This is a genomic window from Aestuariivirga sp. (assembly GCF_047602625.1).
Lineage (GTDB): Bacteria > Pseudomonadota > Alphaproteobacteria > Rhizobiales > Aestuariivirgaceae > Aestuariivirga.
This window is the reverse complement of the sequence record NZ_JASGGV010000002.1, coordinates 2016008-2071663: the sequence shown is the minus strand read 5'-3', so window position 1 is coordinate 2071663 and position 55656 is coordinate 2016008. Positions and strand designations below refer to the sequence as shown.

Below are 55656 nucleotides of genomic sequence, written 5' to 3'. Positions count from 1 at the left end.
CTCCGCGCCGAGCAGATTCCGGTTGCCGATTTTGCGCGCCTCGCGGCGCTGTTCAAAGGCCTTTCGTCAGATCACGGACGAATTGCGTGAGGCCGGTCAGGCGGCGGCGGCGCAGCCGCTCCGCCGTCAGCACCGCCTGTATCTGCGCGAAGGCGCGGTCCACGTCGTCGTTGACGATGACATAGTCATATTCCGCCCAGTGGCTGATCTCGCGCGAAGCTTCGGCCATGCGCTTGGCGACGATGCTCGCCGCATCCTGATTGCGGCGGATCAGGCGCTCATGCAGTTCCTCCGCCGATGGCGGCAGGATGAAGACGCGCACCAGATCGTCCTTCATCGCCTCGGCAAGCTGCTGGGTGCCCTGCCAGTCGATGTCGAAGAGCACATCGCGGCCCTGCGCCAGCGCCTGTTCAACGGGCTTCTTCGGCGTACCGTAGAAATTGCCGAACACCTCCGCCCATTCGAGAAGCCCGCCCGCTTCGGCTTCAGCGGTGAAGGCATCCTTGGCGATGAAATGATAGTCCCGGCCATCCACTTCGCCGGGCCTCGGCTTTCGTGTGGTGACGGAGACCGACATGGTGATGTTGCTGTCGGCGGCCAGCAGCATGCGCGACAGCGTGGTTTTCCCCGCGCCCGATGGCGAGGACATGACAAGCAGCAGGCCCCGGCGAGCCATTGCTGCGGGAGAAGAGCTATTCAAGATTCTGCACCTGTTCGCGCATCTGGTCGATCACCGTCTTGAGGTCGAGGCCGATTGCCGTCATGCCGCCATCCCAGGCCTTGGAGCACAGCGTGTTGGCCTCGCGGTTGAATTCCTGCGCCAGAAAATCGAACTTGCGGCCCACCGCCTCGCCCGAGGCCATCAGCGCCCGCGCCGCCTCGACATGCGAGGACAGCCTGTCGATCTCTTCCTGGATGTCGGCGCGCGTCGCCGCCAGCACCGCCTCCTGGTGCAGGCGCTGCGGATCAAAGCCCGAGCCCGCCTCCATCAGCCTTGCCACCTGTTCGGCAAGCCTCGCCTTGATCGCCTCTGGCGTGCGGGATTTGCTGGCCCGCGCGGCCTCGGCCAATGCGGCGATGCGCGCCACCTGCGCCGTCACAAGCTCCGAGAGCCTCGCGCCCTCCGCCTCGCGTGAGGCCACAAGCTGGCCCAGCGCCTCATCGAAGGAACGGAGGATTTCCCCGTTGCGCGCGGCCACATCCTCTTCATTTTCCTCTTCCGGCACCACCTCGACGACGCCGCGAATGGAGAGCAGAAAATCGGCGCGCAGCGGTTCGCCGCCGATGCGGTTCCGCAGCGCCTCGCCGGCCTCCAGAAGCTGCTCCAGCACGTCTTTGTTCACGCGCACCCGCTCGGGCCGCGCAGCACCGCCGATGGTGAGGGAAATCTGCAGGTTTCCGCGCTTGATCTTGGCGGCCACGGCGCTCCGCACCGGGCCTTCCAGCGCCTCGAAACCGGGCGGCAGGCGGAAGCGCATGTCCAGCGCCTTGCCGTTGACGCTCTTCACCTCCCATTGCCAGGTGAAGGCGCCGCTTGCGCCCGAGGCGCGGGCAAAGCCGGTCATGCTGGAAATCGCCATCGCTGCCCTTCGAGAATCAGATGGCGCGGATGTTAGCGCCTGGGCTTCAGCTTCGGAACGGGGATCAGCGCATCGCCCGAAGCGATCACCGAGCCGGGCTTGAGGTCCAGCACCGGCGCATCCTCCGCGGCCGGCGTGGTTGTGGCGGCGGCACCGGGCTGGGCTGCGGTGGCGTCCGCCGTCTGGTCCTGCTGTTCAACCGGCGTGTCCATCGGCGGCAAGGTGGCGGATTGCGGTTCGGGAACATCGGTGGTTCCGCTGCCGGCATCAGTTTGCCCGGCATCGCCCGTTTCGGCGGCCAGCGCCGTGGCGGAATTGCCGGCGAGGTTCCGCCACTTCGCCACGTTGCGGTTATGCTCCTCGAGCGTCGAGGCGAAGGCATGGCCGCCGGTGCCATCGGCCACGAAATAAAGATAGGTCGTGTCAGGGGGGTTCACCACCGCTTCCAGCGCCGCGCGGCCGGGATTGGCGATGGGCCCGGGCGGCAGGCCCTTGATGGTATAGGTGTTATAGGGCGTGGGCGTGGTGATGTCGGTCTTGGTCAGCGGGCGGTCGAGCTTTCCCTTGCCGCCGACGATGCCATAGATGATCGTCGGATCGGATTGCAGCCGCATGCCCATCTTGAGGCGGTTGAGGAATACAGAGGCGATCTGCCCGCGCTCCTCGGGGATGCCGGTTTCCTTCTCGACGATCGAGGCGAGGATCACAGCCTGTTCAGGCGTGTCGATGCCAAGGCCAGCCTTGCGGGTGGCCCACACCTCGTCCACCATTTTCTTTTCCGCCATCGTCATGTGGTCGATGAGCTGCTGGCGGGTCGCGCCCCGCTCGAACACATAGGTGTCGGGCATGATCGCGCCTTCGGGCGGCGGGCTCGTGACCTCGCCGGTCAGCACATCGTTTTCGGTCACGCGGGCCAGCGCCATGTCGGTGGTGAAGCCTTCGGGCACGCTGATCTTGTAGGTGATGGATTTGCCGCTGGCGATCAGGTCCATCACGTCATTCATCGGCATGGCGGCGGCGAATTCATATTCACCGGCGCGGAGATGGCTCTTCTGTCCCGTCACCCAGGCGGCGGCGGCAAAGATCTGCCCATTGCTCACGATCCCGGCCTGTTCCAGCGCCGCGCCGATCTCGGGCGTGCTCAGGCCCTTGCCGATCATGAAGACCTTTTTGTCCGCCAGCGGGCCTGGCCGCGTAAAGGCGTCATAGGCGTAGAAGGCGCCCGCCGCACCAGCAATCGCCACGGCAAGAGCGATCAGGAAAAGAGAACCCAGCACGCGCGTCATGGCCGAAGCGCGCGGGCGCGGCAGTTTCGGTGCGGAGACGCGGGTGGGGTCGCTGCCTGTCAATGCGCGGGCCGATCCTTCCTAGGGATCATGCCGCGTAGCGCCGCATGACCAGTGAAGCGTTGGTACCACCGAAACCAAAAGAATTCGACAGAACTGTGTTGATCTCTTTCTTGCGCGCCGCCTTGGGCACGAGGTCGATGGCGGTATCGATGGAAGGGTTGTCGAGGTTGATGGTGGGCGGCAGCACATTGTCGCGCATGGCGAGAATGCAGAAAATCGCCTCCACCGCGCCCGCGGCACCCAAGAGATGGCCGATGGACGATTTCGTGGACGACATCGAGAGTGCATCGGCGCGGTTGCCCATCAGCCGCTCCACGGCGCGAAGTTCAATCTCATCACCCAAGGGCGTCGAGGTGCCGTGAGCGTTCACGTAGTCGATCTCGTGCGCCTGGAGGCCTGCGCGCTTCAGCGCGTTGGTCATGCAGCGGAAGGCGCCGTCACCGTCGGGTGCGGGCGCTGTCACATGATAGGCATCGCCTGACATGCCATAGCCGATGATCTCGGCATAGATCCGCGCGCCGCGCGCCTTCGCATGTTCCAGTTCCTCAAGCACGATCACGCCCGCGCCTTCGCCCATCACGAAGCCGTCGCGGTCCTTGTCATAGGGGCGCGAACCCTTGGCGGGCTCGTCATTGTATTTGGTGGCCAGCGCCTTGCAGGCCACGAAGCCCGCGATGCCGAGACGGCAGATCGCCGATTCAGCGCCGCCGGCGATCATCACATCGGCATCGTCGAGGGCGATGATGCGCGCCGCGTCACCGATCGCATGCGAGCCGGTTGAACAGGCGGTCACCACCGAATGGTTGGGGCCTTTGCAGCCGAACTCGATGGAGATCAGGCCGGAGGCCAGATTGATGAGCGCGCCGGGAATGAAGAAGGGGCTGACGCGGCGCGGGCCCTTCTCGGCCAGCAGCAGCGTCGTCTGCTCGATGTTGGTGAGCCCGCCGATGCCCGAGCCCACAAGCACGCCAGCGCGTTCCTTTTCCTCCTCGGATTTCAGGTCGAGGCCCGAATCCTTCATCGCCTGCTTGGCGGCGGCCACCGCGTAGATCAGGAAGTCATCGTAGCGGCGCAGTTCCTTGTGGTCCATCCACTGTTCGGGATTGAAGGTGGCATTGCCGCCATCGCCGCGCTTCACCTCGCAGGCGATGCGGCAGGCGAGATCATGCGCGTCGAACTTTGTGATCGGCCCCGCGCTCGATTCGCCCGCCAGCAGGCGGCTCCACGTCTCATCGACGCCGGTTGCCAGGGGCGACACCATTCCCAAGCCTGTGACGACAACGCGGCGCATCGGGGCCTATCCTTTCCTCATAACAAAACGCGGCGGCAGGGCTCTGATGGGCCATGCCTCCGCGCAATATGTTTCAATGACCCCCGGAAGACGGAGGCGCGCGGCCCGCTCAGGCAGCGTTCTTCTCGATGAAGGCCACGGCGTCGCCCACCGTCTGGATCGTCTCGGCGGCGTCGTCGGGAATCTCGATGCTGAACTCTTCCTCGAAGGCCATGACCAGCTCGACGGTATCCAGGCTGTCAGCGCCGAGATCGTCGATGAAGCTCGCTTCGGGCTTCACCTTGTCGGCATCGACGCCGAGGTGCTCGACAACGATTTTCTTCACCCGCTCAGCAACATCACTCATGTTCAGTCGTCCTTGGTTGTTATCTGTTCTGACGGCCGGAACCCCCCGCGGGTCCCCCCTTTCGCCGTGGGTTCACTACCACAGATTCCTTTTGTGGCAAAAGGGGCAAGTTTCAGGCTTCTGCCGCAAGGTCACCATGGGTTTTCAACGTCACCCGATGGCGCTGCGCCGGCTTGCCATGGCCATGCCCGCGATCTAGTCTGCGCCCGCCGCACTCCAGCCGCCGGGAGAACGATGGGCCAACTGTTTCAAGACGAATTATACAATGATTTCGGCATTTGGCCGCTGGGCTATATCCCTGCGGGCGGGGCCGACTATGGGGAGGTCCAGGCGGTTGCCGATACCATCGGCAAGGGAGACGATGCCGCCTATTTCAACAGCTGGACCGGCGCGGCCGAGCGGTTGTTTGCGGAAGCCGAAACCGCCCTTGCGAAGGGTCATCGCGGCAGCGCACGCGATCTCTATTTGCGCGCCAGCGTCTTTTACGGCGCGTCCTACCATCCCCTGTATGGCGCGCCTGTCGATTCGCGGCTCCTGTCCGCCTTCCGGAAACAGCGCGATGCCTTTGACAGGGGCCTGTCGCTGACCGCTGGGGTTCCCCAACCTTTTGCCATCCCGTTTCAGCAAACCGCCCTTCCCGCCTATTTCATCCCGGCGGAGGGGCATGTAAATGACGTACGGCCACTGATTATCTTCACCAACGGCTATGACGGCACCATCACCGATATGTATTTCGCCTCCGCCGTGGCTGCGTCCCGCCGGGGCTATCACTGCCTGCTGTTCGACGGCCCGGGCCAGGGCGCCATGCTTTATGAACAAAATGTGCCTCTCAGGCCCGACTGGGAAACGGTGATCACTGCAGTGGTGGATCATGCCTTAACTTTGCCGCTGGTCGATCCGGCACGAATCGTACTCAACGGCTGGAGTCTCGGGGGTTATCTGGCGCCCCGTGGCGCTTCGGGAGAACATCGCCTGGCGGCATTGATTGCCGATCCTGGTACATGGAGTATCGCTGACGGATTTCGCAAGGTTTTCGTCCAGAAATTTGGCCTTTCAGCCGATGCGGCAAAGGACTTGGGTAAGCTCGATCCGGCGCTGATTGCCAAGGCAGACGCGTTCATCCGTTCGAGCCGCAGCCTGAACTGGAAAGTGGTGCAACGCGGCTTCTGGGTACACGGCGTTGACAATCTTCGTGACTATCTCGCGTCGGCGGAGCTCTTCACCATGAAAGGCCGCGCCGAATTGATCCGCTGTCCAACGCTTATCACGCAAGCCGAGGGAGATGGGCTTTCCGCCGATGCCGGATCGTTTTTCGATGCGCTGCGCTGTCCAAAGACTCTAATGCAATTCACGGCGGCAGAAGGGGCTTCAGGGCATTGCGAGATGATGAACCGCTCGCTGCTCAACCGCCGGGCGCTCGACTGGCTTGATGAACGATTGGCAACGTGAAGGCTTGAGGACACGATAAAAAGCATATCCGCATTTGCGCTCATCCTGCTGTTCATCGCCTTGCCCGCTTTCGCGGATGGAGAGCTGCTGCGCCTGCTGAAGCCCGCCGATGACGCGAAGCTCAAGCATTTCGCGGCCACCAAAGCGGAAGCATTGGCGGAAGCGCGGGCGGGCGGCGATGCCGCCGATATGGCCATCCTCGATGATGCGCTGTCGGGCACACCCATGGACATCAACAGCTTCGATGCCACCGGCCCATGGCGCTGCCGCACCATCAAGGCGGGCGGCAACCTGCCGCTCGTCACCTATGGCTGGTTCAAATGCCGGATCAGCGATGATGGATCGGGCTGGTTCCTGAAAAAGACCACCGGCTCGCAGCGCACCGAAGGGCGCTTCTACACCGTAAGTCAAACCCGCCTCGCCTATCTGGGGGCGGGCTACGTCGTGGGCGAAAGCCCCCGCAGCTATGGCGAAGACTCGAAAGAGAATCAGGTGGCCTTCGTGGAGCGGCTCAAGCCCAACCGGCTGGTGCTGCAGTTCCCGGAGCCCGAATATGAATCGAAATTCGATATCCTGCTGCTAGAACGCTGAGCTTCCTCAGATCATCGCCATGCCGCCGTTCACATGGATGGTCTGGCCGGTGACATAGGAGGCCTCGTTCGACGCCAGATAGAGGGCGGCGGCGGCGATCTCGTCCGGCGTGCCCAGGCGGCCCGCAGGCACGCGGCTCAGAATCGTTTCCCTTTGCTTGTCGTTCAAAACGTCGGTCATCGGCGTGGCGATGAAGCCGGGGGCGATGGCGTTCACCGTCACATTGCGCGATGCCAGTTCCTGTGCCAGCGATTTGGTGAGGCCGATAACGCCCGCTTTCGACGCCACATAATTGGCCTGGCCGGGATTGCCCGTCACGCCCACGACGGAGGTGATGTTGATGATGCGGCCCCAGCGCTTCTTCATCATGCCGCGCATCGCCGCGCGGGCGAGGCGGAAGGAGGCGGTCAGGTTCACGTCCAGCACCTGATTCCAGTCCTCGTCCTTCATGCGCATGGCGAGGCCATCCCTGGTGATGCCGGCATTGTTCACCAGAATGTCGAGGCCGCCCATCGCCTCTTCGGCAGCAGGCACCAGCTTTTCGACATCGGCTGAATCCGAGAGATTGCAGGGCAGCACATGGCAGCGTTCGCCCAATTTTGCTTTCAGCTCTTCCAGCACGGCGGCGCGGGTGCCGGAGATGGCAACTGTAGCGCCCGCCGTGTGAAGCGCCTGTGCGATTGCCGCGCCGATGCCGCCGGTCGCACCCGTCACCAGTGCAGTCTTGCCTGTAAGGTCAAACATTTTACCTATCCCTGTTTGAGTGTGGCGGCGGCGGCCTGAATGTCGTCGGGCGTCCCGAGTGCAAGCCCTGTGGCCTCGGGCGCATTCTTCTTGAGAAGCCCGGTCAGCACCTTGCCCGATCCGAGTTCGCAGAAGGTGGTGACGCCATGCTGCGCCATATAGCCCACGCATTCGCGCCAGCGCACCGTGCCGGTCACCTGCCTGACGAGGCTCTCCCTGATCGCCGCCGGATCGCTGAGCGGCCCGGCGATGACGTTGGCGATCACCGGCACCGAAGGCGCATTCATGGTCACCTTTGAAAGCGCCTCCGCCATCGCATCGGCGGCGGGCTGCATCAGCGCGCAATGGAAGGGGGCCGAGACGGGAAGAAGAATGGCGCGCTTCGCACCCTTCTCCTTGGCGATGACGAGGGCGCGGTCAATCGCCGCCTTGCTGCCGGAGATCACCACCTGCCCATCGCTATTGTCATTCGCTGCCTGGCACACTTCGCCCTCCGCCGCTTGCGCGGCGACGGCTGATGCGGCGGCGAAATCAAGACCGAGCAAGGCCGCCATCGCCCCGGTGCCCACCGGCGTTGCCGCCTGCATGGCTTTCCCGCGAGTCTTTAGAAGCCGCGCCGTATCGGCCAGCGAGAATGTGCCCGCCGCCGCAAGGGCCGAATATTCGCCCAGCGAATGACCCGCCACGAATTTTGCAGTCCCGCCAACGCTGATGCCGAACTCCTGCTCCAGCACGCGCACCACCGCCATGCTCACCGCCATCAGGGCGGGCTGGGCGTTCTCGGTCAGCGTCAGATCGGCTTCGGGGCCATCCCACATCAGCGCCGACAGTTTCTGCCCCAGCGCCCCGTCCACTTCGTCGAACACGGTGCGCGCCGAAGGAAAGGCATCGGCCAGCGCCTTGCCCATGCCCACCGCCTGGCTGCCCTGCCCCGGAAAGGTGAATGCCACCGCCATCTTGATCCTGCCTGCCAAATCGCCCTAGTTGGGCCGCACGAAACATGAGGCCGGGGCCAAGTCAAGAATGAACAAAACCATCGGCATCGTGGCGCTCGGCGAGCCGCTCTACGAGTTGAACCAGCAGGCGGACGGGCGTTATCTCGGCGGCTTCGGCGGCGACACCTCCAATGTCGTGATTGCCGCCCGGCGTCTCGGTGCAAACACCGCCTATGTCTCGCGCATCGGCGGCGATATTTTCGGCGATGCGCTGCGGGGTTTATGGGATCAGGAAGGCGTGGATGCCACGGCGGTGAAGATCGACAAGGACACGCCCACCGGCCTCTATTTTGTTACCCATCATCCGGAAGGCCATCGCTTCACCTATCGCCGCAAAGGATCGGCGGCGAGCCTGATGAGCGTGGCGGATGTGCCCGATGCGCTCATCGCCTCCGCGAAGATTCTCCACGTCTCCGGCATCAGCCAGGCCATCAGCCCGAGTGCCGCGCATGCCGTGGATCACGCCATCGCCGTGGCTGAAGCGGCGGGAACGCTCATCTCCTTCGACACCAATTTCCGCCCTGCGTTGTGGGATGCTGAAACCGCGCGGCCCGCCATCGAACGCGCTGCCGTACACGCCGCGATTCTCAAGACCTCCATCGACGACAGCCGGGCACTCTTCGGCGACGGCGACCCGCACGCCATTGCCGCGCGGTTCCTGAAGCTGGGGGCGAAAGAGGTTCTGGTCACGCTCGGGCCTGATGGCGTTCTGGTTGCGGATGGCGCGCGCGCGCAGATTCTGAAAGGCCATCGCGTCGCCGCCGTCGATGCCACGGGGGCTGGCGATGCCTTCACCGGTGCGTTGCTGGCCGAGGTCTGCCGGGGGAGTTCAATCGCCGAAGCCGTGCCCTTCGCCAATGCGGCGGCGGCTCTCTCAACGCTTGGCTATGGGGCGATTGCGCCGCTGCCGAAGCGGGCAGACGTCGAGCGCTTTCTCAATTCAGCGGCTCATTGACCACGTGGTCGATCATGCGCTGCCAGTCCTTGGGCAGATAGCCCCAGTCGGGCGCATCAGGCAAAGCAGCTTCCAGCATTTCCACGGTGGGCTGGCGCATCGCCTGCACGGCGGCGCGGGCGGCCTCCATGTAGGCCCGCCAGTCCGCATCCCCGAGGTTCCGCGCGATGGCGCGGGCCACTCGTTCAATCATCGGTGGTGATGCGGGTGTCACGCCGCCCTTGGTATACGCGCTGTTAACCATAATCAACTGCACGTAACGTCATCCCACCATTACACTGCTGTAAACCCGCCATCGATCATGAAAATGCCGCCGCACACGAAGTCCGAGGCAGGCGACGCAAGATAGAGAATCATGTCCGCCACCTCCACCGGCTTGCCGAATCGGTTGAGCGGCGTCTTGGCGCGTTGCGGATCGCCCTTCTCCGGTTCCCCCCACACCTTCTCGCCCATGGGGGTCAGAATCACATTGGGGCAGACCGCATTTGTCTGGATGTTGTGCGGCGCCCATTCCACCGTCATCACCTTGGTCAGCATGTTGAGGCCGCCCTTCGACGCACAGTATGCGCCATGGTCTGCCGTGCCGATGACGCCTGCCTGCGACGACACATTGACGATCTTGCCGGATTTCTGGGCGATCATCGCCGGGGCCAGAAGCCTGGCGATGATGAAGGGCGCGCGCAGGTTCACCGCCATGATGCGGTCCCACTCGGCAATCGAATGTTCGGTGAGGGGCGCCACATAGGCGGTGCCGGCATTGTTCACCAGAATGTCGACGGTGCCGAAGGCGGCAAGTGATTCGCGTGCCGCTTTCTCCGCGCCCTCGACGGTCGTGAGATCAGCCTCGATCACCACGCAGCGGCGGCCCAGCGCCTCCACCGTGGCTTTCACCTCGGCCAGCCCTTCGGCATCGCGCGCCGTTGCGGCGATATCGGCGCCCGCTTCGGCCAATACGCGGCAGGCCTCATGGCCGATGCCCTTGCTGGCCCCGGTCACAAGCGCCCGCTTGCCCTTAAGGGCAAACCGCTCCGTCCAGTCCGTCATATTCAGGCGGCCTCTCTCAATGCGCCCGGCCCGGCAACAGCGCCCGGCGGGCATTTGCCGGCAATGATCATGCCCAGCACTTCATCATGCGTCACGTCGGTGGTTTTCGCGGTGCCGACGACGCGGCCGTTCTTCATCACGCAGAGACGGTCGGCGAGATCGAACACGTCATGCAAATCATGGCTGATCAGGAAGATGCCGATGCCTTCGGCCTTCAACTGCTTGATGAGTTCGCCCACCTGCGCGGTCTCCTGCGGGCCCAGCGCCGCCGTCGGCTCATCCATGATCAGGATGCGGGCGTTGAAGTGGATGGCCCGGGCGATCGCCACCGATTGCCGCTGGCCGCCCGACAGGCGCACCACCGGCTCCTTGAAGCGGCGGAAATTCGGATTGAGCCTGTGCATCACCTTCCGGCATTCCGCCTCCATCGCCACGTCATCGAGCGTGCCGAAGGGTGTTCTCAGTTCGCGGCCGAGATAGAGATTGGCGGCGGCATCCACATTGTCGGCCAAAGCCAGCGTCTGGTAGATCGTCTCGATGCCATAGGCCTTGGCGTCACGCGGATTGTTGATCTCGGCCTTGTCGCCATTCACCAGGATATCGCCGGAGTCGCGCCTGTAGGCGCCGGAGAGAATCTTGATGAGCGTCGATTTGCCCGCGCCGTTGTGGCCCAGCAGCCCCATCACTTCACCGGGATAGAGATCGATGGACGCATGATCCACCGCCTTGATGCCGCCGAAGGCGATGGAAATATCGCGCATCTCGACCAGCGGCGTGCCGCGCGTGTCGGCGGCGGGGGGCAGCGGCTCGTCGGCGACGGCCTTGGCGCGCGCCACGGCCTTCTTCACCATGGCAGCGCCTTTGACAGGAGAAGGTCCGGCTGATTTCTTTGCCATTGCGGTTCTCCCTTACTTCACGCGGCGGCGATAGAGCTGGTCGACGAACACCGCCACCACCAGCACCGAGCCCACCACGACATCGGTATAGGCCGAGTCGAGATTGAGCAGCGCCATGCCCGATTGCAGCGACTGCATCACCAAGGCACCCACCATGGCGCCATAGATGGTGCCGATGCCGCCCGCCAGCGAGGTGCCGCCGATCACCGCGGCGGCGATCACATAGAGTTCATTCAGCGTGCCGAGCGCCGTCGTCGCGGCGTCGAGGCGGGCCGAGGCGATGACCGAGGCGACGCCCACCAGCGCCCCCATCAGCGTGAACACCTTGACGGTGAGCCACTTGGTGTTGATGCCCGCCAGTTCGGCGGCTTCCGGGTTGCCGCCCGTCGCATAGACATAGCGGCCAAAGCGCGTGCGCGTGGCGATGAAGGTCATCAGCAGGCCGATGGCCAGGGTGATCAGCACCGGAATGGGATAGCCGGTCTGGTAGCTCAGGCCCTCGACGCAATTCACCACCTTGCCGCCTGCCATGCAGATGGCCGAGCCGTCGCGGTTCTCGACGCCTTCGGGAATGGGAATGTTGTTGGCCACGGCATAACGCTCCGCCACCTTGGCGGGCCAGAGATAGGAATTGACCACGGCGGTGGCGCCCAGCGCCACCAGCGCGCCCACGCCCGCCACCACGCATTCCGCCCAGATCGGGCGCAGCGGGAACTTGAAGCGGATGCGCTGCCGCCGCTGATGGATGATCGCCAGCACGATCGCCACGCAGACGGCAAAGCCCAAGGCCCAGCTCCAGAACGGCCCCAGGGCCGCCGCCGGATTGTTGCCGCCGATCAGCGCGAAGGTCTTGTCCATGGGCGCGACGGTGACGCCCGAGGCGATGAGAAAGCCGATGCCGCGATAGGCAATCAGCCCGCCCAGCGTGACGATGAAGGACGGAACCTGCCCATAGGCGATGAGAAGCCCGTTGAAGCAGCCAATGGCCGCGCCGATGAGGATCGACGCCAGAACGGCGATAATCCAGATCGCCGGATGACCGACGCCCAGCAGGGCCGTCAGCTTGTAGACCTGAAGGACACCGGCGGAGATGGCGACGATATTCATCATCGAGCCGATGGAGAGGTCGATCTGGCGCATGACGATCACCAGAACCATGCCGGTGCACATCACGGCGATGACGGAGGTTTGCACCAGCAGCACCCAGAGATTTCGCGCGGTCAGAAACGAGCCGCCGAAAATCCCGGCGCCCGGCCGCAATTGCCCGCTGATGATGTCGAAACCGATCCAGATCACCGCCAGCGCGGCGATCATGCCGAGCATGCGCGTATCGATCTCGGTGGCGCGCAGGAAACGCTTCACCACACCTTCATCGCTGAGGCCTGGGCCAGATGTCACCGGATTCTGCATCGTCATGATCGGCCTCCCCTCAGATTGCCCCGGCCGCGTTCACCGCGGCGCTTCATGAAAAAGGCGCGCCACTCCTTGCGGAATGACGCGCCGATGATGTTTCAAACCATCAGGCTTGGCAAGGCGATCAGTTGCAGGCCTTGACCGATCCGGCGGCGACGCCGGCGCAGACTTCATCCTTGGTCACCCAGCCGGCGTCGATCACGTCGTTCAGGTTGTCCTTGGTGATCGCGTCGGGGGTCAGCAGGATGGCGTTCACTTCCACACCCTTGGCGCCCTTGTTGAACTTGCTGATGCCGGAGAGCGTCGTCGGGTCCTTGCCGTCGGCGATCGCCACGGCGGCTTCGGCGGCGGCCTTGCCGAGCACGCGGCTGTCCTTCCAGATCGACACCGTCTGGGTGCCGAGCGCCACGCGGTTCAGCGCCGCCTTGTCGCCGTCCTGGCCGGACACCGGCACGGAACCCGCCATGCCCTGCGCCGAGAGCGCCGCGACAACACCGGTCGCCATGCCGTCGTTTTCGGAGACGACCGCATCCACCTTGTTGCCGGTGGAGGTAAGGCACTGCTCCATGTTCTTCTGGGCATTGTCCGGCTTCCAGCCATCGGTGAAGGTTTCGCAGACATTCTTGATCTTGCCCGCGTCCATGGCGTCCTTCAGCACTTCCAGCACGCCCTGGAACAGGAAGGTGGCGTTGGGATCGCCCTTGTCGCCCTTGATGAAGGCATAGTTGCCCTCGGGCTTCGCCTTCATCACTTCCTTGGCCATCAGGCGGCCCACGCCCACGTTGTCGAAGGTCACATAGAGCGCGTTCGGATCTTCCACCAGCACGTCATAGGAGATCATCTTCACGCCCGCGTCGGCGGCGGCCTTGAAGGAGGGCAGGATGGCGTCCGAGTCATAGGCGACGACGAGGATGACGTCGACCTTCTGGGAGATCAGGCTCTCGATGTCGGAGGCCTGCTTGGCGGCGGAGCCTTGCGCGTCGGTCGAGACATATTTGTCACCGGCGGCCTCGACGACGGCCTTGATGGCAGCTTCGTCGGTCTTCCAGCGTTCTTCCTGGAAGGTCTTCCACGAGACGGCGATGGTCTTGCCGGCCGCCATGGCCGAAACCGACGATACGCCGAGCATCAGGGCGCCCGCCACCACGGCGAAAAGTTTGCGATTCATCTTGGGTCCTCCCTCGAAGGCCTGCCGATCCCGCGGGACGCCTCCCTGAATCACCCACTGCAACAAGCAGACGGTGTGATGCGCGCGGTCTCCTGAGCCCTAGACGTGAATGGTTTTTATTTCGGCGTCCAAAAAAATGTTGCGGCAACTGGCCGCGTGAGTCAACATAAGAAAAGAAAAATCGTTTGTGCAACGCAACTTACATGCTGCGAACGCGAAGTGTAATCGGCGAAAAAGCGGACAGCGAACTGGTGCGGCGGCAAAACCGCCGCGTGGTTCTCGACATGCTGCGCCATGCAGGCCCGCTGGCCCGTGTCGAGCTTGGCCAGCGCACCGGCCTGTCGCCCGCCACCATCACGGCGATCTCGGGCCAGCTGATCGAGCAGGGCCTGCTGGAAGCACTGGAAGAATCACTTGAAGCCGAGCAGCGGCAGCGCCGGGGCCGCCCGATGACGAGGCTTCACCTCGCGCCGCAGGCCGCGCATGTGCTGGCGGTGAAGCTTTCCATTGACGGCGTCGAGCTGGTGCTGGCGGATTTCCGCGGCGCCATCCTGCGCCGCCAGCTTCTCCATATCTCGACCTACGAAGCAGACCCCGGCCTGTTCGGCCAGTCGGTGGCGGAGGAGATCGCGCAATTCCTTGGCAAGGCGATGCTGAAGCGGCGCAGCGTGGTGCGGATCGGCGTGGCGGTGCAGGGCGTCGCCAACACGCAGGCCGGAACCGTGGTGTGGAGCCCGGCCTTCCGTGCACGGAACATTCCCGTCGCCGGGCCGGTCAGCGAGCGCCTCGGCATCCGCTGCACCGTCGCCAATGACGCCAACATGATCGCCGAGGCGCTGGCCGCGCAGGACCGGGCGGCGGCAGGCACCACCTGCGTCGTCTTCACCGGCTATGGCGTGGGCGGCGCCCTCATCATCAACGGACAGGTCTATCACGGCGAGACGGGGGCGGCGGCGGAGTTCGGCCACATGAACCATGTGCCGCACGGGCTTCTCTGCCGTTGCGGGCGGCGCGGCTGCGTCGAGGCGTATGCCGCCGACTATGCCATCGCCCGCGCGGCGGGGCTTGGGCGCACGGAAGAACCGCCGCTCTCCGCCATTGCCGATCAGGAAATGGCGGAGATCGAGGAGCGCGCGGCGGCGGGCGACCAGGCGGCGCTTGAGGCCTTTGCCCGGGCGGGAGAGGCGCTGGGCTTCGGCATCGCCCGTGTCATCGCCATGCTCAGCCCGGCGCGCATCGTGCTCTCAGGGCCTGGGACGCGGGCCATCGGCCTCATGGAGCAGGCGATGCGCGCGGCGATTGCCGATGGCGTGGTGGAGGAACTGCGCCGCAACGTCTCGATCGACGTGGTGCCCATCGCCACCGACATGATCGTCAAGGGCACCATCGGCATGGCGCTCCGCGATCTCGACGAGGCGATCTCCTCCTCCGGCCCCATCGAGGCCTTCGCGCTCCCCGTCCAGACCGTCGCCTGAGCGGGCAGGCACCATCGCGCAAAGAAAGCATTAACGCCGCGTCATAAAATTTTTTGCGCGCGGCCGCATTTCTCCTTGATTGCGACACACGAATCCATCATATCGCGCGGGCCCAAAGTCGCACGTGCCTCAAGGATTTCCCCAAAGCAACGACGGTGCGGGCTTTTTGGTCTCAACCGGCTCCTCCAAAGGCCGGGGTTACTGAGAGGCACCACTATCATTGCCCCATGTGCGACCGGGTCTCCCGATCAAGCCAAGGCGAACACGTCAGGACGCAAACGGCCCCCTCGTCTCCATCGCGGGGCTGGCCGTCATCGCACCGACACCGGCAACGCTTACCGTCTGATTCTGGGAGAACACCCATGGCCGCCACCGCCCGCATTCTCGACTTCCTGCGCGACCGACGCCCCGAAGGCCCCTGCCTCGTCGTCGACCTCGAAGTGATCGCCGACAACTTCCGTGCCTTCCGGCACGCGATGCCGGACACCCGCATTTTCTACGCGGTGAAGGCCAATCCGGCGCCCGAGATTCTCAAGATGCTGGCCTCGATGGGCTCGTGCTTCGACACCGCCTCGGTGGCGGAAGTGGACATGGCGCTGGCCGCTGGCGCCACGCCGGACCGCATCTCCTTCGGCAACACCATCAAGAAAGAGCGTGACATTGCCGCCGCCTTCGCGCGCGGCGTCAAGCTCTATGCGGTGGATTGCGTGGAAGAGGTGGAAAAGGTGTCCCGCGCTGCTCCGGGTTCGCAGGTGTTCTGCCGCATCCTCACCGATGGCGTTGGTGCTGAATGGCCCTTGTCGCGCAAGTTCGGCTGCGAGCCCTCGATGGCCGTGGACGTGCTGCTCCGCGCCCATGCGCTGGGCCTCAAGGCCTATGGCATTTCCTTCCATGTCGGCTCGCAGCAGACGCGGCTCGAAGCTTGGGATTCGGCGCTTGCCGAAGCCAAGGCGATCTTCGATGCGATGCAGAAGCACGGCGTCACGCTGTCGATGGTCAACCTCGGCGGCGGCTTCCCGACCAAATATCTGAAAGCCGTTCCGGGCACCGGCACCTATGCCAATGCCATCCATGAGGCGCTGACCAGGCATTTCGGCAATGCCATTCCCGAGACCATCATCGAGCCGGGCCGCGGCATGGTGGGCAATGCGGGCGTCATCAAGGCCGAAGTGGTTCTGGTGTCGAAGAAGCACGCCAACGACAACAACCGCTGGGTCTATCTCGACATCGGCAAGTTCGGCGGCCTCGCCGAAACGATGGACGAAGCCATCCGCTATCCCATCGTCACGGCCAAGGACGGCGACGCCAAGAGCCCCTGCGTGGTCGCCGGCCCCACCTGCGACTCGGCGGACGTGCTTTACGAGAAGACGCCTTATGACCTGCCGGTGACGCTCACCGTCGGCGATGAGGTGCTGATCGAGGCCACGGGCGCCTACACCACCACCTATGCGTCGGTGGCGTTCAACGGTTTCTCGCCGCTCGCCGCCTACGTCATCTAAGCCGCTCACCCATCCATCACCTTGTCACTTGTGGAGGCCACAATGGTCACCATTCGTCATGAGCTTGCCCAGGATCAGCCGCAGCGCGAGGCGCTGCTTGACCGGGCGTTCGGAAAAACCCGCCGCCGCAAGACCTCCGAGCGGCTGCGCGAAGGCCGTCTCGCCGCCGAAGGCCTGGCCTTCACGGCTGTCGATGCGAAGGGCCGCCTCGTCGGCACGGTCAGGCTGTGGAACGTCATCGCCGGATCGGCGGGACCTGCCCTGCTGCTCGGCCCCATCGCGGTGGACCAGAAGCTGCGCGGCAAGGGCATCGGTGGCGCCCTGATGCGTCATGCGCTTCAGGCGGCGAAGAACGAGGGCCATGGCGCCGTGCTGCTGGTGGGTGACGCGCCCTATTACCAGCGCTTCGGCTTCAGCACCGCGGTGACGCAAGACCTGCACCTGCCGGGCCCCGTGGAGCGCGCCCGCTTCCTCGGGCTTGAGCTTGAGCCACACGCGCTTGATGGGGCGGAAGGCCTCGTCATGGCGTCGGGCCGGGCCATGCCCGATCTCGCCGTGGCTGCTTGAGTATTCCTCAACTGTCTGGCGTTTGATAGGATGGCGGCGCCATGGTGCGCCGCCATTACAATCTTCCCTCCCTGAATGCCCTCGCCGCCTTTGAAGCCGCCGCACGGCACCTGAGCCTCACGCGCGCGGCGAGCGAACTCAATGTCACGCCGGGTGCTGTCTCCAAGCAGGTGAAAAGCCTCGAGGACGAAATCGCGCGGCCGCTGTTCATCCGCCTGCACCGGGCGCTGCAATTGACGCCCGAGGGCGAGACGATCTACCGGGCGCTGCGCGAGAATTTCGAGCGCATTTCCTCCGCGCTCCAGACGGTGCGCACGCAGGGCGCGGCGCGCACCGTGTCGCTCGGCACCACCATGGCCTTCGCGCAGCTCTGGCTGATGCCGCGCCTCGGCACGTTCTGGAACGCGCATCAGGACATCATCATCGACCACATCATCTCCGACCGCGCGCAGGATATTCTCCCCGCCGGGATCGAGCTGCGCGTGCGCTATGGCGATGGCACCTGGCCCAACGAATTTTCCCGCAAGCTCTTCGATGACCGGATCGTGGCGGTGGCGAGCCCCGGCTTCGCCAAACGCCACCCCGTTGCAAACAGCCGCGACCTCACCGAACTGCCGCTGCTTTCGGTGGAAGGCATGGACTGGACGTGGACGACATGGGCGGATTTCCTGCGCGAGACCGGCGGCGGGCGGCGGAAGCCCAATGTCCGGCGCTTCAACAGCTATGTCATCGCCCTACAGGCCGCGCAGGACGGGCAGGGCGTGGCGCTGGGCTGGATGCGGCTGGTGAAGCCGCTCATCGAACGAAAGGCTTTGGTGCAGGTCACCGATGCAGCGATGCCCGCCCCTCACGCCTATTACGTGACATGGAGCGCCGACCACACGCTTTCGGCTGAGGCGGAGATTCTCAAGGCCTGGCTTCTCGATCAGGCTGCTTGACTTTTCCTCACGCGAAGCCCGCTCCGGGATCGGGTTGCGGCACTGGCGTGTCAGGGTCTTTATGGGCCAACCGGAGTATCGCCCATGATCGACACCAATGAGCTTGCCAAACAGGTTTCCGCCACCGGCCGCCGGAGTGGCGGGCGTGATGCTCGCCGGGCGCTCCGCGCCGCGCCCGTCACCTCCTTCCCCACGCTGGTGCGCAATATTCCCGTTTATGAGCTCTTGCCCGACGAAGCCGTGGAACTGATCCACGAGGAGTCGCTCAAGATTCTCGAAGAGGTGGGCTGCGAATTCCGCGACGATGAAGCAATCGCCATGTGGAAACAGGCAGGCGCCACGGTGAAGGGCACGCGCGTCCACATTGACCGCGCCCTTTTGCTGTCACTCATCGCCAAGGTGCCGTCCGAGTTCACGCTCAACGCGCGCAACCCCGAGCGCACCGTCAGGGTGGGCGGCAAGAACTCCATTTTCGTTCCCATGTATGGTGCGCCCTATGTGCGCGACCTCGATGGCAACCGCCGCTACGGCTCGCTGGAAGACCTCAACAACTTCCACAAGCTCGCCTACATGCAGCCGGTGCTGCACTCTTCAAGCTCGATCATCTGCGAGCCGATGGAAATTCCGGTGCCCAAGCGGCATTTGCACATCATCCATTCGGCGCTGAAACATTCCGACAAGCCCTTCATGGGCATCGTCACATCGAAGGAACGCGCCGAGGACGTGATGAAGATGGCGGGCATCGTGTTCGGCAATGATTATGTGAAGAACAACACCGTCGTCGTCTCGATCACCAACTGCAATTCGCCGCTGGTGTGGGATGCGACGATGCTCGATGCGATGAAAGTCTATGCAAGGCATAACCAGCCGCTGATCCTCGCCCCCTTCGCGCTGTGCGGCGCGTCGACTTCAGCTTCGGCACTGGGGGCCGTGGCGCAGGTCAATGCCGAGGCGCTGGCGGGCGTTGCCTTCACGCAACTGATCCGCCCCGGAAGCCCCCAGATCTACGGCCAGTTCATGGTGACGGTCGATATGAAGACGGGCGCCCCCATGGGCGGCACGCCCGAGGCCGCGCAGATGATGTATGTGATGGGGGCGCTCGCCCGGAAATACAAACTGCCGTGGCGCACCTCGGGCTTCCACGTCGGCTCCAAGATCAATGATGCGCAGGCGGGCTATGAAGCGAACATGCTCATGCACGCCGCCATCCTCTCCGGCGCCAATTACATCTGGCACGTGGCGGGCTGGCTCGAGGCGGGGCTGGCCTGCGGCTATTCCAAGTTCATGACGGATTGCGAGCAACTGGGCGGCTGGTACCGCTACGCCGGCGGCCTTCCCTTCGCGGATTTCAAGGACGCCATGGCGGCCATCCGCGAGGTGGGTCCGGCCGGTCATTTCCTCGGCACCAAGCACACGCTGGAACAGTTCGACAAGGCCTTCTTCATGCCATCGATCATGGATTTCAATTCCTTCGAGCAATGGCAGGCCGAAGGCTCGAAAGACCACGACACCCGCGGCCGCGAGAAGGCCCGCGCCATGCTGGCCAATTACGAAGAGCCGAAGCTCGATGAAGGCATTGCCGAGGGCTTGCGCGATTTCATTGCGAAGCGCGAGGAAGAGCTGCCGAACAGCGTGAGCTGAGGCCTATTGCCCCGGCGCGCCGTTATCGGGCGCGGGCTTGGCGGGCTGCTGCGGTTGCGGCTGGTCCTTGAACAGGTCGCCCATGTGAGAGGTGCCGCAGCCTGAAAGGGCAAGCGCCGCCGCCAGCAGCAGCGCCACTTGGCTCTCCCGTTTCAGCGCAGGCCGCGCTAGCATGGCTTTCGCCCGGCTCATCACCACCTGCTGCTTCTCCCGGAAAGACATGACGGACATTCTGCAAAAACCCCCGCGCCGCTATGCCATCGGCGCCGCGGTGTTCGAGCCGCCAAACCTGGCGCCGGGATTATACATTGTCGGGACTCCCATCGGCAATCTCGGCGATATTACAATTCGTGCACTCGAGGCGCTGGCGGCGGCTGACGTGATTCTGTGCGAAGATACACGCAACACCGGAAAGCTGCTCGAGCGTTTCGCCATCCGGGCGAAGCTTGAACCCTATCACGAGCATAATGCGGCGAAAGTCAGGCCGGGCATTCTGGCGCGCCTTTCCGAAGGCGCCCGCTTCGCGCTGGTGAGCGATGCGGGGATGCCGCTCGTCAACGATCCGGGCTATAGGCTGGTGGCGGAAGCGGTGGCCGCCCGCATCGCCGTCACCTGCTGCCCCGGCCCCGTGGCGGCAATCGCCGGACTCGCCCTGGCGGGCCTGCCCACCGACCGCTTCGGCTTCTTCGGTTTCGTGCCGCAAAAGCAGGGCGAACGGCAGAAGCTGTGGGCGGAACTTTCTTCGCTGCGTTCCACGCTGATCTTCTACGAAAGCCCGCATCGCATCATCGAGACATTGCAGAGCATTGCCGAAACCTTCCCCGGCCGTCTCGTGGCCGTGGCGCGCGAACTCACCAAGCTGCACGAAGAGATCCTGCGCGGCACGGCGTCCGAAGTCGCCGCAACGCTTGCCGCGCGCCCCGCCGTCAAGGGCGAGATCACGCTGCTCATCGGCCCGCCTGCCGAAGGCGAAGGCAAGGCCTCGGCGGAAGACCTTGAGGCCGCCATTGCAGAAGTTTCGGCAAGCCTTCCCGCCAGCAAGGCGGCAGCCGAAATCGCCAAACGATTCGGCCTTCCAAAAAAAGACATCTACGCCCGCATCCTTGCCGCCAAGGCTGAAGCCGATGGCGAATAGGCAAAAGGCCGAGCAGCGCGGGCGCATGGCGGAGACGGCGGCGCTCTGGGCGCTCAGGCTGAAGGGCTACCGCCTCGTCGCGCGGCGCTTCAAGTCGCATCTGGGCGAGATCGATCTCATCATGCGCAAGGGCGATGTCACCGCCTTCATCGAGGTGAAGCAGCGCGCCACGCGCGATGCCGCGATGATCTCGGTCACGCCGTTTCAGGCCAAACGCATCGCCGCCGCCGCGCGGCTGTGGATGGCGCGCGACCCCATCGCCGCCGCACAGGCCTGCCGTTTTGACATCGTCACCGTCAGCCCCTACCTGTGGCCGGCCCACATCCAGAATGCCTTTTACGGAGATGCCTGACATGGCGCTGAACATTGCCGTCCAGATGGACCCCATCGAAAGCATCAACATCAAGGGCGATTCGACCTTCGCCATGATGCTGGAGGCGCAGCGGCGCGGCCATTCGCTGTTCTACTATCAGACGAAAACGCTGGCGCTTTCGGGCGGCACGCTTCACGCCACGGGCCAGGATGTTCAGGTGCGCGACGAACCCGGCAATTTCGCCACGCTGGGCGAGATGAAGCGCGTCGATCTCGGCTCTTATGACGTGGTGCTGATGCGGCAGGACCCGCCCTTCGATATGGGCTACATCACCGCCACCCATCTCCTCGATGCCATTCATCCCAAAACGCTGGTGGTGAATGATCCCACGGAGGTGAGAAACGCGCCGGAAAAACTGTTCGTCCTCCGCTATGGCCAGTTCATGCCGGATACGCTGATCACCCGCAACCCGGCAGAGCTCGCCGCCTTCCGCCGCGCCCATGGCGACATCATCTTGAAGCCGCTTTACGGCAATGGCGGCGCGGGCGTGTTCCGCTTGGGCGAAGAGGACCAGAATTTCCAGGCGCTGCTCGAACTTTTCGGCCAGGCCTTCCGCGAGCCCTACATCGCCCAGCGCTATCTCCCCGAAGTGCGGAAAGGCGACAAGCGCATCATCCTGATCGACGGCAAGGTGGCGGGCGCCATCAACCGCGTGCCGGCCCAGAACGAGAACCGCTCCAACATGCATGTTGGCGGCCGGCCCGAGCCCACCACGCTCACCAAGCGCGAGCATGAAATCTGCGAGGCCATGGGGCCCGACCTCAAGGCGCGCGGCCTCATCTTCGTCGGCATCGACGTGATCGGCGATTATCTCACCGAGATCAACGTCACCTCCCCCACCGGCATCCGCGAAGTCAAACGCTTCGGCGGCGAGGACATCGCGGCGCTCATCTGGGATGCGATCGAGAAGAGGCGGTAACTTCCCGTCCTCGCCCCGCGCAAGCGGGGAGAGGAGAGGGGCCAACGGATGTTCTTGCAAAGAGACCGGGTGCCCCTCATCTCCCCCATCGCAAGGGCGATGGGTCCCCTTCTTCTCCCCGCTGGCGCAGGGGGAAGACAATAAATCACCGTCTCCCCGCGCCGCTCACTTTGGTCATCTCCTCCCGCGCGTGGGCGGCCAGCACGCGGCCGGCGAGGTAGAGGGAGCCGCAGATCAGGATGCGCGGGGCGGGCACGGTGAGGCTCGCCTGTTTCAGCGCCGCTTCGAGGCTCACGGCGGTTTCGGCGGGCAGGCCCTCGGCGCGCGCCGCCTCCGCCAGTTTCTCCGCTGATACCGCGTTTTCCTCATCGGGAATGGTCAGCGTCACCACGCGGTGGGCGATCCCTGCGAATTCCGAAATGAAGCTGGCCACGTCCTTGGTGTTGAGCATGCCCCACACCAGCACAAGCGGCCTTGAATGGCGGTCGTTCAGATCGGAGAAGGCCTGCGCCAGCACCCGTCCGGCGGAGGGATTATGCCCGCCGTCGAGCCACAACTCGGCGTCGGCGGGCACCAGATCCCACAGCGCCCCCGGCCCCAGCCGCTGCATGCGGGCGGGCCATGTGGCGCTCTTGAGGCCCTGCGCGATATGCGCTTCCGTGATCCGCGGATCCGCCAGCGCGCGGATGGCGGCGATGGCATTTCCTGCATTGTCGATCTGGTGGCGGCCCTGAAGTGCCGGCATGGGCAGATCAAGCAGGCCCTTCTCATCGGTGAAGACAAGGCGGCCATGCTGCTCGAAGCTCTGCCAGTCCTGATTGGCGATCGACAGCGGCGATCCCACCCGCGCCGCCACGCGCTCGATCTCATCGCGCGCCTCATCGGGCTGAACGCCGATCACCGCCGGAACGTCGCGCTTCAAAATCCCCGCCTTCTCATGGGCGATCAGCGCCAGCGTATCGCCCAGATATTGCTGATGGTCATAGTCGATGGTGGTGATGATTGAGAGCGCCGGTTTGCCAATCACATTGGTGGCGTCGAGCCTGCCGCCCAGCCCCACTTCCAGCACCAGATAATCGGCGGGCGTACGGCTGAAGGCGAGGAAGGCGGCGGCGGTGGTGATCTCGAAAAAAGTGATGGGCTCGCTGCCATTGGCCTTCTCGCATTCCTCAAGAAGTGCTGTCAGATCGGCCTCGGAAATCAGTTCGCCCGCCACACGGATGCGCTCGTGAAATTTCACCAGATGCGGAGAGGTATAGGCATGCACCTTCAGGCCCGCCGCCTCCATGATGGCGCGGGTGTAAGTGACGGTCGATCCCTTGCCATTGGTGCCCGCCACATGGATCACCGGCGGCAGCCTGTCTTGCGGGTTCCCCAGGCACGCGAGGATGCGCACCATGCGATCAAGGCTCAGATCGATGATCTTGGGATGCAGCGCGAGAAGCCGCGTCAGAATGGCATCGCTCAGCGCCATGCGGAGGATCAGGCTTCGGCGGGAACGAGGGCAGTGCCGGGCTTCGGCATTTCCGGCGCATTCATCAGCATACGGAGCACACGGCTCACGGTGGCGCGCATCTCAAGGCGCGGCACCACCATGTCCACCATGCCATGCTCTTCAAGATATTCGGCGCGCTGGAAACCGGGCGGCAGCTTTTCGCGGATGGTCTGCTCGATCACCCGCTGGCCGGCAAAACCGATCAGCGCGCCAGGCTCCGCAATGTGGATGTCGCCCAGCATGGCGTAGGAGGCGGTGACGCCGCCGGTCGTCGGATTGGTCAGCACCACGATATAGGGAAGTTTTGCGGCGCGCAGCTCCTGCACCGCCACGGTGGTGCGCGGCAGTTGCATGAGCGACAGCACGCCCTCCTGCATGCGCGCCCCGCCGGAGGATACGAAAAACACAAAGGGCGATTTCTTCTGCACGGCAGCCCGCATGGCGGTGATGATCGCCTCGCCCGCCGCCATGCCGAGAGAACCGCCCATGAAGGCGAAATCCTGCACCGCCATCACCACGGGCAATCCGTCGAGCGTGCCGGCACCGCCAAGAATCGCATCCTCCGCCCCGGTCTTCTGCTTTGCTTCCTTCAGCCGGTCGGCATATTTCCGCTCGTCGCGGAATTTCAGCGGATCGACGGGCACCTGCGGCAGTGCGATCCTCTCGAAGTCGCCATTGTCGAACATGGAGCTCAGCCGCACGTCGGGCGGCATGCGCATGTGATAGCCCGATCCCGGGATCACGAACTGGTTGGCTTCGAGATCCTTGTAGAACACCATCTGCCCGGTATCGGGATCCTTGACCCACATGTTCTCCGGCACCTCGCGCTTGACGCCGAGGATGGAGCGGATTTTGGGCCGGACGAAATTGGTGATCCAGTTCATGGGGCTAGCTCCTCACGCCGCGCGCAATGTCAGCCACCAGCGCATGCACGGCCTTCGCCGTCTTTGCCGTGGGTTTTCCGGCTTTTGTGAGGCTCTCCTCCACGGCCTTCACGAGCGCCGAGCCCACCACCACGCCATCGGCGTCCTTCGCGATGGCGCGCGCCTGCTCGGCGGATTTGACGCCGAAGCCCACGGCAATGGGAAGATCGGTGTGCTTTCGCAGCCGGTTCACATTGGCCTTCACGCTTTTCAGGTCCGGCGCCTTGGTGCCGGTGATGCCCAGCACCGACACATAATAGACGAAGCCGCTTGTGTTTTTGAACACGGCGGGCGCGCGCCTGTCGTCGGTGGTCGGCGTGGCGAGGCGGATGAAGTTGATGCCGGCCGCCATGGCGGGGATGCACAGCTCGACATCCTCTTCCGGCGGCAGGTCGACGATGATCAACCCGTCGACGCCCGCCGCCTTGGCATCGGCGAGAAATTTATCGACGCCATAGACATAGATGGGATTGTAATAGCCCATCAGCACCACAGGCGTGTCCTTGTCGTCTTTCCGGAATTCCTTCACCAGCTTCAGCGTCTTCTTCGTCGTCTGGCCGGAGGCCAGCGCCCGCAGCCCCGCCGCCTGGATGGCCGGGCCATCGGCCATCGGGTCGGTGAAGGGCATGCCGAACTCGATCACATCGGCCCCCGCCTTCGGCAGGCCCTTGATGATCTTCAGCGAGGTTTCAAAATCAGGATCGCCCGCCGTCACAAAGGTCACAAGCGCGGCGCGGCCTTCAGCTTTCAGATCGGCAAATCGGCGGTCGATGCGGGTGGTCAAAGTGTGATTCCAATGTTGATGCCTGTTGGCACAGGCGTGGTTTCAGCGTGGGGCAGAACCTGAGCTTCAATCGCTGTTTGCGAAAGATACCATTCGACAGCGCGCACCGCGAGTTGCTCGGCGGGCATGCCGCTCTCGCGGGCCGCGCGCTTCATGCGCTTCATGACATTGGCATTCATGCGAAATTTCAGTGTGCTGCGCGCCATGGTGTTTATCCTGCAATTCCTCTCGTTACCCGCTTCTTCCTCTTCCGTCACCCCGGCGAAGGCCGGGGTCCAGCTTTGCCCAAAGCGGGATCCCGGCCTTCGCCGGGATGACAGATTATTCTAGATATCCACCCCCAGAATATCCGCCACGGTGAAAATGTCCTTGTCGCCCCTGCCACACATGTTCATCACCATCAGATGATCTTTGGGCTTCGTTGGCGCGAGCTTCATCACATGGGCCAGCGCGTGGCTGGGTTCCAGTGCGGGGATGATGCCTTCGAGCTTGCAGCAGAGCTGGAAGGCGGCCAGCGCCTCCTTGTCGGTGGCGGAAACATAGTTCACGCGCTTCATGTCGTTGAGCCATGAATGTTCGGGGCCGATGCCGGGATAGTCGAGGCCGGCCGAGATCGAATGGCCCTCGATGATCTGCCCGTCATCATCCATCAGCAGATAGGTGCGGTTGCCGTGCAGAACGCCGGGCCTGCCGCCGGTGATCGAGGCCGCATGTTTCGTTTTGGTCTTGAGGCCGAGGCCCGCCGCCTCGACGCCATAGATTTCAACGCTTGAGTCATCGAGGAAGGGATGGAACAGGCCCATGGCATTGGAGCCGCCGCCGATCGCCGCCACGAGCGAATCCGGAAGGCGGCCTTCCGCTTCCAGCATCTGGGCCTTGGTTTCATTGCCGATGACGGATTGGAAATCGCGCACCATCTCAGGGTATGGATGCGGACCCGCCACGGTGCCGATGCAGTAGAAGGTGTCCTCGACATTGGCCACCCAGTCGCGCAGCGCCTCGTTCAGCGCGTCCTTCAGCGTGCGCGAGCCCGACTTGGCGGGCACCACCTCGGCGCCCAGCAGCTTCATGCGGAACACGTTGGGCTTCTGCCGCTCGATATCCACCTCGCCCATATAGACGACGCAGGGGAGTCCGAAGCGCGCGCAGGCCGTGGCGGTGGCCACGCCATGCTGGCCCGCCCCCGTTTCGGCGATGATGCGCGTCTTGCCCATGCGGCGGGCCAGCAGAATCTGCCCCATCACATTGTTGATCTTGTGCGCGCCGGTGTGGTTCAGCTCGTCGCGCTTGAAATAGATTTTGGCCCCGCCCAGATGCTCGGTCAGGCGCTCGGCGTAATAGAGCGGGCTCGGGCGGCCCACGTAATGCTTCAGGAAATAATCGAGCTCGGCCTGGAAGGACGGATCGGCCTTGGCGTCCTTGTAGGCCTGTTCCAGGTCGAGGATCAGCGGCATCAGCGTCTCGGCGACGAAGCGCCCGCCATAGATGCCGAAAAGGCCGTTTTCATCCGGCCCGGTGCGGAAGGAATTGGGAGGATTTGCGTTCATATCAACTTCCATCTTTCGCCGTCCCCCCACGCGGGGGAAGGTGGATCGCGCATCAGCGCGAGACGGATGAGGGGGGTGAGAGGCGTCTTGCGAAATGGTCCAGTGGACCATTTCGAGCCTCGAACGCCCGGAGCGCAAGCGCAGGGCCGGACTATTCCGGCCGTTCGCTTCTGCTCACGGCGTTCGGCGGTTTCAATCGCTCCACTGGAGCGATTGATCTGCTTCGCAGACCACCGCCTCACCCCCTCATCCGGCGCTGCGCGCCGCCTTCTCCCGCAAGGGGAGAAGGACAAGGGGTGTTCTAGCGGGCGGATTTGGCGGCCTCAATGAATTTCCGGATCAGCCTCACGTCCTTGACGCCGGGGGCCTCTTCAACACCGGAGGAGACATCCACCATGGGGGCACCCGTCACGCGGATCGCCTCCGCCACATTGGCAGGGGTGAGGCCTCCCGCCAGCATGAAGGTGCCGGGATCGGCATGGCCCAGCAATGACCAGTCAAAGGCGTGGCCATTGCCGCCGGGCAGCAGGCCTTTCAGCGTCTCCGGCGCCTTGGCGTCATAGAGGATGAAGGCGGCGGCGTTCTGGAACGCCGCAGCAGACGCAACATCGGCGGCGTCCTTCACGCGGATGGCTTTCGCCACGGGAATGCCGGTGAGGCTATTGATGGCGGCAATGCGTTCCGGCGTTTCATTTCCGTGAGCCTGAAGCAGATCGGGCTTCACCTCGCGCGCAATACTGAGAAGCATCGCATCATCGGCATCGACAACCAGCGCCACGATGCGGGCGCGGCCCCTTGCCCTCTCCGCCAGCGCGCGGGCCGTTGCGAGCGAAACATGGCGCGGGCTCTTGGGATAGAAGACGAGGCCCACATAGCTGGCCCCGGCAGCGAGCGCCGCATCCATGGTCTCGGGCGTCGAGAGGCCGCAGATCTTGACTTCAACCGGCATGGAGCCCGGCCCGGATCGTGCTTGCCGCCTGTGCTGGATCATCAGCCCCGGTGATGGCGCGGCCGATGACCAGAATGTCGGCCCCGGCTGCAATCGCCGCAGACGGCGTGGCGATGCGCTTCTGGTCCTGCACATTCGATCCTTCGGGCCTGATGCCCGGCACGATGGTGAGGAAGCCGCGCGGCAGGTTCTGCCGGATGCCAGCGAGATCATGCGGGCTGCACACCACGCCATCGAGGCCGCAAGACTGCGTAAGCTTTGCCAATCGCAGCGCATGGCTTGCGGTATCCAGCGCCGGGTCGAAGCCCACGGCATCGATATCGGCCTTGGACAGGCTGGTGAGCAGCGTCACGGCAATGAGCCTGGCGCGGCCATCGACCGCTTCCGCTGCGGCCTTCATCATATCCGCGCCGCCTGAAGCATGGATGTTCACGATGGCCGGGCATGGCGTAAGACGCATCAGCGCCTGCATGGCCTGCCCGACCGTGTTGGGAATGTCGTGCAGCTTGAGATCAAGAAAAATCGGCAGGCCTTCCGCGGCCACCGTCTCATAGCCCTTGGCCCCATGGGCGTAGAAGAATTCCATGCCCACTTTCAGATAGCCCACATGCGGTTTCAGCGCGCGGGCAAGCGACGCGGCGCGGGCAATGTCGGGCGTGTCGAGGGCAACGCAGATCGGGTTTTTGGCGGTCATGCCGCCTTTTGATACACCATGATGGCGGTGGCAAGGTCTTCGATCGCCGTGCCGCAGGACTTGAACAGGGTGATCTCATCCGCCGACGCGCGGCCCTTCACCGTGCCCCGGCAAAGCTCAAAGAGATCGCCCCGGATGCGGGCGAAATCGAACTTTCCCTCATCGCGGGCCTGCAGCAGGTCGCCCGCCTCTTCCTCCGCCCCGTCGCGGGTGTCGACATAGACGCGGGCGCGCTGGACCACATCGCCATCGGTCTCGCGCATCGTCGGCTTGAAGGCCCCGGCGAGGTCGACATGCGCGCCCGGTTTGAGCCACGCGCCTTTGACGATGGGCGTGGTCGAGGTGGTGACGCAGGTGACGATGTCGGCGGAGCGCACCGCGCCTTCAAGATCGTCAACCGCCTGCGCGTCGAAACCTTCGGCTTTGAGTTCCTTGGCCAGCGCCTCGGCCTTCGAGGGCGTGCGGGTGAAGATCGAGACTTTGGTGATCGGCCGCACGGCCTTGTGGGCGCGCACGAAATGGCCGCCCAGGGCGCCCGCTCCCACCAGCACCAGATGCGATGCATCGGGCCTCGCCAGATAATCAGCCGCCAAGGCTCCCGCCGCCGCGGTGCGCCTGCGGGTGATTTCCGTGCCGTCCATCATCGCCACCGTTTTGGCGGTGGCATTGTCGAACAGCAGATAGCTCGCGGTGATGGTGGGAAGCCCCTGCGCGGGATTGTCGGGCTTGAACATCACCGTCTTGAGGCCCGACCATTGCTTCGACCACGCCGGCATCAGCAGGAAGGTGAGGCTTTCGGAAATATTATGGTGATGGCGCACAGGCGTGTTGATGTCGGCGCGGAAGCCTTCGCGCAGCGCCTCGACAATATCGCCGTAGGGCGCAAGCCGCGCCACGTCATCAGCCGAAAGAATCTTCATAGAGTCGTATCTCCCCTGAGCGCCACGGCGCGGGCTTCGGCCTCGCGCTTCAGATGATCATGGGCCTGCTGCACTTTATAAAGCTCGATCCGCGCCTCACGCGTGGAGCGCCGCCATTTGCCGTTGCCGCGCCAGGCCGCGAACCAGCCGACGAAAATGCCAAGCAGAATGCCGCAAAAGAACAGCCCCCACAGCGGCATGTTCAAGGCGAGGCGCGGCAGGTCCTTGGCGAAGGGATCGAGCGAGACGGAAATCCACTGGCGGTTCGCCACGGCGAAGGCGATGGCGGCGAGTGCTATGGGCACGCCCACCACCCAGTTGAAGATACGGCGGATCGTCATTGCCTATTTGCCGTTCAGCCGCTCGCGCAGTTCCTTGCCGGTCTTGAAGAAAGGCACGCGCTTGGCCACCACTTCAACCGATGAGCCGGTGCGCGGGTTGCGGCCCATGCGGGCGTTGCGCGATTTCACCGAGAAGGCGCCGAAGCCCCTGAGTTCCACGCGGTCGCCCTGCTTCATGGCGTTGATCACCTCGTCGAGGATGGTGTTGACGATCCTCTCGAGGTCGCGGTGATAAAGATGGGGGTTCTTGTCGGCGATCTTCTGCACGAGCTCGGACTTGATCATGGCGTCAACAATCCCGCTGCGATTTCATCAGAGATCAGGGTGCCAAAGCACGAGAAGCCCGTCAAGCCGCGCCGATTCGGCGCGCTCGCGGAAGCCCTCGAAGCCCAGCGCCCGGATCACGCCATTGGCGATCGAGAAGCCGAGCCCCGAAGACTCGCTGTTCGATTTGGCGCTCCAGTCGAGAACCGGCGTGCCATCGGCGATCTTCTTTTCCGTCTTGAGCCAGTCAATGGCCTTCTCCTCGCCGCCCAGTTCGTCGACGAGATGATTGGCCACCGCCTGACGGCCTGTATAGACGCGCCCATCGGCCAGAATATCCACCTGCGCGGGGTCGATCTTGCGGCGCTCGGCCACCAGCCCCTTGAACCAGGCAAAACTGTCCTGGATCATTTCATTGGTGACGGCGCGCACCTTGTCCGACATCGGCTTATAGGGCGTCGGCTCGGCTTTCAGTTCGGCGGATTTCACCTCTTCCATCTTGATGCCGAGCGTGTCGAGCAGTTTGGAAATTTCGGGGAAGGCGAAGATCACGCCGATCGAGCCGGTGATGGTGTTGCCGCGCGCCACGATGTGATCGGCGGCGATTGCCGTGATATAGCCGCCCGAGGCCGCCACGGTGTCCATCACCGCGACGACCGGCTTCACCTTGGCGATATCGCGGATTTCCTCATAGATCGCTTCCGATCCCGCCGTGGTGCCGCCGGGGCTGTCGATGTGAATGATGACGGCCTTCACGGCCTTGGCGTTTTCAAGCTGCGACAGCAGATCGAGCGTCGGCTGGTCGCCGGTGATGGTGCCGTCGATGCGGATCCGCGCGATGTGATCGCGGTAGCGGTCGAAGTCCATCTGCCCGAACCAGGCGATGAGGCCCGCAAGGGCGATCAGCACGGCGGCGATGCGCCAGAACATCAGGCGGCGCTTCATGCGCCTCCGGTCCACAATCAGTTCGGCATCGGTGATCGCCATGGAGTCTCCTCGTGCATCTTCCTTCTCCCCTTGCGGGAGAAGGTGGATCGCGCGTTCGCGCGAGACGGATGAGGGGTCGCTCGCTGCCGGCAGCCCCCTCATCCGGCGCTTCGCGCCACCTTCTCCCGCGAGGGGAGAAGGCAGAGTGGCATAATCCGCCTTCCCCCGCGAAGGGGAAGGCAGCCGTTGTGTTTATTCCTTGCCTTCGGCGTCCTTCTTGCGGAGCGCCGCGCCCAGGATATCGCCCAGCGAGGCACCCGAGTCCGAAGACCCATACTGCGCCACCGCTTCCTTCTCGTCGGAGATTTCCAGCGCCTTGATGGAGACGTTCATCTTGCGCGCCTTGGTGTCGAGAAGGGTGATCTTGGCATCGAACTTCTCGCCCACGGCGAAGCGTTCGGTGCGCTGTTCGGAGCGGTCACGCGCCAGGTCGGCGCGCTTGATGTAGGCGCTCATGTCGGAGCCGGCGACGCGAACCTCGAGGCCATTGTCCTCGACCTTCAGCACTTCGCAGGTCACGGTGTCGCCCTTCTTGAGGCCGGCCACCGAGGCGATGGGATCGGAGCCGAGCTGCTTGATGCCAAGCGAGATGCGCTCCTTCTCCTGGTCGACGTCGAGCACCTTGGCCTTGACGCGGTCGCCCTTCTTGTAATCCTTGATGGCTTCCTCGCCGGCCCGCTTCCAGTCGATGTCGGAGAGATGCACCATGCCGTCCACATCGCCGTCGAGGCCGATGAACAGGCCGAACTCGGTGATGTTCTTGATCTCGCCTTCGACTTCCGAACCGTTGGGATATTTCTGGTGGAAGGTTTCCCACGGATTGTTCTGGGTCTGCTTGAGGCCCAGCGAGATGCGGCGCTTGGAGGGATCGATCTCGAGCACCTGCACTTCGATCTGCTCGGAGGTCGAGAGGATCTTGCCGGGGTGCACGTTCTTCTTGGTCCAGCTCATTTCGGAGACATGGACGAGGCCTTCGATGCCGTCTTCCAGTTCCACGAACGCGCCGTAGTCGGTGATGTTGGTCACCCGGCCCTTCACGCGGGAGCCGATCTGGTACTTCTCGGCCACGATCTCCCACGGATCCTTGTCGAGCTGCTTCATGCCCAGCGAGATGCGCTGCGTCTCGGGGTTGATGCGGATGATCTGCACCTTCACGTTCTGGCCGACATGGAGAACGTCAGAAGGATGGTTCACGCGCTTCCAGGCGATGTCGGTGACGTGCAGCAGGCCGTCGATGCCGCCCAGGTCCACGAACGCACCGTAGTCGGTGATGTTCTTGACGACGCCATCCACCACCTGGCCTTCGGCGAGGTTTTGGACCAGTTCCGAGCGCTGCTCGGCGCGCGTCTCTTCCATGATGGCGCGGCGCGAAACGACGATATTGCCGCGGCGGCGGTCCATCTTGAGAATCTGGAAAGGCTGCGAGACGTTCATAAGCGGGCCCACGTCGCGGATCGGGCGCACGTCAACCTGCGAACCGGGCAGGAAGGCTACAGCGCCGCCCAAGTCGACTGTGAAGCCGCCTTTCACGCGACCGAAGATCACGCCATCGACGCGCTCGTTCTTGGCCGACATGGCTTCGAGCCTTGTCCAGGCTTCCTCGCGGCGGGCCTTGTCGCGCGACAGCACGGCTTCGCCCAGCGCGTTCTCGATGCGCTCGAGATAAACTTCAACAGTGTCGCCCACCTTGATGTCGGAGGGCTTGCCCGGCTGGGCGAATTCCTTGACGGCGATCTTGCCTTCGGTCTTCATGCCGACGTCGATGATGGCGAAATCGTTCTCGATCGAAACGACCTTGCCCTTGACGACCGAGCCTTCGGAGACCGGATTGTCGCTGTAGCTCTCGGCGAGGAGGGCTTCGAAATCTTCACGGGTGGGATTGAGGGAAACGGCGGATTTCGCCATGGATGTTTTGCTTCCTGTAAAATCGAGGCTGGCCCGGCGGAAAACCCGCTAGGACGTCCCGCGTGCGCCCCGGGGTTGAAATGGGGCCCCACGCAGGCAAACCTGCGATACGTCTCATGCCTTTCATTGCATCACCCGGGCTGCGATACAGTGTCGGTGCCTGAAACAGTTGGGCGGCAAGCCGCCCGGTGACGTTCAGCGCCCGTTGAGGGCAGGTCCCGGAACGGCTGCGCATATAGTGCAATCGGGGGGGCGGGGCAAGGGAAACCATACGGCTCGAAGATAGTGAAAAGCGCCAGATTGTCTCTTTCTCGAAAGCCTACTAGCGTTAAAAATGCCACTCTATGCCACGATTTTTTGAGTATGAAAAATGCGAATTGATAGCTTTCATCTCAAAGGTATTCGTTGTTTTGAGGATACTGGTGAAATAAGGACCAATCCCCGATGCAATATATTTGTTGGGAGAAACAATGCCGGCAAATCCACCCTTCTAAAAGCGATTCATGGTTTTCAAATTGGTTCGCTCACGCAGAATGATATACGTTACGGTTACAATGGACCGGCCTATTTAACTGCTGATTTCCATGCTGTCTTACAAGAAGACATCACAACTTTCGGCCGACCAAATGGAATGAATTCTTTTCGCACACTAACGACATTCAGGGGCGACCCACCGGTCGAATATCAAGGCGCAGGAACCTTTGGCATGGCAGTTGGACACGGAACTTTTTCCAACTCTCGACCAGATAACCTAATTGTACCATTCCTCTCAAAGAGAAAAGCAGGATCATTCGACCACAGCGTCACTCTCAATACACAAAATGCGGTAACAGGGAATTTGGCGACCCTATATAGCCGAATAGATCTTCTCGCTACCACTGGCCATCCGATGCACGAGAATTATTTACGCGCGACTCGAGATATCGTTGGGATTCCAATCACTACCAAAGCGTCCACAGGCGGAAAGGAAGCGGGGTTCTATTTCGGTTATAAATTTGTCAGCCTAGATTGTATGGGTGATGGCGTTGCCGAACTTATCGCCTTGATAGTCGAACTTTGCGTTGAGAAAAATAAAATCTTTGTTCTGGAAGAGCCAGAGACAAACTTGCACCCGAGCGCTCTTAAATCCATACTTTTGATGATCCGCGACGCCTCTAGTAATAATCAGTTTTTTATATCGACGCATTCAAATATTGTTGTTCGTGAACTTGGTGGTGGCGACGACGGAAAGGTGTTTCGCGTTTATAGAGACGGCGACTTGCCCACGAGCCAGTCAAAGATCGAAGAGCTCGGTACAACGGCAGTTGCACGCACATCTTTGCTGAGAGAGTTGGGTTATGAGTTCAGCGATTTTGACGCGCATGACGCGTGGCTCTTTTTCGAAAAGTCATCCGCGGAGCAAGTATTCCGAGATGTTCTCATTCCATTTTTCGCACCTAATCTTCTTGGCAGGCTGAGAACCTATTCTGCTGGAGGAGCCAACAACCTTGAGCCAAGCGTGTCTGATTTCAAGCGGCTCATTGTGTTCATCAATTTGCAGCCGATCTATAAAGACCGCTTATGGATTCGAGCGGACGGCGATGAAGCTGGAAAAGGTGCAATCTACGAAATTCGCAAAACATTTGCTGATCTGGACGACAATGCCCTCAACACCTTTTCCCAACCTCAATTTGAACGTTTCTACCCTTCACAGTTTTCTGACGCCGCGAATGAAGTACTTATACTTGAAGACAAAAAGCAGAAACGCCAGAGAAAGGCGCAATTGCTCCAAGAGGTTTTGAGTTGGAGTGCCGCTAATAAGGCGGAGGCCAAAACTGCGTGGGAAACCAGCGCAGCGGAGCCGATCGAGTTGCTTCGGCTTATTCAAGACAAGCTGGCTGCGCAAAAATCGTAAATATTCGGCTTTAAAGGCAACATTGTCATGAAAATCATCGACCCCCGCCATCCCTTCTACCGCCCGCTGTGGCGGCGGATTGCCGTGGTGGCGGTGTGCGGGGCGTGGTTCGCGGCGGAGGCTTTGTGGGGCGATCCGCTGTTCATGGTGATCATGGGGGCGCTCACTCTTTATACCGGCTGGGTGCTGCTCATCGCGTGGACGGATGAAGCCCCGCCGGCGGATTGACAGAGTCAATCTGGGCAGCATCAATTTGGCATCCTAAAAGCTACGCACACCATGTGTTTCACACCCCGGCAGCATCGAAAAAGCTTGGAAAATCAACTTTCCGGCATGCCGTAGGAATATGTTCCACATGAAACAACGCGAGGAAAAACTCAGGCCGTTTTCCGCGCAATAATGGCCACGCAGGCGGCCACGGCCCCGGCAATATCCATGTCTGACGTATCGACCACCACCGCATCGGCAGCAGGCACCAGAGGGGCGGTGGCGCGCATGCTGTCGCGCTCGTCCCTTGCCCGGATGTCAGCCAGAACCGCCTCATAGCTCTCCTTGCCTCCCAGCTCCCTGTGGCGGCGGGCGGCGCGCACCTCTGGGCTGGCGGTGATGAACAGCTTCACCTCCGCATCGGGGCAGACCACGGTGCCGATGTCGCGCCCGTCCAGCACGGCACCTGGCTCCTGCCTGGCGAAGGCGCGCTGCAGCTCGAGCAGCGCCGCGCGCACTTCGGGGATCACCGCCACAATGGAGGCCGCGCCCCCCACCACCTCGCCGCGCAGCTCCGCATCGCGGAAGCCTTTGGGATCAAGGGTTTTCGCGGCCTTCACGGCAGCGGCGCTGTCAGCGGGGTCCGCGCCCTCCCTCAGCACGCTCAGCGCCACCATGCGGTAGAGCGAGCCGGTATCCAGAAAGTGAAAGCCGAATTCACGCGCCAGAGCGCGCGCGATGGTGCCCTTGCCGGCGGCGGCTGGCCCATCGACGGCGATGATCATGCGGAAGCGGGCGCGAGCTTCGCCCCCAGCCCGTTCATCAGCCCGGCGAAATCGGGAAAGCTCGTGGCGATGAAGCTGCCGTCATCCACCTTCGTCTCCTTGGCCGACGCCAGCCCCATCACGAGGAAGGACATGGCGATGCGGTGATCCATGTGGGTGATCACCGTGCCGCCGCCCGGCACCGTGCCGCCCTCCACCTCCAGCCAGTCGCGGCCCGACCGCGTGGTGACGCCATTGGCCTGAAGCCCCGCCTCCACGGCAGCGAGGCGGTCGCTCTCCTTCACCCGCAGTTCCTCAAGGCCCTGCATGCGCGTGGTGCCTTCGGCGAAAGACGCCGCCACGGCGAGGACCGGGTATTCGTCAATCATCGAGGGCGCGCGTTCGGCGGGCACCGTCACGCCCTTGAGCCGCGAGGCCTTCACATGCAGGTCGCCCACCTCTTCGCCTCCAGCCAGACGCCTGTTTTCAATGGCGATATTGCCGCCCATTTCGATGAGCGTGGTGATGAGGCCGGTGCGCGTCGGGTTCAGCATGATGTTCTCGATCACGATGTCCGAGCCTTCGCTGATCAGCGCCGCCACCATGGGGAAGGCGGCGGACGAGGGATCGCCCGGCACGTCCAGCGCCTGGGCTTTCAGCTCATGCTGGCCTTCAAGCTGGATGTGGCGGCCATCGTCCTTCACCGCCACGGAAATTTTCGCGCCGAAACCTTTGAGCATGCGCTCGGTGTGGTCGCGGGTCGGCGTGGGCTCGATCACCGTGGTGATGCCCGGTGTGTTGAGCGCCGCCAGCAGCACCGCCGACTTCACCTGTGCCGAGGCGACGGGCAGCGTATAGGTCACGGGCACGGGGTCTTTCGCGCCGTGGAGCGTCAGCGGCAGGCGGCCGCCCTCCGCCGTCTCGAAGCGCGCGCCGAACAATTCCAGAGGCTTGGTCACCCGGCCCATCGGACGCTTGTGCAGCGAGGCATCGCCCTGGCAGGTGGCGGTCAAAGGCGTCGTGGCCATCAGGCCCATGGCGAGTCTCACGCCGGTGCCGGAATTGCCGAAATCCAGCGGCGCATCAGGCGATTTCAGCCCGGCGATGCCGACGCCCTGCACCCGCCACACGCCGTCATCGCCGCGCGAAACCCCTGCCCCCAGCGCCGCCATGGCCTTGGCGGTGTTCACCACATCCTCCGCCTCCAGAAGGCCGGTGATGCGGGTTTCGCCGATCGCCACGGCGCCGAACATCAGGGCGCGGTGCGACATGGATTTGTCGCCCGGCACGCGGATGCGGCCCTTGAGGTTCAAGGCTTTGCGGGAGAGGAGCGGACGCGGGGCTGTATCGTGCATGGGCGGGGAGTTACACGATTGCCAGCGGTGCTGTCATCCCCCGCGAGGCTCTCCCGATTGGTTTTTGACATTCCCCCACAAGCGTGGCATGGGAGCCGCCAATCCTCCCATTTTGACGCTGCTTTTCGAAAGGAAACCCCGTGGTCAAGGCTGAACTCGGAACCAAGCGCACGTGCCCGTCCTGTGCCACGCGCTTCTATGACCTGATGAAGAACCCCATCGTGTGCCCCAATTGCGGCGTCTCCTTCGTGGCCGCCGCCATCCTGCCGTCGAAGGGCGAAATGCCGTCGGCCCCGGTGCCCAAGCCGCAGCCCCGTGTTGTCGAGCAGGATGACGCGGAGCCGGCGGATGTCGAACTCGTCAGCCTCGAGGAGGCCGAAGAGCCCGATACAGGCGATGATGAAACCGCGGGCATCGAGGACGTTGATCTCGGCGAAGACGCCGGCGACGCGGAAGGCGAAGAAGACGATACCTTCCTCGTCGAAGAGGAAGAAGAAGGCGACGGGATGACCGGCCTGATCGACGGCGGACCCGCGGGCGGCAAGGAAGAGGAAGAAGAGCCCTGATCCGTTTTTCGCTTGCTTGTTCAGCGCGGCGGAACTAGGTTCCGCCCCGCTTCGCCGCCCCCAAGCGGCGTTTTCGATGGAAATACGGGGTCATAGCTCAGTTGGGAGAGCGCTTGAATGGCATTCAAGAGGTCGGCGGTTCGATTCCGCCTGGCTCCACCATCCAGTCTTAAGACGACCGTGCAGGGAAACAGGTTCAACATTCCGGTCACAGCCGAGATTTTTGGTAAAGTTCGGCAACACTTGCGTAGAATGTTCAGCGGTTAGGTGAGCTCGGCCAGTAACCCTGCAATGAGGCGCACGCGGTTTGGAAGGCTGGAGATGAGAATTCTCTCTTCCAGCGTGTGAATCCCGTCTCCCGTCAGGCCGAGGCCGTCGAGGCTTGGAATGTCCATGGCGCCCGTGAAGTTTGCATCGGAGCCGCCGCCCGCGCTGCCCTGCGGAAGTTCCATCCCCAGCTCGCCCGCAATCTTCCTTGCCGTTTCGTAGAGCATGAGTGTTGTGGCAGACGGCTCCCATACGGGGCGCACGACGCTTCTTTTGACCTCAAAGGCCGGGGCCGATTTCTCAAGTATCTTCGAAATGCCGGTATCAAGATCGGCCTGCCGCTTGGCCATCGCCAATGCCTCAGCACGGCAAATCGTCGGCACGCAATTCACCCATTGCCCGCCGTGGATGACGCCGACCGAGAATGTGCAATCCGGCGTCGTCATGTCCTCGATCTCGATGAGACGGCGCGCCATTTCCCGCACCGCCGATCTTCCGTCCGCCAGTGCAGCACCTGCGTGGCTGGGCTTGCCAAACGCCGTAAGATGGAACCGCGCGATGGCATAGCGGCCTGTGATGACCCCACCATTCCCCAGGGCGGGTTCAGGCACGAGAACATATTTGTGACGCTGGGCTTCCGCCTCAATCAAGGAGCGGGTGCCAGGGCTGCCAATTTCCTCATCGCACGTCAGAAGAAAGGTGATTGGGAGATTTGAGGATATGCCAGCCTGTTGCAAGGCGGTGATCGCCTCCAGAGCAGCGCGGTTGCCGCCTTTCATGTCGATAATGCCGGGACCGTAGCAATACTCGCCTTCAACGCGGAACGGCAGTTTTTCCAAGGTTCCCACGGGATGCACCGTATCAAGGTGGCCCATGATCAATATGCCGGGCTGCCCCCTGTTCGGGTGAGGAAACGATGCCCGCAGGCAATCTCCGAAACCAGCCGGCCCGCCAATGCGCTCGACACCTGCTCCGGCGTCTTTCAGATCGGCCGCCGCGAGATCCATCATCCGGTTGACGGCCACGGCATCGAAGGTCGGGCTTTCGCATTCCACCCACCGCCGCAGGGCCTGAAGCATGCGCTCCGTGTCGAGGCGCAGGTTCGAAAGGTCAATCACGCGTGTTCTCTTTCATCATAAACAGAGGTGTTTTCAGGTCTTGGGCAGCGGCGATGCCGATGTCATCCCCAGAACAGCAGCCGGCAGGTCGAGACTCTAAATGGCAAAGCCTATTTCAGTACAACCGGGTTAACGGGCGCACCTGATCCTCCGACCACTTTCAGGGGAGCTGCCGTATATAGAAAATTCCACTGCCCGTCCGCGGCGCAATCCTCGGCCAGCGCGTCAAGCGCTACGATCTCGGTGAACACTACGCCCAAATTGCGCATCAGCGCGCAATGCAGCGGCACGACGACACCAGTCTCGGGATCGGCGGTCACCTCATTTGCAATGGTATCAGTTACCAGGTTGGCGATTTCCATCTCGTGGAACCATGTGACAAGCTCCCGGCTGAACGTAAGCCCCGGTTCCGTGAAATCCTTATAGAACTCATTCTTGTCGCGCTCGTAGAAAGAACCGATCAAGCCAGTGCGGATCAGCAGGATGTCGTGCTTCTCGATCTTGCACCCCTGTGCTTCCGCCGCGGCCATGAGATCGAAATGATTGAAGGTTTCGCCCTTGTCGAGAACGGCTTTGCCGCGATGACGCGCCATATCGATCAATACGCCGCGGCCGACAACTCCACGCTCGGCGATCGGCAGCACGCTCGCCTTCTTGAGGCTTCTTGCTGTGGTTCGCGCATCATAGCCATTGTAGATCTGGTCGTCGTACCAGACATGACCCAGCGCATCATATTGCGTCGACCCTTGAAGATAGAGGAACATGACATCGTCTGCGAACTCATGGTTGCCAGGGAATTCGGGGCCGGCGCCGCACAGAAAATCACCCTTGTCCATGATGTTGAAGCGCTGCGCGCCATGGCGTCCAGGCCAGACCGGATCACCCTTCGGGTGACCCATCTGGACTTGCAGGGTAAAGGTCTTTCCTTTACGCACGCAAGCCACGCCGCGCAGCACTTCCGCAGCCGTCAGAAAGTTGAGCGCGCCGACCTCGTCATTCTCGCCCCAGCGGCCCCAATTCTTGGGTAGCCCCTCGAGCAGTTCACGCATATGAGGAGAGGGTTTTCCATTGCCTGTGTTGCACATTGCCGTTCTCCGTTTCAATTCACATCGCGCGAAGTCGCGAACAGGACGAGGATCAGTACCAGCCCGCTGATCGCGTAACGCAAGGCCGAACTCAGGCCTAGCGTGATGAGAAAATTCGTCAATAAGCTGAAGATGATCGCACCGAGCACCGTTCCGATGAAGGAACCTGTGCCGCCACTCAACGCGCAGCCTCCGATCACCGCTGCAGCAATCGACATCATGGTGTAGGGAGCGCCGATCGACAGGTTCACGCTACCCACGAAGCCGTAGAGGAGTACGCCCGCCATGGCGGCCAGCAACCCGCTGCCAGCATAGGAGAGCAGAAGCACCCGCGAAACTGGAATGCCAGCCGAGTGGGCTGCCCTTGGATTGGAGCCCACGAGATAGAGTTGTTTGCCGAATCGCGTGAAACGCAACAACAGTGTCATCAGCACTGCAAGAACAGCGCCCACGATCACCACCCAGGGTACGCCAAGATACCGGCCAATCCCCAGGGCCTCGATCACCGAACCAGGCATGGAGGGCGGCCGCGCCTGTGCGTAGACAAGTGCTATGCCTTCCACCACGAAGGAAACACCTAACGTCACGACGAGCGGATAAAGGCCCAGGAATCTGACGCCCAGGCCGCTCACCAGTCCGATTGCCGTGCCAGCAGTCGCAACCAACGCGATCGCCGCAGGCAGTTCGGCATTAGACGCCCCGGCCATGCCAGAGACCATGAGCGCGGAGAGCGTCATGATGGCGCCGACCGAAAGATCGATACCTTGGTTGCCTGAAATGATGACCAGCGTCTGCCCCGCACTTGCCACTGCCAGCATCGCGGATATCGACAGTACCGCCCAAATGTTGGCTTCTGACAGAAAATTGGGAGTTGCAAGCCGCCCAGCAATGCACAGCGCCAAAAGGATGGCAATACTGCCCACATGCGGGATGGTCTTCAGGCGGGCCGGAATAGACGACCAATTGGTTTCCGTTGCAGTCCTATTCATACCGCCGCTTCCTTGCACTCGTTGCGGTGACGGGCGACCATTCGCGCATGGCCCTTTGCCTTGAGCCAGCGGCCGGACAGCACCACAACAACAAGACCGAGCAACAGCACTACGCCGATGATGAACTGCTGATAGAATGGCGAAACGCCGACCCCCAGCGCCACCTCGCTGGTAAGGCCAATAAAAATGGCGCCGAGAATCGCCCCGTAGCCGCTGCCGCTGCCGCCGCTGATCGCCACTCCGCCAATGACTGCTCCTGCGATCGTCAGAAGTGTATAAGGCTGGGCGATCAGGGGATCACCCGCGCCCACCGCAAAAGTCACGAACAGGCCCGAAAGCGCTGTGAACCCTCCGGCCAGTGTGTAGCTGAGAAACCGCCGGCCGGCGATTGAGATACCTGAGTTGAAGGCGCGCTGCGGGTCGGACCCCGTCGCCCGTAGTTCGACCCAAAAGCGTGTCGCGATCAATCCGCCCCACAGCATGAGTACTACCGCGAACATCAGCACGGCATTTGGGATGCGCAGGCTCGCGCCATTCATGATCATCACCGCACCGATCGGAGCCATGCCCCCAGGCGCGGGCTGAATCAGGAGTGTGAGGCCGAGAAGCACAAATGACATGGCAAAAGTGGAGAGCAGCGGGTTGAGCTTCATATATCCAATAAGCAAGCCGTTTGCCGCGCCGACCAGCAAGCCCGCAAACAGTGCCGCCGGCACAACCGCAACAAGGGGCAAGCCTAAGCCGAAGAGCGCGATCGCAACGACGTTGATGAAGCTCACACCTGCACCCACCGACAGATCAATGCCTCGGCCCATTAGCACCAAGGTCTGGCCAAGCACCGCAGTCCATAATCCGATCTGTGAGGTTGACCAGCCAATCATCGAACCGGTCGACAGAAGGCCCGGGTTGACGTGAAGAGCATAGGCAACGGCAAGAGCGACGAGAATCGCCGCCCGAAAACTCGAATTCGTCCAAATTGGCTGCCGCATTACGCCGCCTTTTTCTGCCGCATGTAAGAGGACACGATCGCTTCCGTGGTAAGCCTTCCCTCGGCGCGGCGGAGATCGGCGATGACGGCACCGTTTTCCATCACGAGCACGCGGTCACAAAGTTCAGCCAGTTCAAGATCGTCCGACGAGGTCACGATGACACTGGCGTCCTGGCGATGTGCCATTTCGCGCAGAAGGTGATGAACATCGTTTCTGGCCGATACGTCTATGCCCTTGGTCGAATCTTCGGCGACGATCAGTTTCGGATTGAGCAGGAGGCAGCGCGCGATCAAGATCTTCTGCTGGTTGCCACCTGACAGTGAATTCATTGGCGCATCAAGGCTGGAATAGCGGGTGGAAAGCTGTGCCAGCGCAGCGATCAACGTTTGGTCGTCCGGTAATTTCCGCCCCCGCATCGCGAGGAACGGTGCAAGCATGTTTTCGCGAATCGGGCGGCGCACAAAGACGACCTCATCACGGTCGCCAGTTACGAAGGCCACGCCTTTCTGGGCAACGGCTACGGCAGAGCCGACTGGCAACTCTTCGCTATCCAGAGTGACTGTCTCGCCATTCTTTGGTGGAGCTAGGCCTGCGAGTAAACGCAGCAGCGGCTTCTGGCCCTGATCCGGCAATCCGCCGATCCCCACAATCTCACCTTTGTAGAGCGTCAGATCCATCGGCTTCGACCAATGAAACGGGCGAAGTTGCCGGAGTTCAACCATGGTTGTGCTTTGGGCGTGCGGCAAGCGGAGTTCCGGAACTTCACTTGCGTCATCGCCTCCAGCCCAAACGACAAGATCCTTGTCGGAAACCTCGCTCAGCACTCCGTCGAAAACCAGCCGTCCATTGCGAAGAACCGATATGGTGCTGCAGAAGCGGCGAAGTTCAGGAAGGCGATGGCTCACGAATACGGCAGACCCGCCGGACTTCAGGTGAGCATCAAGTAACCCGGCAAAAATCCCCACCTCAGACGCATGCATCGTCGCAGTCAGTTCGTCGATGATGAGGAATTTGGGTTTCAGAAACATGGCTTTCGCCAATTCAACCAGGTATTTCTCGCCCGTCTGAAGCGCGTCGACACGCCAATCCGCAAGGTGGCCGAGCTTCACCTTTTCCAGTTCGGCTCGCGCCATCTCACGGGCTTTGCTGCGGTTCTGGAACAGACCGTAGCGGGTGGGAACAGAGCCAATCACCACATTGTCCCCCACGCTCAGATCGGGGATCAGGCTTAGTTCCTGAAATGTGATGCCGACCCCAAGATTTCGGGCGGTAGCCGGGGAGGCCGGAGCAAGCGCTGTATTGCCAATCATCACACGACCGGCAGTTGCCGCAAAAGTGCCACTGGCGATCTTGGCAACTGTGCTCTTGCCCGAACCGTTGCCGCCGTATAGCGCACGGCATTCGCCGGGCCTCACTTCAAATGAAACATCCTCCAGAGCCCGGACCGGCCCGAAGGATTTCGAAATTTTCTCGAACACAAGCGACATGCTGGGACATTTCCCGGCGGCGACCACAGTCGCCACCGGGCCTTCTGGCTCTATTGCTTGAAATACAGCGATTTTACCTCGTCCTGAGTCAGCGCGCCATCAAGCGATGTGTTGTCAGGCTGACCGTCAAGCATCTTCAACGCATCGTCAAGCGAGATGCATTTTGTCTGTTTGCTGCACCACGCCCTTGACGTGTTTGCCTCACGCTCCACCACATATGGCTCTGAAATGAGGATGGTGTTGGAGGTCTTGGGGTTTAGCGGATTGGGCACCAGCTTCGACGTATCAAGCTTGCCGCCCTTTAACAGTTCGACCGCAATGCGAAGGGCATCGGCGCCGATGCCCGGAGGGTTAGCGACCGTCATGGTCTTAAGTTCCGGATTGTCCTTCCAGAGCTTGAGGTAGGAAAGGACATAATCTCCAGTGAGCGGGCGGAGCGGCGCACCGGCCGCCTTGAAGGCGCGGATAACACCTTCATTCATCACTTCCTGGATCAGGACGCCATTAATGGCATCACCATGGGCGGTCAGCAGGCCGCTCATGGCCTCACGCGCCTGCGCCTGGTCCCAGCCGCCCGGCACCGACGCAAGAAGCTTGATGTCCGGGTTCTTTGCCAGCACTTCATCTCGGGCTTTGACGCGCCAGTCATTGGCGGTATTCCCCGCGAGACCTTCGATGGCGACAATGTTGCCCTTGCCGCCAATCGCGTCGATCAGCCATTCGGTTTCGATTCCCCAGTACTGCGTATGATCGAGCGAGACGTTAAGCACGTCATCAAGAGCCAGCGGGTTGTCGGCGACCACCACGAGGACGCCGCTCTGCACGGCACGCTCAACAATCGGCTTCAAGGGTTCCCCAGATACCGGATTGATAACGAGAGCATCAATACCTTGCGCGAGCAATGAATTGATCTGGGCAATCTGGCCAGCGGCGCCGGATGTGGAATTGACGATCGTCACGTCGGAAACGACACCGGCGTCCTTCAATTCTTTAGCAACCGCTTCAACGTCAGCGACATGCTGGGCACGCCAGGCATTACCGATATAGCCGTTTGAAAAACCGATCTTAAAGGGCGCGGTGTGCGAACCGGCATTTTTCAGAAAGGGGAGATCTTCTGCCTGAGCGGCGGAAAACAGCATAAGCAGAGCTGCGCCGGCGCCAGCCAGCGTGGAAACAAACTTCATGGGGGTCCTCCTTTGTACGCCTCGCGTTCAGCGATGACGTTACTATCTATATATCATGCATCATGCCTCAGTCGAAGCATTTTTTGCACCGATTCGTTCAGTTCTGAATCAACCCCGAAAACACCCCCTCAACCCACAGCATGGCGTCCTCGACATCCGAGGCCGCCAAAACGCGCGGAAAATGCCGGATGTGCGGCGCCGTCATGGTCAACATTGCCATGCGAGAAATATCGGCCCGGGCCGCCGGCTGACGCCCGAGTTCTGCAAGTGACCGCGGCAGTCCTACTCGCCCGTAAAAAGCTGCCAGCGCCTCGATTTCGGCGGCCGGCCGGCCTTCGAGTTTGACTTGTACAAGATTGGCATAGGCGACCTGGAAACCATGCAATGTATCGGCATAGGGCTTCACCGCCGTCAGGCCGCGAGTCATTGAGTGCGAGATTGACAGGCCCCCGCTTTCAAAGGCGAGACCGCTCATCAGTACCGTCGCCTCAACAACCCGCTCGAGCGCGTTATCGGCAGCCTTGCGATCGATGGCGGCAAGCGCGTTCACGGAATCATCAAGAAGCAGCCTATGACAGGCGCGTGCCAGCATCAGCGCCGACAACGCAGACTGACCACCGAACACGTTAATGCCGCGCGCATTGAAACAGGCCTCGACCTCATAAATCTTACCGATGGCATCGCCGATCCCCGCCACGAAGAGGTGACGCGGCGCCTGGGCGATAATCTGCGTATCGACCAGGACCAGCGCCGGATTGCGCTTCAGTTTCTCCACGCCCACCATGCGGTGAGTCTCGTCATACATGACATAATTGTGGCTAGTCGGTGCGTCAGTTGAAGCGATCGTCGGTATTGTCACGACCTCAGCCCCCAAGCGCCCGGCCATCGCCTTGCCCGCGTCGATGCATTTGCCTCCGCCAGCCGCCGCCACGATCTCCGTTCTCCCCGCCAACGCCAGAAGACGCTCAACCTCGGCATGCGTGCAGTCGCCACCAAATCGGAGCTGGCGGGCCGAAACGCCAGCGGCTTCGCAAAAGGCTCTCATTGCCGGACCATGGAGGTCCTGGATCAGAGGATCGACAACCAGAATCGCGTCAGCTCCCAAGCGGCGCAACTCCGTTCCCAGCGCAGACAAAGCGCCCGCGCCTTGCACGTAACGTGACGGTGAACCAAAAATGATCACGCAACCCCCATTTAATAGGCATGGCGACCTAGAAGTCGCCCGCCATATATCATGCATCTTTCTGCAAGCTGTGTTATCAAAAGATTTCAGGATTGAAAATAAATATCATGCATGATGCATGATGCTTGATTAATTCAAGTTGGCGTCGTAATGTTGGGAGGAGAAGAAAGAAACCGAATGGGATGCCGCATGTCGAGCGAAGCGAGGGGGCGGAATGCCCTAGTGATCGGCGCCAGCGGAATCATCGGGGGAAATCTCTGCGAGCGCCTGCTGACCGACGGTTGGACAGTCCACGCTCTGTCCCGTCATCCGGAGCGCGCGCCTAAGGGCACCATGCCGCACAGGGCCGATCTCAATGACCGCGCGGGCGTGTTTGCTGCGCTAGCTACGGTTCCGGTCAGCTGCCTGTTTTATGCGAGTTGGACTCCCGCAGCGACCGAGGAGGAGTGTTGCGAAATAAATGCGCGTCAACTCTCCAATGTGCTCGACGGCGCGGCAGCAGCCGGCCTTGTGCTTGAGCACGTGGCCCTAGTCACCGGCGTCAAGCATTATCTCGGGCCGTTCAAGGATTTTGGACGATATCTTCCTGAAACGCCTTTTGCGGAAGACACGCCGCGGCTGCCGCTTCCCAATTTTTACTATGCCCAGGAGGACATTTTGTTCGCCTCCGCATCACGGGATGGATTTGGCTGGAGTGTACACCGTCCTAATGCAATTGTAGGCTTCTCCGTGGGCGCTCTGATGAATCAGGGCGTCACCCTTGCCTGCTACGCCGCAATCTGCCGCGAGACCGGGCGGCCGTTCGCCTTCACCGGCATCCCCATGCAATGGAACATGCTGACGGAAGTGAGCGACGCGCGTCTCGTTGCCCGCCAGATCGCATGGGCGGCAACTGCGCCGGCGGCTCGCAATCAAGCATATAATTGCGGCAATGGCGATATCTTCCGCTGGCGGGCAATGTGGAAAGTGATTGCCGCGCACTTCGGCATCGCCGTACCGGAATATGATGGCCGTCAACAGAGCCTTCAGGAACTGATGGCGGATGCCGGCCCCATTTGGCGCCAGATGGCTGCTAAATATGATTTGGCGGAACCTGACCTCTCGCGCCTTGCGACATGGTGGCATACGGACGCCGATTTCGGGCGCCAAGTTGAATGCATCTCCGATATGAGCCGCAGCCGGAATGCCGGTTTTCTGGATTACCAGAATTCGACTGACACGTTCCTCGATCTGTTCCGCCGTCTCGAGGCAGAGCGCATCATTCCCTCCTTCGACAGTTGATCCGAAGCCGCCTCAAACAAGGAGCCAGAGTTGACACTGCCCCCTGACGCCTCAGCGTCCGCCAAGACGAATTCCTATGCCCCGGATGAGGCAACGATCGCCCGCCTGCGAGAAAAGGCAAAATTCATCCGGCTTGAAACGGTACGGTTGATCGATATCGCCAAAACCGGGCATTACACGTCGGTGTTTTCCGCCGCTGAAATGTTTGCGGCTCTTTATTATGACGTGATGAAGTTGAAGCAGGGCAAGCCCAAATGGGACGAGCGCGACCGCTTTACCATCGGCAAGGGACACGCCGCCGTCGGGATGTTTCCGATCTTCGCCGATCTCGGTTTCTTCCCCCGGGAATGGCTTGACGATTACACCCGTCTCGGGAGTCCGCTAGGCGATCACCCCGACATGCGCAAGGTTCCAGGTGTCGACTTCTCATCGGGTTCGATCGGGCACGCACTTTCCAACGCCATCGGAATGACGCTGGCCCAGCGCTGGACCGGAAAAGACTACAAAGTGTTCTGCATGATGGGTGACGGCGAAATGCAGGAAGGCCAAGTATGGGAAGCGGCCCTCTTTGCCGCCCAAAACAAGCTACGCAATCTGATCGCAATCATCGACCGCAACGGTTACCAACTTGACGGCAAGGTGGATGACGTCATGAATATCGAGCCACTGGGAGACAAGTGGCGCGCTTTCGGGTGGGATGTACACGACGTTGACGGCCACGACCTTGCTGCTGTCACCGAACTGCTGCGCCGGTTGCGTGCCGATGACACGCGCATGCAGCCCGCCTGCGTTGTGGCGCGAACGATCAAGGGCAAGGGCGTCTCCTACATGGAGACCGAACCGGGCTGGCATCTCGGCTGGCTCGACCCTTCCGATGCCCAAGACGCCATTGCCGAAATCAATGCGAAGGTGATCTGAGATGAACGGCCCCAAATCTGAAAACTCATGGCAATATCGGGCACTGAACGCGAAAAACCCCGGCCTCGATCATCTGTCGAATGGCATCATCGATCTTGTGAAGGCAGGCCATAATGTGGTCGCCGGGTCCGCCGATCTGCAATATTCAAACGGTCTCAACCGTTTCGCGTCCCTCTATCCCGAACGTTATATCGCTTTTGGAATTTCCGAACAAAACATGGTGAGCGCCGCCGCGGGGATTGCCACCTGTGGAGTGACACCATTCGTCGCGACATTTGCTTCCTTTCTAGGCCTGCTCGCTTGCGAACAGATCCGCATGGACATCGCCTATTCGGCGCAGCCCGTGCGGCTGGTCGGTCATCACACAGGAATCTCGCTCGGCTTCTATGGTACCTCGCATCACGCAACAGAAGATATCGGCACGATGCGTTCGATCGCGGATCTCGCGATCGTCTCGCCGTCCGATGGGCCACAGCTCGAGGCGGCGATCCGTGCTTCGGCCGACTGGGATCAGCCGATCTACTTCCGTATCGGCCGCGGCCGCGATCCGGTGGTCTATGAAGGCGGCACCACCTTCCAGTTTGGAAAGGCGCACATTCATGGCCGCGGCGAGCAGCTGACGATCATCGCCTGTGGCATCACCGTACATGCGGCGATCGAGGCTGCCCGCGCCATGAACGCCGTCGGCCAGTCAGTGGGCGTCATCGACATGGCGTCAATCAAGCCGATCGACAGGGATGCCGTTCTTGAGGCAGCCGCCACTTCGCGCAGATTGATGACGGTCGAGGAGCACAATGTTCTCGGTGGTCTTGGCGCGGCTGTCGCTGAAATCCTTGCCGACGAAGGCGCTGGCGTCCGCCTCAAGCGGCACGGCATCTATGACGAATACAGCTTGATCGCGCCGCCAACCCACCTCTATGCACATTATCGCCTCGACGCAGCAGGCATCCGCGAGGTCGCGGAAGCATTTTTGCGTAGCTGACGGCCTTACAAGGAACGGAATATGAAGACAGCAATCGTGACCGGCGGCGGCACCGGCATCGGACTTGCGACATCGCGGCGCCTGCTTGCCGATGGTTACCGAGTCATCGCGGGCGGCATTGATCAAGAGGAAGCCCTACCTCGCGGCCTTGAATTCGTGAAGACTGACGTAACGAAGGAAGAGGATCTCGCGGACCTGATGGCGCGCGCCGAACGGATCGACGCGCTGGTAAACAGCGCGGGCATTATCCGGCAGGCACGCGAATGGACGGCCGCCGATTTTCGCCAGGTAATGGATGTCAATCTGACCTCCAACATGGTAGCGGGTACGCTGGCACTCCCAAAGCTTGAGTCAGCACGCGGCGTCATCGTCAACATCGCCTCTATGTGGAGCTTGTTTGGCGCGGCGGGGGCGCCTGCCTACGGCGCCTCGAAGGGAGCGGTTGTGTCACTCACCCGGGCTATGGCCGCGGCGTGGGGCCCGCGCGGCATCAGGGTCAACGCAGTGGCGCCGGGGTGGGTCAATACCAGGCTTGCACAAGGTGCGAAGAACGATCCTGAGCGCGAACCAAAGATCACTGCGCGAATCCCCCTAGGGCGCTGGGCCGAACCGGATGAGATCGCCAATGTGATCCGCTTTCTGTTGTCAGCCGAGGCCTCCTACGTGCACGGCGCCGTGGTGCCGATCGATGGCGGCTATTCCATCGCCTGAGTATCATCAGGCTAGGGCTTGCGTTCCACGGCGGCCGGCTTTCCAAAATTCTCGTGCCGCGTGATAAGTTCGTCGCTCCAGCGCACGTCGGATTGCATCGCTTCACGTGCCGCAACGGGATCGCCAGCCTTCACGGCCGCAATGAACTGGAAGTGCTTGTGATTGTCAGCAGTGAGCCTACGCACCGGCATTTCTTCGTGAAACGTACGAAGAAAAGGACCCATAAGCGTCCACATGTTCTCGCAAATTGCTTCAACATATGGCATTTCGGCGAAGCGCAGAATCATAAAATGAAAATCGCGATTGGCATGCGCTGCACCAGCCGCATTGTTGGCAGCAGCCCTGATAAACACAGCGTTCTGTTCTTCGAGCTTGGCGATCATCTCAGGTGTTGCAATTTCACCCACCCGATGCGCCGCCATTCCCTCCAGATCATGGCGGATCGCCACGATTTCGCGAAGATCCCGAGTAGTAAGTGCCGGAACGACGACAGAAGTCGAAGCCTTCACCTCCAGCGCCTGTTCGCTAGCGAGCCGGAAGATCGCTTCCCGCACAGGAGTGATGGATGTGCCGTAATGTTCCGCTACCCCGCTGATAGTGAGCCTTTCGCCCGGACGATATTCGCCATCCATGAGCGATGCCCTGAGGCTGCGGTAAATTTGTTCGCAGAGGTTTTCCTTCACTAAGGGCTTGGGTGGCATGAAATAATCCGGCTCAATCCTAAAAAATCATATACGATGCATCTTAATGCCGCTAGTTGATCTATTGGTCAATTGGTCTCTGGCAATCAACCCGCGAGTTCGGGTGTATTTTATGCTTTCTTCGAGACGGCAAGAAGATTCCTTTAATCTACGACGTGATTGAGTTTCCCTGTTAAAGTTCAATATCCGATCACGAACAGCCACCGCTCAATCCTCGCAGAGGCACGCCTTGCCGACACGTGCTGATGTTATGAGCGTTAGAGTTATAGGCGCCGACCACAAAACGCCGGAAAGTCCCAAAGGTTTGCTAGTATGACCACTGCCCCTGCGGATCGCGAAGGAATTCGAGAGATTCAGCGGACAAACGACTATTCACCGAGAGGCAGTTTCGAGCATCCCTATCCTTGTAATATTCAATGAATATAGCGTCGCTGCGTTTCCCGGTTTTTTCGTTCCACATAGGCACCGAGCAACCAGACGAGGTTATCGGCACGGGAGTACGTGCAATCATCGGGCGTGAGCCCGATGCCTATCAGGGAGTATCTAGCAAAGCTGTGGAACTCCCGATCGGTTGTCCCAAGCACCGCTGCCAGCGCCTGTACGCGCCGCTCGACGGCCAGCGCATTTTCTGGGCGCCACCTGTCCAGCAGCCGTTTGATGTGTCGGTCTGGCTTGAATCCACTCCAGCCGAGGTTGCGGAAAAATTCAGCGCCTAGGGCATAACCCATCCCACTGAGTTTCGGATCCTGCGCAACCCCCTGCACGGCGGCGTGAATGGATGCATTCCTGAGAAATAAAGGTTTCGCAAGCGCCGCAACAAGTAGGATCATCAGTTCGGCGTCGGGACACGGCGATTCCGACAGCGATGTGGCAACTTTCCTCGCAGTGTTCGCCAAACTGATGATCCTATCATAATAGCCGGGTGTGGTGCTTAGAACCTCGATCCAATCCATCATCGCTCTCACATCGCTGCGGGCTGTGATGCCCCCGAGCAGCGGTGCAATCCGTTCCTGGATTGCGGCGCGGGAGTAATTGTTGGCCGACAACCTGGCGGGATCGTAGTCAAGGAAAAGTCGGCACAGTTCAGGCTCTGCGACGATGAAGCGCGCCCAGCTGCGACTATTGCTGCCGATAGCGCGCACCGCAGCTTCGAATACCTGATTGCCGGTCCATCCGTGGGCGAGCGGATCTGCCGAAGGGACCTGCTGCAAGCTTTGGATTACAGCATCACAGAATTCTCCTGGCATACAAATGCCACCAGGAAGCGAGTAGTCCCTGGCAATCCGGCTTCTTACCGATGGATTCTCGAACAGGGCGATCTGAATCGCCGGGATATCCAGCTTTTGCATCCCACTTCCTGCGGGGACTTTATCTGCGTAGCGCGCTTTAGGTTCTATTCTGCTTTGGGAAGCTCGTAGCGTCGGATATGAACGGTGTCTTCTTCCAAGGTGATCTCCAAGACTTGATTCACCAGATCACCATTCGTGGTCAATTCTTCAAGCGCGTAATCGAATAGTTCAATTTGCATATCGAGATCCATTCCCGGCGGACCGTTGAGGCAAACCAATCCTGCATGGATTTCGACATCAGCATATTGACCTGTTCTGCCGGGCTCACCAGCAGGTCCTCGGAAATCGATGGAATTCCTGGTGACGAAAGTCCAGTCACCTTTGAGGATGAAGGGCTTTAGTTCCCAATCTTTGTTGCCGCCGAGACCGTGCCAAACGACATGAGATGACTCTCCATATCCCTTGGCGTGTGCGAGCTTGGTAAGTTCAGGGCTCAGGCACTCGTCAACGAGAAACTTCATCCCGCTGTCTTGCGACGAAAAACTCGGCGATCAACCGTCACAGTGGCTTCTTTAGGCAGATCTTCGCTGGATCGGGGTCGGCCTCGTAATGGATTGGCTGCGGCGTATATCCCGGCGAGTTCGATCTTGTCCGCATCCAGCGAGGGATAGGCAGTGAGAATCCGATCAATTGGAATGCCAGCAGCAACGGATGCTGCAACATCGTGTACGGGAATGCGGGTGCCGCGAATGGTGGGAATTCCGCCAAGCACCGCTGGATCAGACGCTACGAGTTCGCGAGCCGCCACCAGGTGGTCCATCCCTTCCTTGGTTCGCTTGACAAAGGGCGCCAGATCGATGGCCAAGAACTCGTCCCGTACCGTCCAGTCCTTCTCAATAAGCGAAGCCAAGGCCAGAGTACGGAATTTGTACAGACGAGATCCAACTTCCCGGATTGCAAACAATCGCTCATCCGATGTCAGACGCCTGGCACTGGCGACGTAGAATGAGATCAGGGTGCATGCCGTTGCCATCACGCGCCGGCCGTCATCGATCGCGAAAAAGTCATCGGGCAAAATCCGTTCGTCGATAACGCGATTGATATCCCGAAGGTCAACGCGCGCGACAACGGCTGCCTCTGTGGGCCTCAACATATCTGCCGATGTCGCCATTGTTGCCCTCCTAATTCTTCCGACAATTCGGAATATATAATGTAGAGCGGTTAATTTCAAGCCCAGCAACCAGGGCCTTGGAGAAGGTTACACCCACTCGGCACCCGCGACGGCGATTTTGGTTCCCTGTTCAGGCTCAATACCTTCCCTGTTCCCACGAATTCCGTTCCCTGTTCCCCTGACCAGGGAAATCCCCGTTATGTTACTGATTTTGCCAGTGAATAGCCGGTCGTCCGGGCCGGATCGGGCCGAATTTCACGAAATTCCCTGTTATTTTCCCTGTTACCAGGGGAAAATCGGCTCGAGACGGGTTCGTCACGGACTGCGTCCGCCACCATCCCTCAGGCATTTGAACATTCTCACACTTTGCCGAACACCGGCTCCAGCAGGCGGTAACAGGCGTCGCGGGCCAGCGTGGCGGACACCTGGCGGGGATCGATGCTCCATTCCAGCCACAGACCGTCCACCAGCGAGATGAACATCGTGGCGATGAAGGGAATATCGGCGTTGATGCCCCGCTCGCGCGCCAGTGACGAGAGCGCAGTTTCTACGCCGCCTCGGTAACGGGCGTATTGTTTGCGGTGCATTTTGAGAAGCGCCGGGTTGTTGGCGATCTCGCCCCACAGCGCCAGCCAGATGCGCTGGCTGCCGTGATTGGCCGCATCGCGCCCGAAGACAGCATCAATGATCGCCGCAATATGGCTCTGCCCGCTGCCTTCCGGTTTTTCCAGAACGGCGAGCAGGCGGCCGATCATCGTTTCATAAACCGCCGCCAGCAATCCATCCTTTGATCCGAAATGGTGGGTGATGAGGCCACGCGATACGCCTGCCTCGGCGCAAATCTGGTCGATGGTGAAACCGAGAATGCCGCCCTTTGCAAGGCAAGCCAGCCCCGCCTCGATCAGATGCGCGCGGCGTTCCTCCGGCGCGATGCGGCGGAAGCGGGGTTCGGATTTTATAGGCTTCGATTTGTTCATTCAGAAAAGCGGCGCGGCAGAAAACCGCGCCGCGTCAGCGTCATGCCTTGGTGAATTGCGTGGGATCGGGATGCCCGTCGGCGAGGATGACAGGCTTGAACGTATCGTCGTGAATCACCAGCAACGGCTCGAAGCAGATGAAGATGAAGCCGCCTGAATCCTCCATCAGGTCTTCCATGCGGTTGAAAATGGTTTTGCGCTTCGCATCTTCCTGTTCCACGAGGCCTTGCTGATAAAGGTCCTCGAACTCCTTGCTGTCGAAGAACGACCAGTTGTAGACGCCGATCTGATCGGGCCGGAACCATACCAGATTCTCGGTCGGATCAATGCCGCCGGCGAAGTCCATCAACACCAGTTCAAGCGTCTTGTAAGCATCGCCCTTGGTCTTGTCGCCCAGCGCCCAATAGGCCGCATCCTCGGTGGGCTGAATCTCGATCGTGATCCCCGCATCCGCCATGCTGGCCTGAATGATCTGGGCAATGGCCTGCGAGGTTGAATCGGTGAGCGTCACGAGATTGAGCGAGAGGCCGGACACGCCCGCTTCGGCGAGCAAGGCCTTGGCCTTGTCGACATCGCGCACGGCAATGTTGTTCTTGGCGCGGGCAAATTTGGTGCCGGGCTGCACGACACCGGCCGAACGCTTGACCAACCCGTCAAACGCGCCCTGCAGCACGGCATCGCCGTCATAGGCATATTGAATGGCCTGCCTGACTTTCAGGTCCTTCAGCTTCGGACTGTTCATATTGATGGTGAGCCAGATATAGCGCGTCGATTGCGCCTCGATGAGGGTGGCGCCCTTGGGCATGCTGGCCTTGAGCTGCTTCACCGCATTCACCGCCACGCGCGTATAGTCAAAGGCATCTGCCTCGTAGGCCAGAAGGGCGGCCTGATCGTCGGCGACGATATAATATTCAATGCGGGAGAAGGCTGGTTTGGGGCCTGTCCAGTCGGGGTTCGCCACCAGCGTGACCTTCTGGTTCTGCTCCCATTTGTCGAGCAGATAGGGTCCGCATTGCGCGGGGATCGTGGTGGTATAGCTGCCACCGGCTTTCTCGACAGCCGCCTTGCACACGATGTGGCCGCCATAATAGGGAAGCGCGATCACCCAGAAGGGCTTGAACGGCTGGGTGAGATGGATGATGCCAGAGCGGGCGTCAACCACTTCGACATGATCGAGCTTTTCAAACTGATAGGCCCAGGCGGAATCGGTGCCCTTGATGCGCTCGAATGAAAATTTTACATCCTCCGCCGTGACGGGGCCGAAACCGTTATTCCACTTGAGGCCATCACGCAGCGTGAAGGCGATGGTCTTGGGATCGGTCCATTCGATCTTTTCCGCCCCCCAGTTCGATGTTTCATTG

At 61.6% G+C, this 55656-nt stretch carries 58 protein-coding genes, 1 tRNA gene and 1 pseudogene (2 of these 60 only partly in view); 20 read left to right on the top strand and 40 right to left on the bottom strand.

Features of this window, described 5'->3' with window-relative positions:
* Window positions 1–90, top strand: a pseudogene (gene rsmA / locus QM694_RS15260) (16S rRNA (adenine(1518)-N(6)/adenine(1519)-N(6))-dimethyltransferase RsmA) (it extends 775 nt beyond the left edge of the window).
* Here the strand turns inward: rsmA and gmk are convergent.
* The 5 genes from gmk to QM694_RS15235 all read right to left on the bottom strand — a co-directional run bounded on the left by gmk (window position 53) and on the right by QM694_RS15235 (window position 4566).
* The gene (gmk, locus tag QM694_RS15255) at window positions 53–676 is read right to left on the bottom strand and encodes a guanylate kinase (RefSeq protein WP_415007777.1); all 624 of its coding nucleotides are present in this window, start codon (window positions 674–676) and stop codon (window positions 53–55) included. The pseudogene rsmA and the gene gmk overlap by 38 nt on opposite strands.
* Window positions 677–692: 16 nt before the next feature.
* Entirely contained in the window at window positions 693–1580 is an 888-nt protein-coding gene (locus QM694_RS15250; protein ID WP_415007776.1) for a YicC/YloC family endoribonuclease, read from the bottom strand.
* A 32-nt stretch (window positions 1581–1612) separates the two neighbouring features.
* Window positions 1613–2929 carry an endolytic transglycosylase MltG gene (gene mltG, locus QM694_RS15245; protein ID WP_415007775.1) on the bottom strand — a complete coding sequence of 439 codons (1317 nt, stop codon included), beginning with the start codon at window positions 2927–2929 and terminating at the stop codon, window positions 1613–1615.
* 25 nt (window positions 2930–2954) lie between these two features.
* Window positions 2955–4220 (bottom strand): beta-ketoacyl-ACP synthase II, encoded by a 1266-nt coding sequence (fabF, locus tag QM694_RS15240; protein ID WP_415007774.1) that lies wholly within the window; start codon window positions 4218–4220, stop codon window positions 2955–2957.
* Between the two features lie 109 nt (window positions 4221–4329).
* The gene (locus QM694_RS15235) at window positions 4330–4566 is read right to left on the bottom strand and encodes an acyl carrier protein (protein ID WP_415007773.1); all 237 of its coding nucleotides are present in this window, start codon (window positions 4564–4566) and stop codon (window positions 4330–4332) included.
* Between QM694_RS15235 and QM694_RS15230 the strand changes: the two genes are divergently transcribed.
* Together QM694_RS15230 and QM694_RS15225 are read left to right on the top strand one after the other, a co-directional pair.
* Window positions 4522–6015 (top strand): alpha/beta hydrolase family protein, encoded by a 1494-nt coding sequence (locus tag QM694_RS15230; protein ID WP_415007772.1) that lies wholly within the window; start codon window positions 4522–4524, stop codon window positions 6013–6015. The two genes, QM694_RS15235 and QM694_RS15230, sit on opposite strands and share 45 nt — an antisense overlap.
* A 60-nt stretch (window positions 6016–6075) precedes the next feature.
* Window positions 6076–6606, top strand: coding sequence for a DUF4893 domain-containing protein (locus tag QM694_RS15225; protein WP_415007771.1), 531 nt, complete (start codon window positions 6076–6078; stop codon window positions 6604–6606).
* Window positions 6607–6612: 6 nt separating this feature from the next.
* On the opposite strand, the gene fabG is transcribed toward QM694_RS15225, so the two are convergent.
* Both fabG and fabD read right to left on the bottom strand, forming a co-directional pair.
* Window positions 6613–7350: a 3-oxoacyl-[acyl-carrier-protein] reductase gene (gene fabG, locus QM694_RS15220; protein WP_415007770.1), complete on the bottom strand. Its 738-nt coding sequence runs from the start codon at window positions 7348–7350 to the stop codon at window positions 6613–6615.
* A 5-nt stretch (window positions 7351–7355) separates the two neighbouring features.
* On the bottom strand, window positions 7356–8306 hold the full coding sequence (gene fabD / locus QM694_RS15215) for an ACP S-malonyltransferase (RefSeq protein ID WP_415007769.1): 951 nt from the start codon (window positions 8304–8306) through the stop codon (window positions 7356–7358).
* 67 nt (window positions 8307–8373) lie between these two features.
* On the opposite strand from fabD, the gene QM694_RS15210 reads away from it, so the two are divergent.
* A complete protein-coding gene (locus QM694_RS15210; RefSeq protein WP_415007768.1) occupies window positions 8374–9300 on the top strand; it encodes a sugar kinase in 927 nt (308 codons plus the stop codon).
* Here QM694_RS15210 and QM694_RS15205 read toward each other — a convergent pair.
* The 5 genes from QM694_RS15205 to QM694_RS15185 all read right to left on the bottom strand — a co-directional run bounded on the left by QM694_RS15205 (window position 9281) and on the right by QM694_RS15185 (window position 13821).
* Window positions 9281–9544 (bottom strand): hypothetical protein, encoded by a 264-nt coding sequence (locus QM694_RS15205; protein WP_415007767.1) that lies wholly within the window; start codon window positions 9542–9544, stop codon window positions 9281–9283. The genes QM694_RS15210 and QM694_RS15205 overlap by 20 nt on opposite strands.
* A 29-nt stretch (window positions 9545–9573) precedes the next feature.
* Window positions 9574–10344: an SDR family NAD(P)-dependent oxidoreductase gene (locus QM694_RS15200; protein WP_415007766.1), complete on the bottom strand. Its 771-nt coding sequence runs from the start codon at window positions 10342–10344 to the stop codon at window positions 9574–9576.
* A 2-nt stretch (window positions 10345–10346) separates the two neighbouring features.
* Entirely contained in the window at window positions 10347–11105 is a 759-nt protein-coding gene (locus QM694_RS15195; RefSeq protein WP_415008644.1) for an ATP-binding cassette domain-containing protein, read from the bottom strand.
* A 147-nt stretch (window positions 11106–11252) separates the two neighbouring features.
* Window positions 11253–12656, bottom strand: coding sequence for a sugar ABC transporter permease (locus QM694_RS15190; protein ID WP_415007765.1), 1404 nt, complete (start codon window positions 12654–12656; stop codon window positions 11253–11255).
* A gap of 121 nt (window positions 12657–12777) precedes the next feature.
* On the bottom strand, window positions 12778–13821 hold the full coding sequence (locus tag QM694_RS15185) for a substrate-binding domain-containing protein (RefSeq protein ID WP_415007764.1): 1044 nt from the start codon (window positions 13819–13821) through the stop codon (window positions 12778–12780).
* Between the two features lie 203 nt (window positions 13822–14024).
* On the opposite strand from QM694_RS15185, the gene QM694_RS15180 reads away from it, so the two are divergent.
* From QM694_RS15180 to QM694_RS15160, 5 genes are all read left to right on the top strand, one after another.
* Window positions 14025–15296: an ROK family protein gene (locus QM694_RS15180; protein WP_415007763.1), complete on the top strand. Its 1272-nt coding sequence runs from the start codon at window positions 14025–14027 to the stop codon at window positions 15294–15296.
* Window positions 15297–15658: 362 nt separating this feature from the next.
* A complete protein-coding gene (locus QM694_RS15175; RefSeq protein WP_415007762.1) occupies window positions 15659–16795 on the top strand; it encodes a type III PLP-dependent enzyme in 1137 nt (378 codons plus the stop codon).
* 42 nt (window positions 16796–16837) lie between these two features.
* Window positions 16838–17362 carry a GNAT family N-acetyltransferase gene (locus tag QM694_RS15170; RefSeq protein ID WP_415007761.1) on the top strand — a complete coding sequence of 175 codons (525 nt, stop codon included), beginning with the start codon at window positions 16838–16840 and terminating at the stop codon, window positions 17360–17362.
* A gap of 41 nt (window positions 17363–17403) precedes the next feature.
* Window positions 17404–18300, top strand: coding sequence for a LysR substrate-binding domain-containing protein (locus QM694_RS15165; protein WP_415007760.1), 897 nt, complete (start codon window positions 17404–17406; stop codon window positions 18298–18300).
* Window positions 18301–18384: 84 nt separating this feature from the next.
* Window positions 18385–19941: a trimethylamine methyltransferase family protein gene (locus tag QM694_RS15160; protein ID WP_415007759.1), complete on the top strand. Its 1557-nt coding sequence runs from the start codon at window positions 18385–18387 to the stop codon at window positions 19939–19941.
* Window positions 19942–19944: 3 nt separating this feature from the next.
* Here QM694_RS15160 and QM694_RS15155 read toward each other — a convergent pair whose 3' ends face one another.
* Window positions 19945–20172 carry a hypothetical protein gene (locus QM694_RS15155; RefSeq protein ID WP_415007758.1) on the bottom strand — a complete coding sequence of 76 codons (228 nt, stop codon included), beginning with the start codon at window positions 20170–20172 and terminating at the stop codon, window positions 19945–19947.
* Between QM694_RS15155 and rsmI the strand changes: the two genes are divergently transcribed.
* Genes rsmI through gshB form a run of 3 tightly spaced genes read left to right on the top strand, consistent with a single transcriptional unit; the run spans window position 20162 to window position 22368 of the window.
* Entirely contained in the window at window positions 20162–21076 is a 915-nt protein-coding gene (gene rsmI, locus QM694_RS15150) for a 16S rRNA (cytidine(1402)-2'-O)-methyltransferase (RefSeq protein WP_415007757.1), read from the top strand. The two genes, QM694_RS15155 and rsmI, sit on opposite strands and share 11 nt — an antisense overlap.
* Window positions 21066–21428, top strand: a complete 363-nt coding sequence (locus QM694_RS15145; RefSeq protein WP_415007756.1) for a YraN family protein — start codon at window positions 21066–21068, stop codon at window positions 21426–21428. Before rsmI ends, QM694_RS15145 begins: the two co-directional genes overlap by 11 nt.
* Before the next feature lies 1 nt (window position 21429).
* Window positions 21430–22368, top strand: a complete 939-nt coding sequence (gene gshB, locus QM694_RS15140; protein WP_415007755.1) for a glutathione synthase — start codon at window positions 21430–21432, stop codon at window positions 22366–22368.
* A 145-nt stretch (window positions 22369–22513) separates the two neighbouring features.
* Here the strand turns inward: gshB and QM694_RS15135 are convergent, their stop codons facing one another.
* From QM694_RS15135 to rpsA, 12 genes are all read right to left on the bottom strand, one after another.
* Window positions 22514–23842 carry a bifunctional folylpolyglutamate synthase/dihydrofolate synthase gene (locus QM694_RS15135; protein WP_415007754.1) on the bottom strand — a complete coding sequence of 443 codons (1329 nt, stop codon included), beginning with the start codon at window positions 23840–23842 and terminating at the stop codon, window positions 22514–22516.
* An 8-nt stretch (window positions 23843–23850) separates the two neighbouring features.
* Window positions 23851–24747 (bottom strand): acetyl-CoA carboxylase, carboxyltransferase subunit beta, encoded by an 897-nt coding sequence (gene accD, locus QM694_RS15130; RefSeq protein WP_415007753.1) that lies wholly within the window; start codon window positions 24745–24747, stop codon window positions 23851–23853.
* Between the two features lie 4 nt (window positions 24748–24751).
* The gene (gene trpA / locus QM694_RS15125) at window positions 24752–25570 is read right to left on the bottom strand and encodes a tryptophan synthase subunit alpha (RefSeq protein WP_415007752.1); all 819 of its coding nucleotides are present in this window, start codon (window positions 25568–25570) and stop codon (window positions 24752–24754) included.
* Window positions 25567–25776, bottom strand: a complete 210-nt coding sequence (locus tag QM694_RS15120) for a hypothetical protein (RefSeq protein WP_415007751.1) — start codon at window positions 25774–25776, stop codon at window positions 25567–25569. Before QM694_RS15120 ends, trpA begins: the two co-directional genes overlap by 4 nt.
* A 120-nt stretch (window positions 25777–25896) precedes the next feature.
* Window positions 25897–27117 carry a tryptophan synthase subunit beta gene (trpB, locus tag QM694_RS15115; protein ID WP_415007750.1) on the bottom strand — a complete coding sequence of 407 codons (1221 nt, stop codon included), beginning with the start codon at window positions 27115–27117 and terminating at the stop codon, window positions 25897–25899.
* A gap of 301 nt (window positions 27118–27418) precedes the next feature.
* Window positions 27419–28066, bottom strand: coding sequence for a phosphoribosylanthranilate isomerase (locus tag QM694_RS15110; protein ID WP_415007749.1), 648 nt, complete (start codon window positions 28064–28066; stop codon window positions 27419–27421).
* Window positions 28056–28760, bottom strand: a complete 705-nt coding sequence (gene pyrF / locus QM694_RS15105; protein ID WP_415007748.1) for an orotidine-5'-phosphate decarboxylase — start codon at window positions 28758–28760, stop codon at window positions 28056–28058. Before pyrF ends, QM694_RS15110 begins: the two co-directional genes overlap by 11 nt.
* Entirely contained in the window at window positions 28757–29680 is a 924-nt protein-coding gene (locus QM694_RS15100; protein WP_415007747.1) for an ornithine cyclodeaminase family protein, read from the bottom strand. The genes pyrF and QM694_RS15100 overlap by 4 nt, the downstream gene beginning before the upstream one ends.
* Window positions 29677–30021, bottom strand: a complete 345-nt coding sequence (locus QM694_RS15095) for a DUF1049 domain-containing protein (protein WP_415007746.1) — start codon at window positions 30019–30021, stop codon at window positions 29677–29679. The genes QM694_RS15100 and QM694_RS15095 overlap by 4 nt, the downstream gene beginning before the upstream one ends.
* A 3-nt stretch (window positions 30022–30024) precedes the next feature.
* Complete coding sequence (locus QM694_RS15090; protein WP_415007745.1) at window positions 30025–30306, bottom strand: integration host factor subunit beta; 282 nt, start codon at window positions 30304–30306, stop codon at window positions 30025–30027.
* Window positions 30307–30333: 27 nt separating this feature from the next.
* Complete coding sequence (gene sppA / locus QM694_RS15085) at window positions 30334–31272, bottom strand: signal peptide peptidase SppA (RefSeq protein ID WP_415007744.1); 939 nt, start codon at window positions 31270–31272, stop codon at window positions 30334–30336.
* A gap of 192 nt (window positions 31273–31464) precedes the next feature.
* Entirely contained in the window at window positions 31465–33177 is a 1713-nt protein-coding gene (rpsA, locus tag QM694_RS15080; RefSeq protein WP_415007743.1) for a 30S ribosomal protein S1, read from the bottom strand.
* A gap of 370 nt (window positions 33178–33547) precedes the next feature.
* Between rpsA and QM694_RS15075 the strand changes: the two genes are divergently transcribed.
* Both QM694_RS15075 and QM694_RS15070 read left to right on the top strand, forming a co-directional pair.
* Window positions 33548–35071, top strand: a complete 1524-nt coding sequence (locus QM694_RS15075; RefSeq protein WP_415007742.1) for an ATP-dependent nuclease — start codon at window positions 33548–33550, stop codon at window positions 35069–35071.
* A gap of 27 nt (window positions 35072–35098) precedes the next feature.
* On the top strand, window positions 35099–35299 hold the full coding sequence (locus QM694_RS15070; protein WP_415007741.1) for a DUF3329 domain-containing protein: 201 nt from the start codon (window positions 35099–35101) through the stop codon (window positions 35297–35299).
* 149 nt (window positions 35300–35448) lie between these two features.
* Here the strand turns inward: QM694_RS15070 and cmk are convergent, their stop codons facing one another.
* Both cmk and aroA read right to left on the bottom strand, forming a co-directional pair.
* Window positions 35449–36063, bottom strand: coding sequence for a (d)CMP kinase (cmk, locus tag QM694_RS15065; RefSeq protein WP_415007740.1), 615 nt, complete (start codon window positions 36061–36063; stop codon window positions 35449–35451).
* Window positions 36060–37397 (bottom strand): 3-phosphoshikimate 1-carboxyvinyltransferase, encoded by a 1338-nt coding sequence (gene aroA / locus QM694_RS15060; RefSeq protein WP_415007739.1) that lies wholly within the window; start codon window positions 37395–37397, stop codon window positions 36060–36062. Before aroA ends, cmk begins: the two co-directional genes overlap by 4 nt.
* A 140-nt stretch (window positions 37398–37537) precedes the next feature.
* Here aroA and QM694_RS15055 point away from each other — a divergent pair, with 140 nt between their 5' ends.
* Window positions 37538–37963, top strand: a complete 426-nt coding sequence (locus QM694_RS15055) for a TIGR02300 family protein (RefSeq protein ID WP_415007738.1) — start codon at window positions 37538–37540, stop codon at window positions 37961–37963.
* 86 nt (window positions 37964–38049) lie between these two features.
* Window positions 38050–38125: transfer RNA gene (locus QM694_RS15050), tRNA-Ala, on the top strand.
* Between the two features lie 101 nt (window positions 38126–38226).
* Here QM694_RS15050 and QM694_RS15045 read toward each other — a convergent pair.
* The 7 genes from QM694_RS15045 to QM694_RS15015 all read right to left on the bottom strand — a co-directional run bounded on the left by QM694_RS15045 (window position 38227) and on the right by QM694_RS15015 (window position 46265).
* Window positions 38227–39345 (bottom strand): M20/M25/M40 family metallo-hydrolase, encoded by a 1119-nt coding sequence (locus tag QM694_RS15045; RefSeq protein WP_415008643.1) that lies wholly within the window; start codon window positions 39343–39345, stop codon window positions 38227–38229.
* Between the two features lie 113 nt (window positions 39346–39458).
* Window positions 39459–40397: a cyclase family protein gene (locus QM694_RS15040; RefSeq protein ID WP_415007737.1), complete on the bottom strand. Its 939-nt coding sequence runs from the start codon at window positions 40395–40397 to the stop codon at window positions 39459–39461.
* Window positions 40398–40447: 50 nt separating this feature from the next.
* A complete protein-coding gene (locus QM694_RS15035) occupies window positions 40448–41422 on the bottom strand; it encodes an ABC transporter permease (RefSeq protein WP_415007736.1) in 975 nt (324 codons plus the stop codon).
* Entirely contained in the window at window positions 41419–42411 is a 993-nt protein-coding gene (locus tag QM694_RS15030; RefSeq protein ID WP_415007735.1) for an ABC transporter permease, read from the bottom strand. The genes QM694_RS15035 and QM694_RS15030 overlap by 4 nt, the downstream gene beginning before the upstream one ends.
* A complete protein-coding gene (locus QM694_RS15025) occupies window positions 42411–43898 on the bottom strand; it encodes an ATP-binding cassette domain-containing protein (protein ID WP_415007734.1) in 1488 nt (495 codons plus the stop codon). The genes QM694_RS15030 and QM694_RS15025 overlap by 1 nt, the downstream gene beginning before the upstream one ends.
* Before the next feature lie 50 nt (window positions 43899–43948).
* Window positions 43949–45082 carry an ABC transporter substrate-binding protein gene (locus tag QM694_RS15020; protein WP_415007733.1) on the bottom strand — a complete coding sequence of 378 codons (1134 nt, stop codon included), beginning with the start codon at window positions 45080–45082 and terminating at the stop codon, window positions 43949–43951.
* Window positions 45083–45179: 97 nt separating this feature from the next.
* Window positions 45180–46265, bottom strand: coding sequence for a glycerol dehydrogenase (locus QM694_RS15015; protein WP_415007732.1), 1086 nt, complete (start codon window positions 46263–46265; stop codon window positions 45180–45182).
* Between the two features lie 189 nt (window positions 46266–46454).
* Here QM694_RS15015 and QM694_RS15010 point away from each other — a divergent pair, with 189 nt between their 5' ends.
* The 4 genes from QM694_RS15010 to QM694_RS14995 are packed head-to-tail and all read left to right on the top strand — an operon-like array spanning window position 46455 to window position 50157.
* Window positions 46455–47546, top strand: a complete 1092-nt coding sequence (locus QM694_RS15010; protein WP_415007731.1) for an SDR family oxidoreductase — start codon at window positions 46455–46457, stop codon at window positions 47544–47546.
* Between the two features lie 30 nt (window positions 47547–47576).
* Window positions 47577–48464, top strand: a complete 888-nt coding sequence (locus QM694_RS15005; RefSeq protein ID WP_415007730.1) for a transketolase — start codon at window positions 47577–47579, stop codon at window positions 48462–48464.
* Between the two features lies 1 nt (window position 48465).
* Window positions 48466–49446, top strand: coding sequence for a transketolase family protein (locus QM694_RS15000; RefSeq protein WP_415007729.1), 981 nt, complete (start codon window positions 48466–48468; stop codon window positions 49444–49446).
* A gap of 21 nt (window positions 49447–49467) precedes the next feature.
* Window positions 49468–50157, top strand: a complete 690-nt coding sequence (locus QM694_RS14995) for an SDR family NAD(P)-dependent oxidoreductase (protein ID WP_415007728.1) — start codon at window positions 49468–49470, stop codon at window positions 50155–50157.
* Between the two features lie 11 nt (window positions 50158–50168).
* Here QM694_RS14995 and QM694_RS14990 read toward each other — a convergent pair whose 3' ends face one another.
* From QM694_RS14990 to QM694_RS14965, 6 genes are all read right to left on the bottom strand, one after another.
* Window positions 50169–50858, bottom strand: a complete 690-nt coding sequence (locus tag QM694_RS14990) for a GntR family transcriptional regulator (protein WP_415007727.1) — start codon at window positions 50856–50858, stop codon at window positions 50169–50171.
* Between the two features lie 413 nt (window positions 50859–51271).
* Window positions 51272–52207: a hypothetical protein gene (locus QM694_RS14985; RefSeq protein ID WP_415007726.1), complete on the bottom strand. Its 936-nt coding sequence runs from the start codon at window positions 52205–52207 to the stop codon at window positions 51272–51274.
* Window positions 52208–52251: 44 nt separating this feature from the next.
* On the bottom strand, window positions 52252–52668 hold the full coding sequence (locus QM694_RS14980; protein WP_415007725.1) for a DUF5615 family PIN-like protein: 417 nt from the start codon (window positions 52666–52668) through the stop codon (window positions 52252–52254).
* Complete coding sequence (locus QM694_RS14975; protein ID WP_415007724.1) at window positions 52665–53318, bottom strand: DUF433 domain-containing protein; 654 nt, start codon at window positions 53316–53318, stop codon at window positions 52665–52667. Before QM694_RS14975 ends, QM694_RS14980 begins: the two co-directional genes overlap by 4 nt.
* Window positions 53319–53677: 359 nt before the next feature.
* Entirely contained in the window at window positions 53678–54295 is a 618-nt protein-coding gene (locus QM694_RS14970) for a TetR/AcrR family transcriptional regulator (RefSeq protein ID WP_415007723.1), read from the bottom strand.
* 40 nt (window positions 54296–54335) lie between these two features.
* Window positions 54336–55656: the 3' portion of an ABC transporter substrate-binding protein gene (locus tag QM694_RS14965; protein WP_415007722.1), read on the bottom strand. Its footprint extends 236 nt past the window's final position; 1321 of the gene's 1557 nt are visible here — the last part of the coding sequence; the start codon falls outside the window, past its right edge; the stop codon is at window positions 54336–54338.

Excerpts from the sequence above, each read along its gene's own strand:
- gmk (WP_415007777.1), bottom strand. The coding sequence starts at position 676 with ATGGCTCGCCGGGGCCTGCTGCTTGTCATGTCCTCGCCATCGGGCGCG.
- QM694_RS15250 (WP_415007776.1), bottom strand. The coding sequence starts at position 1,580 with ATGGCGATTTCCAGCATGACCGGCTTTGCCCGCGCCTCGGGCGCAAGC.
- fabF (WP_415007774.1), bottom strand. The coding sequence starts at position 4,220 with ATGCGCCGCGTTGTCGTCACAGGCTTGGGAATGGTGTCGCCCCTGGCA.
- QM694_RS15235 (WP_415007773.1), bottom strand. The coding sequence starts at position 4,566 with ATGAGTGATGTTGCTGAGCGGGTGAAGAAAATCGTTGTCGAGCACCTC.
- fabG (WP_415007770.1), bottom strand. The coding sequence starts at position 7,350 with ATGTTTGACCTTACAGGCAAGACTGCACTGGTGACGGGTGCGACCGGC.
- fabD (WP_415007769.1), bottom strand. The coding sequence starts at position 8,306 with ATGGCGGTGGCATTCACCTTTCCGGGGCAGGGCAGCCAGGCGGTGGGC.
- QM694_RS15210 (WP_415007768.1), top strand. The coding sequence starts at position 8,374 with ATGAACAAAACCATCGGCATCGTGGCGCTCGGCGAGCCGCTCTACGAG.
- QM694_RS15205 (WP_415007767.1), bottom strand. The coding sequence starts at position 9,544 with ATGGTTAACAGCGCGTATACCAAGGGCGGCGTGACACCCGCATCACCA.
- QM694_RS15200 (WP_415007766.1), bottom strand. The coding sequence starts at position 10,344 with ATGACGGACTGGACGGAGCGGTTTGCCCTTAAGGGCAAGCGGGCGCTT.
- QM694_RS15195 (WP_415008644.1), bottom strand. The coding sequence starts at position 11,105 with ATGCGCGATATTTCCATCGCCTTCGGCGGCATCAAGGCGGTGGATCAT.
- QM694_RS15190 (WP_415007765.1), bottom strand. The coding sequence starts at position 12,656 with ATGACGATGCAGAATCCGGTGACATCTGGCCCAGGCCTCAGCGATGAA.
- QM694_RS15185 (WP_415007764.1), bottom strand. The coding sequence starts at position 13,821 with ATGAATCGCAAACTTTTCGCCGTGGTGGCGGGCGCCCTGATGCTCGGC.
- QM694_RS15180 (WP_415007763.1), top strand. The coding sequence starts at position 14,025 with ATGCTGCGAACGCGAAGTGTAATCGGCGAAAAAGCGGACAGCGAACTG.
- QM694_RS15175 (WP_415007762.1), top strand. The coding sequence starts at position 15,659 with ATGGCCGCCACCGCCCGCATTCTCGACTTCCTGCGCGACCGACGCCCC.
- QM694_RS15170 (WP_415007761.1), top strand. The coding sequence starts at position 16,838 with ATGGTCACCATTCGTCATGAGCTTGCCCAGGATCAGCCGCAGCGCGAG.
- QM694_RS15165 (WP_415007760.1), top strand. The coding sequence starts at position 17,404 with ATGGTGCGCCGCCATTACAATCTTCCCTCCCTGAATGCCCTCGCCGCC.
- QM694_RS15160 (WP_415007759.1), top strand. The coding sequence starts at position 18,385 with ATGATCGACACCAATGAGCTTGCCAAACAGGTTTCCGCCACCGGCCGC.
- rsmI (WP_415007757.1), top strand. The coding sequence starts at position 20,162 with ATGACGGACATTCTGCAAAAACCCCCGCGCCGCTATGCCATCGGCGCC.
- QM694_RS15155 (WP_415007758.1), bottom strand. The coding sequence starts at position 20,172 with ATGTCCGTCATGTCTTTCCGGGAGAAGCAGCAGGTGGTGATGAGCCGG.
- QM694_RS15145 (WP_415007756.1), top strand. The coding sequence starts at position 21,066 with ATGGCGAATAGGCAAAAGGCCGAGCAGCGCGGGCGCATGGCGGAGACG.
- gshB (WP_415007755.1), top strand. The coding sequence starts at position 21,430 with ATGGCGCTGAACATTGCCGTCCAGATGGACCCCATCGAAAGCATCAAC.
- QM694_RS15135 (WP_415007754.1), bottom strand. The coding sequence starts at position 23,842 with ATGGCGCTGAGCGATGCCATTCTGACGCGGCTTCTCGCGCTGCATCCC.
- accD (WP_415007753.1), bottom strand. The coding sequence starts at position 24,747 with ATGAACTGGATCACCAATTTCGTCCGGCCCAAAATCCGCTCCATCCTC.
- QM694_RS15120 (WP_415007751.1), bottom strand. The coding sequence starts at position 25,776 with ATGGCGCGCAGCACACTGAAATTTCGCATGAATGCCAATGTCATGAAG.
- trpB (WP_415007750.1), bottom strand. The coding sequence starts at position 27,117 with ATGAACGCAAATCCTCCCAATTCCTTCCGCACCGGGCCGGATGAAAAC.
- QM694_RS15110 (WP_415007749.1), bottom strand. The coding sequence starts at position 28,066 with ATGCCGGTTGAAGTCAAGATCTGCGGCCTCTCGACGCCCGAGACCATG.
- pyrF (WP_415007748.1), bottom strand. The coding sequence starts at position 28,760 with ATGACCGCCAAAAACCCGATCTGCGTTGCCCTCGACACGCCCGACATT.
- QM694_RS15100 (WP_415007747.1), bottom strand. The coding sequence starts at position 29,680 with ATGAAGATTCTTTCGGCTGATGACGTGGCGCGGCTTGCGCCCTACGGC.
- QM694_RS15095 (WP_415007746.1), bottom strand. The coding sequence starts at position 30,021 with ATGACGATCCGCCGTATCTTCAACTGGGTGGTGGGCGTGCCCATAGCA.
- QM694_RS15090 (WP_415007745.1), bottom strand. The coding sequence starts at position 30,306 with ATGATCAAGTCCGAGCTCGTGCAGAAGATCGCCGACAAGAACCCCCAT.
- sppA (WP_415007744.1), bottom strand. The coding sequence starts at position 31,272 with ATGGCGATCACCGATGCCGAACTGATTGTGGACCGGAGGCGCATGAAG.
- rpsA (WP_415007743.1), bottom strand. The coding sequence starts at position 33,177 with ATGGCGAAATCCGCCGTTTCCCTCAATCCCACCCGTGAAGATTTCGAA.
- QM694_RS15075 (WP_415007742.1), top strand. The coding sequence starts at position 33,548 with ATGCGAATTGATAGCTTTCATCTCAAAGGTATTCGTTGTTTTGAGGAT.
- QM694_RS15070 (WP_415007741.1), top strand. The coding sequence starts at position 35,099 with ATGAAAATCATCGACCCCCGCCATCCCTTCTACCGCCCGCTGTGGCGG.
- cmk (WP_415007740.1), bottom strand. The coding sequence starts at position 36,063 with ATGATCATCGCCGTCGATGGGCCAGCCGCCGCCGGCAAGGGCACCATC.
- aroA (WP_415007739.1), bottom strand. The coding sequence starts at position 37,397 with ATGCACGATACAGCCCCGCGTCCGCTCCTCTCCCGCAAAGCCTTGAAC.
- QM694_RS15040 (WP_415007737.1), bottom strand. The coding sequence starts at position 40,397 with ATGCGTGAACTGCTCGAGGGGCTACCCAAGAATTGGGGCCGCTGGGGC.
- QM694_RS15035 (WP_415007736.1), bottom strand. The coding sequence starts at position 41,422 with ATGAATAGGACTGCAACGGAAACCAATTGGTCGTCTATTCCGGCCCGC.
- QM694_RS15030 (WP_415007735.1), bottom strand. The coding sequence starts at position 42,411 with ATGCGGCAGCCAATTTGGACGAATTCGAGTTTTCGGGCGGCGATTCTC.
- QM694_RS15025 (WP_415007734.1), bottom strand. The coding sequence starts at position 43,898 with ATGTCGCTTGTGTTCGAGAAAATTTCGAAATCCTTCGGGCCGGTCCGG.
- QM694_RS15020 (WP_415007733.1), bottom strand. The coding sequence starts at position 45,082 with ATGAAGTTTGTTTCCACGCTGGCTGGCGCCGGCGCAGCTCTGCTTATG.
- QM694_RS15010 (WP_415007731.1), top strand. The coding sequence starts at position 46,455 with ATGTCGAGCGAAGCGAGGGGGCGGAATGCCCTAGTGATCGGCGCCAGC.
- QM694_RS15000 (WP_415007729.1), top strand. The coding sequence starts at position 48,466 with ATGAACGGCCCCAAATCTGAAAACTCATGGCAATATCGGGCACTGAAC.
- QM694_RS14995 (WP_415007728.1), top strand. The coding sequence starts at position 49,468 with ATGAAGACAGCAATCGTGACCGGCGGCGGCACCGGCATCGGACTTGCG.
- QM694_RS14990 (WP_415007727.1), bottom strand. The coding sequence starts at position 50,858 with ATGCCACCCAAGCCCTTAGTGAAGGAAAACCTCTGCGAACAAATTTAC.
- QM694_RS14985 (WP_415007726.1), bottom strand. The coding sequence starts at position 52,207 with ATGCAAAAGCTGGATATCCCGGCGATTCAGATCGCCCTGTTCGAGAAT.
- QM694_RS14980 (WP_415007725.1), bottom strand. The coding sequence starts at position 52,668 with ATGAAGTTTCTCGTTGACGAGTGCCTGAGCCCTGAACTTACCAAGCTC.
- QM694_RS14975 (WP_415007724.1), bottom strand. The coding sequence starts at position 53,318 with ATGGCGACATCGGCAGATATGTTGAGGCCCACAGAGGCAGCCGTTGTC.
- QM694_RS14970 (WP_415007723.1), bottom strand. The coding sequence starts at position 54,295 with ATGAACAAATCGAAGCCTATAAAATCCGAACCCCGCTTCCGCCGCATC.